General features: G+C 60.2%; 42 protein-coding genes and 1 tRNA gene (1 of these 43 only partly in view). 17 read left to right on the top strand and 26 right to left on the bottom strand.

Annotated features, from left to right (window positions below; all coding sequences use genetic code 11):
• Positions 1-90: 90 nt before the first annotated feature.
• The 7 genes from xsc to RBB49_RS03810 form a co-directional block, all read right to left on the bottom strand.
• Positions 91-1,869, bottom strand: a complete 1,779-nt coding sequence (gene xsc, locus RBB49_RS03840; RefSeq protein WP_306141334.1) for a sulfoacetaldehyde acetyltransferase — start codon at positions 1,867-1,869, stop codon at positions 91-93.
• A gap of 270 nt (positions 1,870-2,139) precedes the next feature.
• Positions 2,140-4,581: an FAD-dependent oxidoreductase gene (locus tag RBB49_RS03835; RefSeq protein WP_306141333.1), complete on the bottom strand. Its 2,442-nt coding sequence runs from the start codon at positions 4,579-4,581 to the stop codon at positions 2,140-2,142.
• 40 nt (positions 4,582-4,621) lie between these two features.
• Positions 4,622-6,172: a trimethylamine methyltransferase family protein gene (locus RBB49_RS03830; protein WP_306141332.1), complete on the bottom strand. Its 1,551-nt coding sequence runs from the start codon at positions 6,170-6,172 to the stop codon at positions 4,622-4,624.
• A gap of 54 nt (positions 6,173-6,226) precedes the next feature.
• The gene (locus RBB49_RS03825) at positions 6,227-8,668 is read right to left on the bottom strand and encodes an FAD-dependent oxidoreductase (RefSeq protein WP_306141331.1); all 2,442 of its coding nucleotides are present in this window, start codon (positions 8,666-8,668) and stop codon (positions 6,227-6,229) included.
• A gap of 24 nt (positions 8,669-8,692) precedes the next feature.
• Complete coding sequence (locus tag RBB49_RS03820) at positions 8,693-9,247, bottom strand: helix-turn-helix domain-containing protein (protein ID WP_306141330.1); 555 nt, start codon at positions 9,245-9,247, stop codon at positions 8,693-8,695.
• Positions 9,248-9,391: 144 nt separating this feature from the next.
• Positions 9,392-10,861 (bottom strand): PLP-dependent aminotransferase family protein, encoded by a 1,470-nt coding sequence (locus tag RBB49_RS03815; RefSeq protein ID WP_306141329.1) that lies wholly within the window; start codon positions 10,859-10,861, stop codon positions 9,392-9,394.
• Between the two features lie 648 nt (positions 10,862-11,509).
• Positions 11,510-12,889: an aspartate aminotransferase family protein gene (locus RBB49_RS03810; protein WP_306141328.1), complete on the bottom strand. Its 1,380-nt coding sequence runs from the start codon at positions 12,887-12,889 to the stop codon at positions 11,510-11,512.
• A 319-nt stretch (positions 12,890-13,208) separates the two neighbouring features.
• Here RBB49_RS03810 and RBB49_RS03805 point away from each other — a divergent pair, with 319 nt between their 5' ends.
• The 4 genes from RBB49_RS03805 to RBB49_RS03790 all read left to right on the top strand — a co-directional run bounded on the left by RBB49_RS03805 (position 13,209) and on the right by RBB49_RS03790 (position 17,022).
• Complete coding sequence (locus RBB49_RS03805) at positions 13,209-14,210, top strand: ABC transporter substrate-binding protein (protein WP_306141327.1); 1,002 nt, start codon at positions 13,209-13,211, stop codon at positions 14,208-14,210.
• A gap of 82 nt (positions 14,211-14,292) precedes the next feature.
• Entirely contained in the window at positions 14,293-15,099 is an 807-nt protein-coding gene (locus tag RBB49_RS03800; protein ID WP_306141326.1) for a taurine ABC transporter ATP-binding protein, read from the top strand.
• Complete coding sequence (locus tag RBB49_RS03795; RefSeq protein WP_306141325.1) at positions 15,096-16,358, top strand: ABC transporter permease subunit; 1,263 nt, start codon at positions 15,096-15,098, stop codon at positions 16,356-16,358. The genes RBB49_RS03800 and RBB49_RS03795 overlap by 4 nt, the downstream gene beginning before the upstream one ends.
• 409 nt (positions 16,359-16,767) lie before the next feature.
• Positions 16,768-17,022, top strand: coding sequence for a hypothetical protein (locus RBB49_RS03790; RefSeq protein WP_306141324.1), 255 nt, complete (start codon positions 16,768-16,770; stop codon positions 17,020-17,022).
• Positions 17,023-17,140: 118 nt separating this feature from the next.
• Here RBB49_RS03790 and RBB49_RS03785 read toward each other — a convergent pair whose 3' ends face one another.
• From RBB49_RS03785 to RBB49_RS03770, 4 genes are all read right to left on the bottom strand, one after another.
• Entirely contained in the window at positions 17,141-17,833 is a 693-nt protein-coding gene (locus tag RBB49_RS03785; protein ID WP_306141323.1) for a glycosyltransferase, read from the bottom strand.
• A gap of 216 nt (positions 17,834-18,049) precedes the next feature.
• Positions 18,050-18,973, bottom strand: a complete 924-nt coding sequence (locus RBB49_RS03780) for a methyltransferase domain-containing protein (RefSeq protein WP_306141322.1) — start codon at positions 18,971-18,973, stop codon at positions 18,050-18,052.
• Between the two features lie 135 nt (positions 18,974-19,108).
• On the bottom strand, positions 19,109-19,807 hold the full coding sequence (locus RBB49_RS03775; RefSeq protein ID WP_306141321.1) for a hypothetical protein: 699 nt from the start codon (positions 19,805-19,807) through the stop codon (positions 19,109-19,111).
• Positions 19,808-20,130: 323 nt separating this feature from the next.
• A tRNA-Ser gene (locus RBB49_RS03770) sits at positions 20,131-20,220 on the bottom strand.
• 322 nt (positions 20,221-20,542) lie between these two features.
• Here RBB49_RS03770 and RBB49_RS03765 point away from each other — a divergent pair.
• From RBB49_RS03765 to RBB49_RS03740, 6 genes are all read left to right on the top strand, one after another.
• Positions 20,543-20,869, top strand: coding sequence for a hypothetical protein (locus RBB49_RS03765; RefSeq protein WP_306141320.1), 327 nt, complete (start codon positions 20,543-20,545; stop codon positions 20,867-20,869).
• A 137-nt stretch (positions 20,870-21,006) separates the two neighbouring features.
• On the top strand, positions 21,007-21,672 hold the full coding sequence (gene msrA, locus RBB49_RS03760) for a peptide-methionine (S)-S-oxide reductase MsrA (protein ID WP_306141319.1): 666 nt from the start codon (positions 21,007-21,009) through the stop codon (positions 21,670-21,672).
• A 227-nt stretch (positions 21,673-21,899) separates the two neighbouring features.
• Positions 21,900-22,223, top strand: a complete 324-nt coding sequence (locus RBB49_RS03755; RefSeq protein WP_306141318.1) for a hypothetical protein — start codon at positions 21,900-21,902, stop codon at positions 22,221-22,223.
• Positions 22,220-23,710 (top strand): methyl-accepting chemotaxis protein, encoded by a 1,491-nt coding sequence (locus RBB49_RS03750; protein WP_306141317.1) that lies wholly within the window; start codon positions 22,220-22,222, stop codon positions 23,708-23,710. Before RBB49_RS03755 ends, RBB49_RS03750 begins: the two co-directional genes overlap by 4 nt.
• Before the next feature lie 152 nt (positions 23,711-23,862).
• Complete coding sequence (gene pabB / locus RBB49_RS03745) at positions 23,863-25,758, top strand: aminodeoxychorismate synthase component I (RefSeq protein WP_306141316.1); 1,896 nt, start codon at positions 23,863-23,865, stop codon at positions 25,756-25,758.
• Positions 25,759-25,835: 77 nt separating this feature from the next.
• A complete protein-coding gene (locus tag RBB49_RS03740) occupies positions 25,836-26,510 on the top strand; it encodes a DUF2161 domain-containing phosphodiesterase (RefSeq protein ID WP_306141315.1) in 675 nt (224 codons plus the stop codon).
• A 28-nt stretch (positions 26,511-26,538) separates the two neighbouring features.
• Here RBB49_RS03740 and RBB49_RS03735 read toward each other — a convergent pair whose 3' ends face one another.
• Positions 26,539-26,904 (bottom strand): VOC family protein, encoded by a 366-nt coding sequence (locus RBB49_RS03735; protein ID WP_306141314.1) that lies wholly within the window; start codon positions 26,902-26,904, stop codon positions 26,539-26,541.
• A gap of 329 nt (positions 26,905-27,233) precedes the next feature.
• Here RBB49_RS03735 and RBB49_RS03730 point away from each other — a divergent pair, with 329 nt between their 5' ends.
• On the top strand, positions 27,234-27,893 hold the full coding sequence (locus RBB49_RS03730; protein WP_306141313.1) for a VPLPA-CTERM sorting domain-containing protein: 660 nt from the start codon (positions 27,234-27,236) through the stop codon (positions 27,891-27,893).
• Between the two features lie 113 nt (positions 27,894-28,006).
• Here RBB49_RS03730 and RBB49_RS03725 read toward each other — a convergent pair whose 3' ends face one another.
• Positions 28,007-28,318 (bottom strand): Rap1a/Tai family immunity protein, encoded by a 312-nt coding sequence (locus tag RBB49_RS03725; protein WP_306141312.1) that lies wholly within the window; start codon positions 28,316-28,318, stop codon positions 28,007-28,009.
• A gap of 114 nt (positions 28,319-28,432) precedes the next feature.
• Positions 28,433-29,077: a nucleotidyltransferase family protein gene (locus tag RBB49_RS03720; RefSeq protein WP_306141311.1), complete on the bottom strand. Its 645-nt coding sequence runs from the start codon at positions 29,075-29,077 to the stop codon at positions 28,433-28,435.
• Positions 29,078-29,259: 182 nt separating this feature from the next.
• Between RBB49_RS03720 and RBB49_RS03715 the strand changes: the two genes are divergently transcribed.
• The gene (locus tag RBB49_RS03715) at positions 29,260-29,604 is read left to right on the top strand and encodes a hypothetical protein (protein WP_306141310.1); all 345 of its coding nucleotides are present in this window, start codon (positions 29,260-29,262) and stop codon (positions 29,602-29,604) included.
• 123 nt (positions 29,605-29,727) lie between these two features.
• Positions 29,728-30,048, top strand: coding sequence for a hypothetical protein (locus tag RBB49_RS03710; RefSeq protein ID WP_306141309.1), 321 nt, complete (start codon positions 29,728-29,730; stop codon positions 30,046-30,048).
• A 93-nt stretch (positions 30,049-30,141) separates the two neighbouring features.
• On the opposite strand, the gene pheT is transcribed toward RBB49_RS03710, so the two are convergent.
• The 4 genes from pheT to RBB49_RS03690 all read right to left on the bottom strand — a co-directional run bounded on the left by pheT (position 30,142) and on the right by RBB49_RS03690 (position 36,349).
• Entirely contained in the window at positions 30,142-32,559 is a 2,418-nt protein-coding gene (gene pheT, locus RBB49_RS03705; protein ID WP_306141308.1) for a phenylalanine--tRNA ligase subunit beta, read from the bottom strand.
• Positions 32,560-32,621: 62 nt separating this feature from the next.
• On the bottom strand, positions 32,622-33,275 hold the full coding sequence (locus RBB49_RS03700; RefSeq protein WP_306141307.1) for a phenylalanyl-tRNA synthetase subunit alpha: 654 nt from the start codon (positions 33,273-33,275) through the stop codon (positions 32,622-32,624).
• Positions 33,276-33,300: 25 nt separating this feature from the next.
• Entirely contained in the window at positions 33,301-34,383 is a 1,083-nt protein-coding gene (gene pheS / locus RBB49_RS03695; RefSeq protein WP_306141306.1) for a phenylalanine--tRNA ligase subunit alpha, read from the bottom strand.
• 1,048 nt (positions 34,384-35,431) lie between these two features.
• Complete coding sequence (locus tag RBB49_RS03690) at positions 35,432-36,349, bottom strand: LysR substrate-binding domain-containing protein (protein WP_306141305.1); 918 nt, start codon at positions 36,347-36,349, stop codon at positions 35,432-35,434.
• Positions 36,350-36,486: 137 nt separating this feature from the next.
• On the opposite strand from RBB49_RS03690, the gene RBB49_RS03685 reads away from it, so the two are divergent.
• The 3 genes from RBB49_RS03685 to RBB49_RS03675 all read left to right on the top strand — a co-directional run bounded on the left by RBB49_RS03685 (position 36,487) and on the right by RBB49_RS03675 (position 37,778).
• Complete coding sequence (locus RBB49_RS03685) at positions 36,487-36,624, top strand: hypothetical protein (RefSeq protein WP_306141304.1); 138 nt, start codon at positions 36,487-36,489, stop codon at positions 36,622-36,624.
• Positions 36,625-36,819: 195 nt separating this feature from the next.
• Positions 36,820-37,182: a MerR family transcriptional regulator gene (locus RBB49_RS03680; RefSeq protein ID WP_306141303.1), complete on the top strand. Its 363-nt coding sequence runs from the start codon at positions 36,820-36,822 to the stop codon at positions 37,180-37,182.
• Positions 37,179-37,778, top strand: a complete 600-nt coding sequence (locus RBB49_RS03675) for a short chain dehydrogenase (protein ID WP_306141302.1) — start codon at positions 37,179-37,181, stop codon at positions 37,776-37,778. The genes RBB49_RS03680 and RBB49_RS03675 overlap by 4 nt, the downstream gene beginning before the upstream one ends.
• 274 nt (positions 37,779-38,052) lie before the next feature.
• Here the strand turns inward: RBB49_RS03675 and lepA are convergent, their stop codons facing one another.
• From lepA to RBB49_RS03660, 3 genes are all read right to left on the bottom strand, one after another.
• A complete protein-coding gene (gene lepA / locus RBB49_RS03670; RefSeq protein ID WP_306141301.1) occupies positions 38,053-39,858 on the bottom strand; it encodes a translation elongation factor 4 in 1,806 nt (601 codons plus the stop codon).
• Between the two features lie 192 nt (positions 39,859-40,050).
• Positions 40,051-41,028, bottom strand: coding sequence for a penicillin-insensitive murein endopeptidase (gene mepA / locus RBB49_RS03665; protein WP_306141363.1), 978 nt, complete (start codon positions 41,026-41,028; stop codon positions 40,051-40,053).
• Positions 41,029-41,201: 173 nt separating this feature from the next.
• Complete coding sequence (locus tag RBB49_RS03660; protein ID WP_306141300.1) at positions 41,202-42,287, bottom strand: patatin-like phospholipase family protein; 1,086 nt, start codon at positions 42,285-42,287, stop codon at positions 41,202-41,204.
• 300 nt (positions 42,288-42,587) lie between these two features.
• On the opposite strand from RBB49_RS03660, the gene RBB49_RS03655 reads away from it, so the two are divergent.
• Positions 42,588-43,637 (top strand): M42 family metallopeptidase, encoded by a 1,050-nt coding sequence (locus tag RBB49_RS03655; RefSeq protein ID WP_306141299.1) that lies wholly within the window; start codon positions 42,588-42,590, stop codon positions 43,635-43,637.
• Between the two features lie 69 nt (positions 43,638-43,706).
• On the opposite strand, the gene RBB49_RS03650 is transcribed toward RBB49_RS03655, so the two are convergent.
• The 5 genes from RBB49_RS03650 to RBB49_RS03630 all read right to left on the bottom strand — a co-directional run.
• Positions 43,707-44,018 (bottom strand): NIPSNAP family protein, encoded by a 312-nt coding sequence (locus RBB49_RS03650; protein ID WP_306141298.1) that lies wholly within the window; start codon positions 44,016-44,018, stop codon positions 43,707-43,709.
• A 452-nt stretch (positions 44,019-44,470) separates the two neighbouring features.
• Positions 44,471-45,085, bottom strand: a complete 615-nt coding sequence (locus RBB49_RS03645; RefSeq protein ID WP_306141297.1) for a hypothetical protein — start codon at positions 45,083-45,085, stop codon at positions 44,471-44,473.
• Positions 45,086-45,195: 110 nt separating this feature from the next.
• Positions 45,196-45,864 (bottom strand): alpha/beta hydrolase, encoded by a 669-nt coding sequence (locus RBB49_RS03640; RefSeq protein WP_306141296.1) that lies wholly within the window; start codon positions 45,862-45,864, stop codon positions 45,196-45,198.
• Between the two features lie 10 nt (positions 45,865-45,874).
• Positions 45,875-47,134: a TCR/Tet family MFS transporter gene (locus RBB49_RS03635; RefSeq protein ID WP_306141295.1), complete on the bottom strand. Its 1,260-nt coding sequence runs from the start codon at positions 47,132-47,134 to the stop codon at positions 45,875-45,877.
• Between the two features lie 114 nt (positions 47,135-47,248).
• Positions 47,249-47,757 carry the 3' end of a tetratricopeptide repeat protein gene (locus RBB49_RS03630; protein WP_306141294.1) on the bottom strand. Its footprint extends 799 nt past the window's final position, so 509 of the gene's 1,308 nt are visible here — the last part of the coding sequence; its start codon lies beyond the right edge, outside the window — the gene reads right to left on this strand; the stop codon is at positions 47,249-47,251.

The raw sequence follows: 47,757 nt of genomic DNA, 5'->3' as shown, positions 1-47,757 counted from the left end.
TGGATCAGGCGGCGGCACCGGTTCAATTGATTTGCCGATGGTCTTGCTGAGCGGTTTTCCCCTCAAGCCAGATGCAAATCGGGACGGTGCTTAAACGCCCGTCTGAGGACGCATGTCCGACGCGGAGATCCCGGCAACGGCAACAGGCTTTTTCATCGCATCGCGACGGAAAGGATCACCGAGTTCCTGGTTGATCAGAACCTCGACCAGGGTCGTCTTGCCGTTTTTCATCTGGTCGTCGATGGCCTTGTCGAGCATCTGTGTCAGCTCATCCATGGTCCGGGCCTGAACGCCCTGGAGACCACATGCCTTCGCGATTTCGGCGTAGCTCACGTCCTCGTCGAGTTCCGTGCCGACAAAGTTGTCGTCGTACCAGAGGGTCGAATTGCGTTTTTCAGCGCCCCACTGGTAGTTACGGAACACCACCATGGTGATCGGTGGCCATTCCTTGCGCCCGATTGCCGTCAGTTCCGTGACTGCGATCCCGAACGCTCCGTCGCCCGCAAATCCGACGACAGGCGTGTCGGGGCATCCGATCTTGGCGCCGACGATCGCCGGCAGACCGTAGCCGCAGGGACCGAACAGACCCGGCGCCAGGTACTTGCGGCCTGTCTCGAAGCTGGGATAGGCGTTGCCGATGGCGCAGTTGTTGCCAATGTCGGAGCTGATGATGGCTTCTTTCGGAAGGGCAGCCTGGATGGCGCGCCATGCTTTGCGCGGGCTCAGCCAGTCCGGTTTGGCGGCACGCGCGCGCTCGTTCCAGTTGGTGCCCGGATCGTCATCTTCGTGATCCATGGAGGAAAGCTGCTGTGCCCAGCGGGATTTCGTCTGCGCGATCGTGTGAACACGGTCCTCGCGGCCGCTGTTGCCGGCACTTGGCGACAGCCTTTCAAGCAGCGTTTCCGCTACTTTCTTGGCATCTCCAACCACACCGACGGAGACAGGTTTGGTCAGTCCGATCCGGTCGGGATTGATATCGACCTGGATGATCTTGGCATCCTTCGGCCAGTAGTCGATGCCGTAGCCCGGAAGGGTGGAGAACGGATTGAGCCGTGTGCCGAGTGCCAGAACGACGTCCGCCTTGGAAATCAGTTCCATGCCGGCCTTCGAGCCGTTGTATCCGAGCGGGCCGGCGAACAGGCGGTGCGACCCCGGGAACGCATCATTGTGCTGGTAGCCGCAGCACACCGGCGCATCCAGCCGCTCGGCAAGATCCATGGACGCCTCGATGGCACCGCCGATCACGACGCCGGCACCGTTGAGGATCACCGGGAACTTGGCGCTGCTCAGAAGGTCCGCGGCTTCCTGGATCGCGCTTTCGCCGCCGGACGGGCGCTCGAACTCAACGATCGCGGGCAGGTTGATGTCGATGACCTGGGTCCAGAAATCGCGCGGCATGTTGATCTGCGCCGGCGCGCTGGCGCGCTTGGCTTGCAGGATTACCCGGTTCAGCACTTCGGCGACACGGGTCGGATCGCGCACTTCTTCCTGGTAGGCGACCATGTCCTTGAACAGGGCCATCTGCTCGACTTCCTGGAAACCGCCTTGCCCAAGCGTCTTGTTGGCGGCCTGCGGCGTCACCAGTAGGAGCGGCGTGTGGTTCCAGTAGGCGGTCTTGACGGCGGTGACGAAGTTGGTGATCCCGGGTCCGTTCTGGGCGATCATCATGCTGACCTTGCCGGTGGAACGGGTGTAGCCGTCGGCCATCATGCCGCCGGAACCCTCGTGGGCACAGTCCCAGAATTTGATGCCGGCATCCGGGAACAGGTCGGAGATCGGCATGAATGCGGAGCCGATAATGCCAAACGCGTGCTCAATTCCGTGCGCCTGAAGCACTTTGACGAATGCTTCTTCAGTCGTCATTTTCATGTCGAATACTCCCGTGAATTCAAGAAAAACCTGTCTCGCAGATACTGCGTTGAGACGCGATTTAACTCGACTTGTTACTGCTCACTTAGGGCCAGTTTGTGAGACACAATAAGACCAGATTGCGCCAAAGCCTCTCCCGCGCAATGCGGTTTTATTGATAACGGATTTAAAAAATTGAGACAATAGGTCTCAAAAAATTAAATTTTGCTCGATCTTTTCTTTTTTCCGGGACCAAGAAGTCAGGCAAAAAGAAGCGCTTGACCGTTGCAGCTAGACCTTGACCCGCTCCGATTTGGGGTCGTAGAGCGGTTTGAGCGACGCCTCTGCCTTCACGCGGGTTCCGGCAACCTCGATCTCGTAAGCGGAACTGAGCAACTGCTCGGCGGTTTCGCCGGGGCAGGGCACGTAGCCCAGACCCACTGCGCCCCCCAGCGTGTGACCGTAGTTACCGCTGCTCAGAAAGCCGACGACGTCGCCATTCCTGAGGATCGGCTCGGCGTGATAGAGAAGCGGTTCCGGCTCCGTCAGGCGGAACTGGACGAGCCGCTTGTCGAGCCCGGCCTCGCGCTTGCGCAGAACGGCGTCGCGGCCGATGAAATCCGGCTTGTCCCGCTTGACCGCAAAACCGAGCCCCGCCTCCAGGACATGATCCTCGCAGGTGATGTCGTGACCGAAATGCCGGAACCCTTTTTCGATCCGGCATGAATCCATCATGTGCATGCCGCACAGTTTTGCATCGAGATCCTGCCCCGCTTCATGCAGGACCTCGAAAACGTGGCCTGCCATGTCGGACGAGATGTAGAGTTCCCAGCCGAGTTCACCGACATAGGTAACCCGGTGGACGCGGGCGAGGCCCAGGCCGATTTCAATCTCCTGTGCCGTGCCGAACGGATTTGTCGCGTTGCTGAAATCATTGGGCGAGACCCGTTGCAGCAGCGCCCTGGAGTTCGGCCCCATGACCGCCAGCACGGCTTCTCCGGCGGTGACGTCGGTGATAACGACCCTGCGCTCGCCGGCATGACGCCGGAGCCAGGTCTCATCCGCCAGTCGGGTCGCCGCGGGCGTCACCATCAGATAGGCCGTCTCCGAAAGGCGCGTAATGGTCACGTCGGCTTCGATACCGCCGCGATCGTTGAGCAATTGCGTGTAGACGATCTTGCCGACCGGAACGGAATAGTCGCCGCCGCCGACATGGTTCAGGAAGGCTTCGGCATCCGGACCCTCGATCCGGATCTTGCCGAAGGAGGACATGTCGTAGATACCGACATTCTCGCGGACCGCCCTGTGTTCGCGTGCCGCGTTTTCAAACCAGTTCTGACGCTTCCAGCTGTACTGGTACTCCCGTTCCTGGCCTTCATCGGCAAACCAGTTGGCGCGTTCCCAACCGGCAAGCTCGCCGAAAACCGCCCCGTTTGCCTTCAGGTGTTCGTGGAACGGCGTCCTGCGCACGCCCCTTGCCGTCGCCTTCTGGCGGTAGGGGAAGTGGTCGGCGTAGAGAAGACCGAGCGTTTCCTTCGACCGCTCGAACAGGTAGTGCCGGTTGCCCTGGAACGGCTGCATCCGCGAAATGTCGACGTCGCCCAGGTCAAACGGTTTTTCGCCCGTGTCCATCCATTCGGCGAGCGCCATACCGGCCCCGCCGGCGGACTGAATTCCGATGGAGTTGAACCCGGCGGCGACCCAGAAATTGTCGAGTTCGGGTGCAAGACCGAGATGGTAGGCATCGTCCGGTGTGAAACTTTCCGGACCGTTGAAGAACGTGTGGATCCCGGTTTCGGCCAGAAGCGGCAGCCGGTTCACGGCAGCTTCGAGGATTGGTTCGAAGTGATCGAAATCCTCCGGCAGCTGATCGAACTCGAAGTCGTCCGGAATGCCCTTCATGCCCCAGGGCTTGGCATTGGGCTCAAAGGCTCCAAGCAGGATCTTGCCTGCGTCTTCCTTGTAGTAGGCGCACTCGTCGGGGACCCGCAGCACGGGCAACTGGGTCAGACCGGGCACGTTCTCGGTGACGATGTAGAAGTGTTCGCATGCATGCAGCGGCACATTGACCCCGGCCATGCGGCCGAGTTCATGGCCCCACATGCCGGCACAGTTGACCACATGATCGCATTCGATCGTGCCGGTGCCGTCGGCGGTCTGCCACTCCACGCCGGTGACCCGCTTTCCGGATTTCACCAGCCCGGTCACCTTCACCCGCTCCATGACCTTGGCGCCGCCCATGCGCGCGCCCTTTGCGAGCGCGAGCGCTATGTTGGCGGGATCGCCCTGACCATCCAGCGGCAGGTAGACCCCGGCCACGACATCCTCGGTGTTGAGATGCTCGTAGCGCGATTTGACTTCGTCCGGCGAGATTTCCTCGACCTTGACACCGAATGCGCGTGCCATCGAGGCCTGGCGGAAGATCTCCTCCTTGCGCTCCTCCGTCAGGGCCACCGTGATCGACCCGCACCGCCGGAACCCGGTGGCAACCTCTGTCTCCGCCTCCAGACTGCCGTAAAGCTCCTGGCTGTACTTGGCCAGGCGCGTCATGTTCTCCGTCGCCCGCAGCTGTGCGATCAGCCCTGCGGCATGCCAGGTCGTCCCGGATGTCAGCTGCTTCCGCTCCAGCAGGACGACATCGGTCCAGCCTTTCTTGGTCAGGTGATAGGCGACGGAACATCCGACCACGCCTCCACCGATAACAACGACGCGGGCTTTTGATGGAGGTGTCACTTTTTACTCTTTCCGTTTGATTACGCGTAAATGTCGGGTTTCAGGGTCTGACGAGTTCGGACAGCGGTTGTGCGGCATGCAGGGCTGCGTCGGTGGCGTCATCGAATGTGTGCCCATCCGCCGACAGGATCTGGTGTATTTTCTCCTGGGCACTGTCGAGCAGCATCGGCCTGCCGCGCTCTTCCCATTCTTTCGGACTCGTACGGTCGGCAAGGTCGGGATAGATGTATTCGCTCTGCATCAGCTGCAGCGTCTGATCGTGACCGAGGTAGTGGCCGGGGCCGTCGAGGACGACGGACCGGATGACGTCGATGTCGACGAACTCGTCCTTGACCTCGATCCCGCGCACGCAGCGCAGCACCTGGCCGAGCATGTCATTGCCGAGCACCAGCGATTCCTTGCAGAAGCCCAGCAGGGAGGCGTGCATGCCGACGGCCTCGTAGACCATGTTGAGGCCGGACAGCCCCGCCATCACGTTGCTGATGCCCTGTTCCCATCCGGCCTGCATGTCGGGAAGCTTGCTGTCGGCGATGCCCGCGGCAGCACCGCCCGGAAGACCGTAGAAGTGATGCATCTGCGCGCAGGCGGAACTGAGCAAGGCCTGTTCACCGCTGCCGCCGGACATGGCCCCGGTGCGCAGGTCGCTGACGAAAGGCCATGTCCCGAACATCGCCGTGTGGCCTGGCTTGATCGCGTTGACATAGACCACCCCGGCAAGGCATTCGGCGACCGCCTGAACCACCGCTGTCGCAATCGGCGCGGGCGCGGTTGCCCCGGCCTGACCGGCGGACAGAAGCAGGACAGGCATGCCGGCGTGAATGCAGGCTTCCATCACTTCGCAGCTCTCTTCCGCGAAGGTGAGCGGCGGGACCACGAAGCAGTTGCTGTTGGAAACGAAGGGACGTTCGCGCCAGGCGTCTTCCCCTCCGGCCATCAGGTGCAGAAGCTCCATTGCCGGGGCTACATTGGCGGCTTCCGTGAAGGAAGTGCCGATATGCTTCGTTGTCCCGGCGCAGGCGGCATAGACCGTGTTCACATCAAGATCGCGCGGCGACTCGAATTCACGGCAGACAACGGGGCGCTGGAAAAAGTGAACGTTGTCCAGCTGCTGCACCAGGCGCGCAATGTCGTACATGTCCTGGACGTTCGGGTTGCGGTAGTCCCCCGTTTTGGGGTCCACGATATGCACCGCGGCGCCGGCCGTCCCGAAATGCACGTTCTTGCCCGACAGGTGCAGATCGAATTTCGGATCCCGCGCCTTCAGGGTGATATCGCGCGCGGCCTTGGCCAGCATGTCCTCGACCAGTGCGCGCGGAAAGCGGATGCGTCCGTCTTCACCCTCGATCGCCCCGGCACCCGTCAGGATGGCTCTTCCCGATGGAGGCGCGGACGCGAAGCCGATGACTTCAAGCGCCTGAAGGGCAGCTTCATGAATGCGCTGGACATCCGTGTCCTTCAGCACCTGGTAGAACCCGCCGGGCATGCCCGGCCTGACCGGCCGGACTGCCTCGTCCAGCGGCCTTGAACGGGCCGCTGTGCGGGCCGAACGGCCCCCGGCGCGACGGCGTTGTTTCACTTCAGCTCCGCTCATGCAATCTCCTCCCAAATCATGCCGGCAGGTTTCGCTTGGTTTTCACCGTTTTCGTCAGGCTCGAAGCCGCTCGTTTTCAGGGTCCCACAGCGGCTGATCCGCCTGCACGACTGCCTTGTGCTTCTGGCCGTAGACTTCAAGTTCGAGCTCGGTGCCGGGCGCGTCCAGTCCCGCCCGGACCACGCCGAGCGCAATGCAGGCGTTGACCCGGTAGCCCCAGTCGCAGGATGTCACTTCCCCGACGATTTCACCGTCCTTCAGCAAGCTGGACATATACGGCGCATCATGGTCGCCCGCGTCCACGACAAGGGTAACGAAGCCCTTGGAAGACCCTTGTTGCTTCTCGATCATGAGCGGCTGCTTGCCTGGAAAATCCTGCGGCTTGTCGAGTTTGACAAAACGCCCAAGCCCGCTCTCGAACATGGAATAGTCGGTTGAAAGATCACCTTTCCAGGTCCGGTAACCCTTCTCGATCCGCAGTGCGTTGAGCGCAAACATGCCGAACGGTTTCGCGCCGGCTTCCAGGATCGCGTCATAGATGGCGGGCATGTCTTCCATGGCCGCATGAACTTCCCAGCCGAGTTCGCCGGTGAAGGACACGCGCACCAGCATGGCGGGCTTGCCCGCAACGGTCGTCTGTTGATGGGTCAGCCAGCCGAGCGACAGATCCGCGTCCGTCAGGCCCTGGAACAGCTCGCGGGATTTCGGTCCGGCCACGATCAGGGTCGTCATCTCGGTCGTACGGTCCGTGAGTGTCAGCCCCTCGGGCATGTCCGATTTCAGAAGATCGCGATCATGCCATTGTGCGACGGCCGCCGTGATCAGGGTGAAGTCGTCTTCGCCGTGCCGGATCAGCGACATTTCGGTGAGCACGCGCCCGCGATGATCGGGGAAGTAGCCGAGGTTCATGCGGCCAGCCTTGGGCAGTCCGCCGGCAATCTTTCCGCGCAGCCACTCGGCTGCACCTTCACCGGTCAGGCTGAAGCGGGAGAAGCCGCACAGGTCGAGCACGCCGACGCCATCGCGAACGGCTTCGCACTCTTCCTTGACGCGCGGCTGCCACGGGCCGGACCGCGACCAGGTCTGTGTTGCCGCTTCGGACGTGTCGTCACCGTCCTTGGCGAACCAGTTGGCGCGCTCCCAGCCGTTGAACGCCCCCATCTGTCCGCCCAGCTCGACAATTTTCGCATGGTTGGGAGACAGTTTGCGGTCGCGGCCGGCAGGCCAGCTGTGATGCGGGAAGTGCATTGCATATTCGTGGCCGTAGACTTCCATGGCCTTGTCGATGCAGTACTGCTTGTCCGTGTAGTCGGTGTAGCGGCGCGGGTCGACAGCCCACATGTCCCATTCGGTGCATCCGTGCATGATCCATTCGGCCGCGACCTTGCCTGCGCCGCCGCCCTGGGCGATGCCGAAGGTGAAGGTGTGCGCCTCGAAGGCATTGGGGACACCCGGCATCGGGCCGATCATGGGAAGGCCGTCCGGCGCATAGGGAATGGGGCCGTTGATGTTGCGGCTGACACCTTGCGTTCCGAGCAGCGGCACGCGCGCCATGGCATCCTCGATGTACCATTCCAGCCGGTCCAGATCGTCGGGATAGAGCTGGAAGCTGAAGTCGTCGGGCATCGGGTCGTCGGCCCGCGTCCAGGCGGACTGGCAGTTGCGCTCATAGGGACCGAGGTTGAAGCCGGTCGTTTCCTGGCGGAGATAGTAAGAGGTGTCCACGTCCCTGAGCAGGGGCAGCTTGCGTCCGTGCTTTTCGCTCCACGCGGCAATCTCGGGCACCGGTTCGGTCAGGAAATACTGGTGGCTCATGACGGCAAGCGGCACTGGCCGGCCGCCAAAGGGCAGGAACCATTCGCCGACGCGTTCCGCATAATAGCCAGCGGCGTTGACAACGTATTCGCAGCGGATGTCGCCCTTTTCCGTGTGCACGATCCATTCGCCGTTTTCGCGGCTGACGCCGGTTGCCGGGGTGAAACGCAGGATCTTGGCGCCGTGCGACCGGGCGCCCTTGGCAAGCGCCTGGGTGACCTGCGCCGGATCGATGTCCCCGTCGAGCGGGTCCCACAGGCCGCCTTCAAGATCATGGATCTCCATGAACGGATAACGCTCCTGCATCTGCTCCGGCGTACACATTTCCATGTCCACGCCCATGTGGCGGCCCATGCCTGCCACATATTCGAATTCCCTCATCCGCTCTTGCGTGTGCGCGAGGCGGAGCGATCCGCTGACATGATAATTGAGCGGATAGTCGACCTCTTCCGCCAGACCCCGGTAAAGCTCCAGCGAATAACGCTGGATGTTCATGATGCCGAAACTGGCGGAGAAGGTCGGGCAGTTGCCTGCCGCGTGCCAGGTGGACCCGGCGGTGAGCTCGTTTTTTTCCAGAAGCACGCAGTCGGACCAGCCAGCCTTTGCCAGGTGATAAAGGGTGGACACTCCGACGACGCCGCCACCGATGATGACAACACGGGCTGTAGTGGGAACTGACATTCTTCAGCTTTCCTCTTGAAAGGTTCAGTAGACCGGCGGGGAAATCACCCAGACGGCGACTGCGGGTTCCGAGTAGGGGTTGGCCCAACGATAGGAGGCATTGCGGATGCGGAAACTGTCTCCGGTGGTCACGGTGAAGGCATCGTCATCCAGCCAGATGTCCAGCTTGCCCGAGATCATGTAGGCAAGCTCCTGCGTGGGGCGTGAAATGGGGCTCTTCCGGCTCGAGCCGGGTTGAAACGTGGAGTGGATCATTTCGAAATCGTCGGTGAGATCCGGCGACACCAGCGCCTCGACAAGTCCGGCGTCGCGTTCACCGATGATGCGCCGGGCGGATGACCGCACGATCCGTCCCTTTTCGGCATCGGGTGCGTCGGCGCTGCCGAAAAAGATGGAGAGCGGCACGTCGAAAATATCGGCAATCTGACGGAGGTCGGACAGGCGCGGCGTCGAGATGTCCCGTTCGATCTGGGACAGCCAGCCGACGGACCGGCCGAGCCTCTGGGCAAGGTCCTCAAGTGTCATTTTCCGAGTTGTGCGAAGGGCTCTGAGATCTTCGCCCAGGCTGCTCATTTCCATTCCGGCGATCCGTCCGTGAAAATTTCACGGATAATTTCATTCCGGATTATGAAAAAATCAACAAAATTTTCACGCGCTCACGAACTTTTTCATACGCGGCTTTCCAGGAGCGCGGTTACAGGCAGCTTTTGGGCGGAAATTGCCTCACGCGGCGGCTTCGTTCATGCGCTTGGCAATGTGCGAAATGCCGTCGGGAATCCGTGCCGAAGCGATCGAGGAATAGGCAAGGCGATAGTGCCCGGGCTGTTCTTCACCCTGAGCGAAAAAGGCGCGCCCGGCCTCGATCAGAACGCCGTCTTCGCGCAACTGCATCGCCAGCCTGGAACTATCGACACCTTCTCCGGCTTTCATCCAGAAGGACGACCCTCCGAATGTGCCCTGACCGATCTGGGCCAGGCCGTTTTCCATCATGCTCTGCTCCATGATCGATCTGCGTTTCCGGTAGATGCGCCCCATGCGGGCGATCTGGGCATCATAGTGGCCGAGCGACAGGAAATAGGCGGCGGTGCGCTGAATGAGCCCGGGCGGATGCCGCAGCACCAGCGAGCGCAGGGCCCGCGCCTCGCGGATGAAAGGCTCGGACGCGACCAGATAGCCGAGCCTCAGCCCGGGGAACAGGGACTTGGAAAACGAGCCGACATAGATGACCGATCCGGTCGGATCGAGGGATTTCAGTGCGGGCGAGGGCGACTTCAGGAAGGAGATCTCGAATTCGTAGTCATCCTCCACGATGATGAAACCCCGGCGCGCGGCAAGATCAAGCAACCGTTCGCGCCGCGACACGGGCATTGTCGCATTGGTCGGACAGTGGTGGCTGGGCGTCGTGAAGACGACGTCGGCGTCCTCGGGCAAATCCTCCGGTGGCATGCCGGCCGCATCGACATCGACCGCAACCGTGTTGCAACGGGTCTGGCTCAGGATCTGGCGGAGCCCGGGATAGCAGGGGTTCTCGATGGCGGCGGTGCGTCTTTGGGTCAGAAGGATCTGGGCCGTGATCCAGAGCGCATGCTGCGCGCCCATCGTGATCAGGATTTCCTCCGGCCGCGCCGTGATCGCGCGCCTCGGCAGGATCTGGCGCAGAATGAACTCGACCAGCATGGGATCGTCACGCTCGTAATAGTCGGTTGCCAGCGTGTCGAAGTCCTTGCGCCCGACGGCCTTGAGCGCGCAGTTTCGCCAGTTGTGATGGTCGAACAGCCTTGAATCCGACTGGCCATAGATGAACGGATACTTGTAATCGCGCCAGTTGTCGGGCCGCACGAGCGGCACATGTTCGGAAAAGCGCTGCCCGATGGTCTTCGACCAGTCCACCTGCGCCTTGTCGGATTGATTGGGAAGCGAGAATTTCGGCCGGCTCGGGGCTGTCTGCGCAACGAAATAGCCCGACCGTCCCCTGGAAACGAGATACTCGTTCGAAACCAGTTCGGTATAGGCGATCGTGACCGTGATCCTGGCAACGCCGAGATGCTCGGCAAGCTTGCGCGAAGACGGCATTTTCTCCCCCGGCAGGCAGCGCCCCGACAGGATCGCTTCCACGACCAGTCGCTGGATCTGCTGTTGGAGGGACGTTTCATTGTCTGGCCGGAGAAAGAATGTCTCTGCCGGAATCGCCATATCTGGCCCTAATTTTTGTTGTTTGTGGACCTATAGCATAGCCATCCGGAAATATTTGGCAATTCCCGTTGAGACCGTCAAAGTTGCAAGCCAAGGCATCCCGGCTGTCACCCCGGGCGATGGCAAAGAGGAGGCCTGCGGCCTGCAAGCAAAAAAACCGCGCCGTCCCGGACTTGATCCGGGACCTGCTCAGCGTTTGGCAGGCGGCTCCGGCTCAGGGCCGGGGCGGCGGCGAACAAGGGGCAGTGACGCTCTGTTCAACTCTGTGCTTTCACCAACGCGTTCAGGCGCCAATGGTCCGTTCGTCCTGGAAAACCTAAATGACCCGTCATTGCCGAACTTGATCCGGCAATCCAGGCCGTTCCGGCGCCCCAAACTCATATCCCCGATCCGGGAAAGGTCACGGCATGGGTCCCATGGTCGAGCCATGGGACGACCGGTGAAATGGGAGGGCAACAAGGTGCGGGGGTAAGGGGGCGTGCTTGTCGCGTGCGTTCAACAAACACCCAGCGCCGTCCCGGACCCGATCCGGAACCCGAGCAGCGCCACGCAAAAGGCCCCGGCTCAAGGCCGGGGCCGCGCGGGCAAGCAACAAAGGCTGAAGTCCGGCTCTTGCAGCCTGAGGGCAAGAGCCGGGAGGAGACGCCGTCAGCCGAAGACGCGTGTCAGCGCACCGTCGATCGCGTCGCTGATGTGATCGATGTCGCTTTCGCCGGCAATCAGCGCCGGAGACAGGCAGATGACGTTGTTGAGACCGGGAACGGCGCGGTTGCTGACACCGATGATGACGCCTTGTGCCATGCAGTCCGCAGCGACCGCCTGCATCTGCTTTTCAGCAACCGGTTCTTTCGTGGCACGGTCCGCGACCAGTTCTGCGCCGCAGAAGAGGCCTTTGCCGCGCACATCGCCGACAACCTTGTGCTTTTCCATCAGGCCGTTGAGGTTCGACATCAGCCGATCGCCCATTCGGGTCGTGTTGTCCAGGAGGCCTTCATCTTCGATGATGCGCATGTTCTCGAGCGCGGCGGCCGGGCCGGCCGTACATCCGCCAAAGGTTGAAATATCGCGGAAGAAGCTCATCGGGTCGGACGCATCATCCTTGAACATGTCAAAGACCTCTTCCGTCGTGACCATGCAGGCAATTGCCGCGTAGCCTGAAGCGACGCCCTTGGCCATTGTCACGAAATCCGGCTTGATTCCGTAGTGCTGGTAGCCGAACCAGGTGCCCGTGCGCCCGACGCCGCAGACCACCTCGTCGATATGAAGCAGGATGTCGTATTTCTTGCAGATTTCCTGAACCCGGTCCCAGTAACCCTGGGGCGGTGTAATCACGCCGCCGCCAGCGGTGACCGGCTCCAGGCAGAGCGCCCCCACCGTGTCCGGGCCTTCGCGCAGGATGACCTCCTCGATGGCGTCTGCGGCGCGTTCGCCGTAGTTCTCGACATCCCACTGCGCGCGGTATTCGCAGCAATGCGGGACCTCGACGAAACCAGGCGTATAGGGGCCGTACTGCGCATTCCGCTCCTGCTGCCCGCCGGCAGAGATCGCCGTGATCGACGACCCGTGATAGTCGCGCTCGCGATAGAGGATCTTGTGTTTCTTGCCGCCGAAGCGCTTGTGCGCGATCTGGCGAACCATCTTGAAGGCCTTTTCGTTGGCCTCGGTGCCCGAATTGGTGAAATAGACCCGGCTCATGCCCGGCATCTTGGAAATCAGCCGTTCGGAAAACAGCGCGCCGGGGATGGACCCGGCGGAGTTCGCAAAATAGTTCAGCTTCACGAGCTGGTCGCGAATGGCATCCGCGATGGACTCGCGCCCATAGCCGACATTGACGGTCCACACACCACCGGAGACCGCATCGAGATGTTCCTTGCCGGTCGCATCCCAGAGCTTCATGCCCTTGCCTTCAACCATGATTTTGGGGTCGATCGTCTCCAGCGCCTTGTGCTGAAGCAGATGATGCCAGACGTGGTTGCGGTCGGCTTCAATGATTTCGCTCAGATCATTCGGTGAAGCAGCGACGTTCATGGCGATGTCCTTTCAAAGCTGCGGGTTATGGACGCGAAAAGGGTGAATTCGTTTCGGACTGCGCAAGCGATTTTTTGTGCGCCTGCTCACAATTCAAGCAGTCCGTTGCACCAATTGTTTTCAGTCAACACGGCCCGGCGGGGACATATAGGGCCAGATAAAGATATACAATAGATCCAGATCAGTGTTTCTATTGTAACCGCGCCGTTCTGTCGTAACCATTTTCGCCATGCAGGCAAGCCGATATTCGAGGAGAGCGGCACGAGACAGGAAAATCTGCGCGTCTGTAATGTACCGAGGGAACAGTGAGAAAAAATCAATGACCTACAGATCAAAACTTTTAGGCACATTCGCAGCTCTGGCATTCATGAGCGGATTGCCGGCAAATTCATACGCCGAGGACCTGACCGTGGCCTACTTCCTGGAGTGGCCGATGCCGTTCCAGTACGCCAAGGAAAAAGGCCTTTATGAAAAAGAGCTCGGCGTCAACATCAACTGGGTGTCGTTTGACACCGGCACGGCAATGTCTGCTGCGATGGCGTCCGGCGACGTTCAGATCGCCGTCAGCCAGGGCGTACCGCCCTTCGTGGTTGCAGCGTCCGCCGGTCAGGACATCATCCTGACGGACATCGCGGTGAGCTACTCCGAAAACGACAACTGCGTCGTGGCCGAAGCTCTCGAGATCGACAAGAACAATGCCAAGGAACTGGAAGGCAAGCAGGTCGGTGTTCCGATCGGAACCGCGGCCCACTATGGCTTCCTGTCCCAGATGAAGCATTTCGGTGTCGACATCACGACGATGGAAATCGTCGATATGGCACCTGCCGACGGGGCCGCCGCCTTCGCACAGGGCAGCCTGGACATGGTCTGTGGCTGGGGTGGCGCGCTGCGCCGGATGGTCGAACACGGCAACGTGCTTCTGACCGGTGCCGAAAAGGAAGAACTCGGCATTCTTGTATTTGACGGCATCAGTGTCCCGTCCGATTTCGCCGCAGAGGAAAGCGAAATGCTGACCAAGTTCCTCAAGGTGACCGCCGAGGCGAACGCCATGTGGAACAAGGGTGACAACAAGGACGAGATGATCGCGGTCATCGCCAAGGATGCGGGCATGGACGTGGACGCAACTGCTTCTACGCTTGCAACCTTCACGTTCCCGAATGTTGAAGAGAAGCTGAGCGACAAGTGGATGGGCGGCAACGTCCAGACCTTCATGCTCGGTGTGGCGGATGTCTTCCAGGAAGCCGGTTCGATCCCGCAGGCGCTCGACAGCTATGTCGACACCGTGGATTCCAGCTATCTGGCAGCCACCAACACAGAGTAAGATAACATCCCTGCAACACGCGGGGCGGCCGGGTCCGGCCCCCCCGCACTCCCTCCTTTCAAGCTGCAGGAGATGACAGGCAATGGACGGCCTCCATATCGAAAATCTCTCCATGCGTTTCGATCTTCCCAACGGAACACATGTACAAGCGCTCAAGGACGTGTCCATTGAGCTGAAGACCGGTGAAATCATGTCGGTCCTGGGGCCGTCGGGTTGCGGCAAGACCACACTCTTGAACATCGTTGCGGGCTTTCTGGCACCCACCGGCGGACAGGTGCGCATGAACGGCCACGTTGTCACCGGGCCGAATGCCGAACGGGGCATGGTGTTCCAGAAGGGCGCTCTGTTCGAGTGGATGAACGTGCGCAAGAATGTCGAATTCGGACCGCGCATGAAATCGACCCCCAAGCGCGAACGTGACCAGATCGTGGATCATCTGCTCGAAACGGTCGGCTTGCAGGACTTCAAGGAAAAGGCGGTTTACGAGCTGTCCGGCGGCATGCAGCAGCGTGTCGCCCTCGCGCGCTGTCTCGCCAACGACCCGGATGTCATCCTGATGGACGAACCGCTCGGTGCCCTTGACGCGCTGACGCGCGAGAAAATGCAGGGCCTCGTTCTGAAGCTCTGGAAGGAAACCGGCAAGACCGTCATTCTGATCACGCACTCCGTGGAAGAGGCGCTGCTTCTTGGCGAGCGTCTGCTCGTCATGGCGCCTCGGCCCGGACGCATTCACAAGGAATATCGTCTGCCATTTGCCGATCGCGGTGTTGAGGCGGACCTTCGCGAAGTCAAGAAAAGCGATGGTTTCGGGGAAACGCGTGAGGAGATCCTCTCGATGATCTGGGAAATGGAAGAGGAAATCATGGGCCGATCGGAGACAGCAGCATGACCGGATCAGTTGTCTTCCTCGTATATGCCGGCCTGTTCCTCGCCAGCTATTTCCTGGTGAGCTATCTCAGCAGCATCATGCAGCGCGGGCAGGATTTCACCAGCCTGAAAACCGTGACCTTCGGCGATGAAAGTGCCATCCGACCGAATCGCGCTGCCTCTGTCATCTCGGTCATCGTGATCTTTTTCATCTGGGGTGCGTTCACCGGGTCGAAACTTGTGCCGTTTCATGTCCCCGGTCCGTTCACCGGGGAAACCAGCTTCACCTATTCCGTGGTCAACGATGCCGGTGAGACCGGCGAAGCCACGGTGGACGTCATCGTCCACGAACCGGGTGCAAAGATTGACGACCCGGAAATCGCCACAACTGAGGGTCTCGCCCAGAACGATTCCGGCACCGTCGGTGCCTGGCGGTCGGTTCTGTTGCGCGTCACGCGCAACGACGGAGATGGGGCCCGTGTCACGGCGGTGGACGGTCAGGCGATCGAGCCCGGTCAGACGGTTCCCGTGGCGAACGGAACTGTCAGCATGACCCCGAAAGGCTCGCTGAACTTCGAGCCTGACAAGGGCCTGCAGATGGAGCCCATCTGGATGCCGTCTCCCGAAGCCGTGGTCAGCCGCTTTGGCGAAATCGCCTCCGAGGGCTACCAGAACTTCACACTCTGGGAGCATCTCGGCTGGTCGCTATTGCGTGTTGTCGGGGGCTTCGTTGCCGGTGCCATCGTAGGTATTCCGCTCGGATATGCCATGGGGCTTTCCAGCTGGGTGCGCGGCTGGTTCGACCCCATCGTCGAATTCATGCGGCCGGTTCCGCCCCTGGCGCTGATCCCGCTGGTCATCATCTGGTTCGGCATCTGGGAAACCGGCAAGATCGTGCTTCTGTTCCTTGCCGCGCTCTGGATCATGACCATTGCCGCGCGCGCCGGTGTTTCCGGCGTGAACATCAGCAAGGTCCATGCCGCTTTCTCGCTGGGTGCCAACAAGCGTCAGATCCTGCGCTACGTGATCGTCCCCAACTCGCTTCCGGAGATTTTCACCGGCGCGCGGGTCGCCATGGGCGTCTGCTGGGGAACGGTTGTTGCGGCGGAACTCGTCGCGGCGCAGAAGGGCGCCGGCATGATGATTATCGCGGCGTCGAAGTTCCAGCTGACCGACATCGTCATCATGGGGATCATCCTGATCGGCATTGTCGGATACAGCATCGACATCCTGATGCGTATGGCCGAGCGGGTGCTCGTGCCCTGGAAAGGCCGGGCCTGACTGAAATTATTTGCGCGGTTTGGAGGCGCGGCTCTGGCCGCGCCTTTTTTGCTTTTTTTGCCGTCCTCGCGGTTGCAAGGCAGATCAGGCTTGAGCCGGATTACATGTCAGTTTTGCCGTTGTCAAAAAGACGGTTTGAAGTCTGGCAAAGTTCATCTGATTGAAATTTTGAGTTTATTTAAGTATATTGAAAAAGTGGATGCTGGAAAATTTGGGTGTCTACTTGAAATTTCGTCCCGTTTTGATCGGGGTGCACAAGAATTACGCAGTGCTTAGTATTTTTTGGTGAGCGAGAACCTGTTCAGATGCCTGATCCGGTACGCGCCTTCATTTGATTGCAACATTGGGTTTGCCGATCTGGCCAGGCGCCTCGAAAGTCGGCCGTTTTATTTGTTCTGGAGACAAGATCGTGAAACATGCTGCTCCGAAAGATAAACATTTCCTGCTGCGCCGGGAACTGGTGAGCGTCTTGTGCAGGCATCAGGAGAGCTTCTGTGCCGCCGAACTTCTGGCAGTCTCAAGTCAGCTCGTGGGCAACCTGATCGCCCTTCAGGATGAAACGCGTATGTCGCCCGAAATTGCGATGGAAATCGTTCTGCAGAACATCGAAGAAGGCAACCGCACGGCCATCGCCGGTCTGGAAACGGAGACCACCGCGGCCTGAACGCGCAATGATGCCCTCCGGTATCCCTGTTGCGAGAAACCCTTCCCGGAAGAGTACCGGACGCTGATTGTCTGCCACCGAACCACAGACGGGCAATGCGAGAAACCGCCAGCGACCGTCAGTCGAACGGACCGTCGATGACCTGCTGCGAAGAGTAGTTTGCGAGAAGTTTTTCCCGGTGCCATTCCGCTGCCATCGGCGAATTCGCATATTCATGGAAACAGGGCGTGCCCAGGGTGAAATGCAGCAGCTTTGCGTCCGGGTTCGGACCGAATTCATCCGGCAGCCAGTTCCATTCGATCGGCAATTCTCCGATCAGGTCGTCGGAAAGCCAGGTGAAGCGGTGCAATTGAGCGCCCGTTGCTTCCATGACAAAATCCGGTGTGACCGTCCGGTTGGCCGGGTGCCCGCAGTTCCAAAGCACCACGCTGGACCAGTTCTTCCGAGGGTAGTCCTCGTTCTTGGATCCGAGATACTTGGTGTGCTGCCGTGTCTTGTAGTCGTGATGCACACACATCACGGCCTTGCTTTCATCGCGCATGGCAAAAAGCTTGGCAATGTCGTCCCGCACGATCATGTCGCCATCCAGAAACAGCGCCCAGCCGTTGTAGTTCATGAGGTGCGGAATGAGGAAGCGTGTATAGATGAAATGGTTCGAGCCGTCGGTATGGGTTTCCTGGTAGGTTTTCAGATTGTTCAGGGAGATCGGTGAAATCGCCAGCATATCGCTGGAGAGCCGGGTCAGACTGTTCGCGCAGACGTGAAATGCAACGGCTTCCCTAGTGTCAAAACCAACAAAAATATTAAGCATCTTGCGCAACCCTCGAATCTGAATTTCGACGCAAACTATTTCCAATAACTTGAATAATCAATGCCACATTTGCCGCATTGGATTGTTCCATCGTTGCTCTCGGCACAAAGTGAAAGGAGGCGGAGAATTCAGCTGATTTTTAGCCTTGCCTTTGTGTAGGCAAGACGTCTGTCACAACCATTCCGGCCTGTTTCCGGATGGCGATATGATGGCCGTTCATTTGCCCTTCAGGCTATGAGGCTCCGGACGCCAACCGGTGAATAACCGCAAGAGACGTTTCAGCGACGGTTTAGAGTCCGCCTCGACAAGCGACCTGGTCTTGCGTGCGCCGCTGGCATAGCACCTGGCGACAAAATCCTGATCCGGCTCGCCGCCGACGCGGAACAGGAAACCGTCGGCATTGTTATGCGCCACCAGCGTGCAGCCGAGACCCGCCATCAGGCCGATAAGCGAATCGTGGGTGAAGTAGTATTTGTGGGCAATGTGAAAGTGTTGCAGCCACTGTCTGGCGCGTTGCCGGTCGATGATCGGTGTTGCAACATAGAGCAATCCGTTCTGCGTACAGCAGTTCCGAATGAGATCTGCCATTTGAGCGCCCGGATCGATCATGTGCTCGATCACATGCGACACCACGACGAGGTCGTATGTTTGCGATTTGTCGTAAGGCCGGATGCCCTGGGTGAATGCAAACTGGCTGTACTCGTCTTCCACTTCGTGAAGTGAAACGGTTTTCCCGTGTGCGATGAGATCGAAGGTCTTGCCGCCGGCGCCGCCGCCGAAATCGAGCACCGTATCGAAGTCTTCGCCGAGTCCGGCAAGAAACGGAGCAAGCGACTTTGCTTTTTGGTTGGCAAAAAGCGTCTCCGGCGTCCGGGCCTTGCGTTTTACCTTGCCGTAGACGGTGCTGTAGTAATGCGCGGCCGTCGCATCCGTGAAATAGGGATTGGCCCGCAGGGTGCCGCAATCCGAGCATGCGACGATCGGCAGGAAGTTCCTGTGCCGCGAGACCGTGGAGACGACATACGATCTGGTGCTTCCGCAGGTGCACTTCGTGAACCGGAAATCGTGGTTTTCAATTTCCGGGAATTCATCGAACAGTTCTCTGTATTTGTGATGACTGTCATTGAAGTCGAAGAGCACGCAAGCAACCCGGATTTGAACAAGACCTTAATGTCGCTTGTGGCTTAAAGTCGGCGGGAAAGTCTGTCAAGAGAACCGGGACAATGTTCGCGGACGCGCCTTGCGGACCGGTAGACGCCGGTGCGCGCCGGAAACTCAAGCGCTGGCGTCGACGCCGAAAATCCTGCGCTTGGTTGCTTCGCCAGAATGCAGCACCCTGTTGAAGACGTAGTGCTTCGTCCGCTTTTCCAGGAAGCGTGCGCAATAGGTTGCGTGTCCTGCCAGATTGCGGCGCGCCAGCGGACCGGATGACGAATGGGAGACAAGGGCGCCTGCCGTGATCAGATCGGCAAACCATCTCTTTTCCGCGTCCCAGTCATGCGTGTGCTGCCGCCCCTGATGCGTGAAGCCGAACAGATGGAATTCCGTATCGGTCAGACTGTCCAGGAATTCCGCGACGATCGCGGCTCCTGTTGTCGGATTGCTCTTCAGGAACGGATCGTATTTCTGAAGCCGCTTGCGGGCCTTCTCGGTCGCCTCCAGGCCGAGATAGCAGGCCTTGCATTCGCGGTCGAAAAGCCAGTCCACCTGCCCGTTCTTTTCCGTATCGTTCACCCAGACCTCTTCGGCCCGGTGCAAGGCGACCGGATTGATGCGCTTGCTCATGTAGACGCGGGCGCGATTGAGCAGCAGGATGTCGACCCTTTGCCCCGCGGCGCCGCAGGCGCGTGCACCGTTGAATCTCAGGACAAGGTCTGCTTCGTCGATCTTCGGTGCGTCCAGGGCCGTCACAGGCCCGTTGCCGACGATCGCGATTGTTTTTGGTTGTCTTGCCAGAAGGCTGCTGCTGATCATTGTTGTCCCGGCCGGCTGCGGTGCATTCCAAGTTCACATCGGATGAGCGAGCCTTATCGGGCAGAATGTCAGAGAGCACAAGTTCTGTTGCAGGGCCGTGCGCCCGGGGACGGCCCGCGGCGATGCCGGGCCAATGCCGGGCCAATGCCGGGACTGGGTCTTCCGCGTCCCCCGTCGAATTGTGCCGCAAAAGTACCTCGCTGCACCGCAACGCTTCCAAAGCCGGCAAGTCCACTTTTCTTGCAGGAAAAAGACAGCCGGCACCGGCAGCCAAGATAGGCACTCGCCACTTCCAGCGGCAAAATCTGTGTAAGTCGAAAATATGGCGGACAGAGAGGGATTCGAACCCTCGATACGGTTGCCCGTATACACGCGTTCCAGGCGTGCGCCTTCAGCCACTCGGCCACCTGTCCGTTCCAGGCTGAACCCGCCTGAGTGCCGCGCAATATACTCAGCCTGATCCCAAGTGCAAGCGCTCAAACGGGTTTTTTTTGAAGGCGTGAGAGGCTGTGGAACACGTGCCGCATTTCGTGCCGCGAGGTATACCGGAAGCGATATTTCAGCGCGGCTTTTTCCGGCGAAACTCACAAGAATGTGTTGCATATCAATTATTGAACAAGAAATATCAGCTATTACTCTAAGGGCGTTGCGGCGCACTTTGTTTTTGAAGTGGCCGACGTATTTGAAATGAAACGGATTTTAACGAAGGACACCTTGAAAAAGGCCGGTACCGACATGATCAGTATTGTTAAATTTGTTTTTCGCCTGATGGGTCTCGCATTTCTTGCCATCGCCATAATTGCCGCCATCTCCGATGCCAGCACCTCCATTGCCCAGTCTCAGCTGCAGCTTCAGCCGCTGGGTCAGCTGTTGTTCGGTCTGTTTCCGGACACGTTTCCGATCCTCCAGCCTGCCATCGAGCGTCATGTTCATCCGGCGCTGTGGGATCCCGTCCTGCTGACGCTGATGACCTGGCCGGTCTGGGCCGTTGCCGCACCGCTCGGCCTCGCCTTTCTCTGGATGGGCGCACGCCGCGGGCGCATTCAGCCGCAATTCGCCTGAGGACTTGCAAGACACGCATTCGTGAACTGACTTGGAAACGGCGCGCAACTACGCCACATTACGGGCAATGCTTGTGACGCCGTTCCGGGTCTGTCTTCATGTGACGGACTAGGACCGGCACTTTCAGGAGTTTGCCTATGTCCTTCATGACCATGCTCACAAAGAAATTCTCGTTACCGGGCAAGGATGAAGCGCTGCCCGGCCGTGACGCGGCCATCGTGCCCGAAGAGCCGCATTTCGTGAACGGCAAGTCCATGACCGGTCCCTATCCCGATGGTATGAAAACCGTGCTTGTCGGCATGGGCTGTTTCTGGGGTGCGGAGCGGCTGTTCTGGCAACTGCCGGGCGTTCATGTCACCGCTGTCGGCTATGCCGGCGGTTACACGGCGAACCCGACCTATCACGAGACCTGCTCCGGGCGGACCGGTCACACGGAAGCGGTTCTTGTCGTTTACGACCCGGCCGTGATCGGACTGGAAGACCTGTTGAAAGTGTTCTGGGAAAACCACGATCCGACGCAGGGGATGCGCCAGGGCAATGACACCGGCACCCAGTACAGGTCTGCGGTCTATGTGAATTCGGCGGACGATCTGGAGCTTGCGCTCAAGACCAGGGATGCCTATCAGGCGGCCCTCTCCAATGGCGGCGTATCCGCATCGATCACGACCGAAATCCGCGAGCTGGACACGTTCTACTTTGCCGAGGACTATCATCAGCAGTATCTGGCGAAGAACCCGGCCGGCTATTGCGGCATCGGCGGCACCGGCGTTTCCTGCCCGACCGGGATCGGTCAGCCGGCCTGACCCTGACGGGCACCCGGACATCCTGCGGCGGTCTCTCCGCCGCAGGCAGACGTTTGCGGCAAGGCATCCGGAAAATTGACAGGGAGGCCCGCCGGCTGCGTCAGTCTGTCTGAGGCAATTCCACGAAAAAGCCGGATATCTCTTTCGTTTCCCTGCGATAATTCAGTTTTTATTAAAATTACAGCGAGATCCTCAACACCGGATAAGGTGTACAGGGGAGTCTCATGATGAGCCGCTTCGCAAAGGGTTTTGCGGCCGTCTATTTTCTGATCTGCAGCGCTGTTGTTCTGTTTGCATCGCTGGTGCCGAATGGCACCGGTCCCGTTGCCGTTTTTGCGAAACCGTGGGGCAAATCCGCGATCGAAATCGTTGCTGCCGCGGAGGCACCGGTGATTTTCGTTCGCAGCGGCTCCTGGATCGCGCTGACGGAGTCCACCGACACCGAATTGGTAAGCCGGCTTTACGAAGCGGGAGCCGGATTTGTTGCCTCAAGCGCGGTTGCCATGGCCTGCGCGCGCTTGTCGGGCCTTTCACTGGAGAAGAATACATGAGCGAAATGGCGGTGGGGGTCTCGGGCCTGGATTGCTTTCGGGAGCGGTTCTCGAAAATAGTGATCTATTTCACCTGGTTCAATGTCGGCCTTGTCGCTGTCACGGCGTGGCTGGTCGGCAATGTTTCGTTCGGCCTTGTTGCCGGCGGAGCCTTTCTGCTTGGAGCGGCCGCGACGGCCTGCTGGCTGAAATTTGGCGCAGGCGTCGAAACGCGCCTTGCAACGGCCATGTCGCTGGCGGCCCTGGTCGCGCTCTTCGTTGCCTCGCTGTCGACACCGGACGGGCAGAACTCGTTTCAGCTTGATGGCCACATGTATTTCTTCGCGGTTCTCGCGATCCTGGCAAGCTGGGTCGACTGGCGCGCGTTGGTTGCTTACGCCGCGGTCGTTGCTGTGCATCACCTTGCATTGAACTTTCTCATGCCCTGGGCCGTGTTCCCGAATGGCGCGGACTTCGCGCGGGTCGTGTTTCATGCGCTCATCGTTGTGGCCGAAGTTGGCGCCCTGTGGTGGATGACCAACTCTCTTGCAACTGCGTTCACGGCGTCCGATGAGGCGCGCGAGGAGGCGGAGAAGGCCCAGGCGGAAGCGCTCGAGCTGCAGGAGGAAAACTCCCGCCACACGGACGCGGAGCTTGAAAAGCAGCACACGGTCAGCGAGCGGATTGCCGTCTTCCAGCAGGAGATCGCCTCCAAGCTTGACGGCGTCGGGCTCAAGGTCGCCGAGATGCGCGGCTCCGCCGAAGAACTCGGCGCGGTTGCGCAGGACACGACCGGCCGCGCGACCTCGGTTTCCGATGCCTCCGAAACAGCGTCGTCCAATGTGCAGATGGTTGCATCGGCTGCCGAGGAACTGTCCTCGTCGATTGCCGAAATTTCGCGTCAGGTCGAGCAGACCACCGAGATCGTGATGAAGGCGACGGAAAACGCCCAGACCAGCAATCGCAAGGTCGCCGGACTGTCGGAGGCTGCCAACCGCATTGGCGAAGTCGTGACGCTGATCCAGGCGATCGCCGAACAGACCAACCTGCTTGCCCTGAACGCGACGATCGAGGCGGCGCGGGCAGGGGAGGCCGGCAAGGGCTTCGCCGTTGTTGCCGCGGAAGTGAAGGAACTTGCGACGCAGACCTCCAAGGCGACCGAGGAAATCGGGGCCCAGATCTCGGCGATCCAGGCGGAGACCAAGGGCGCGGTCGAATCGATCGGTGTGATCGCGGAAACCATGGACGAGGTCAACAGCTACACAGCCGCCATTGCGGCAGCCGTTGATGAACAGGGCGCGGCGACCCAGGAGATTTCGCGCAACGTTGCCGAGGCCGCCGATGGCACCGGCCGCGTGGCGGAAAATATCGGCGGCGTTCGTGAATCGGTGGAACGCACCAGCCGCTCAGCGTCCTCCATGGCGGATGCGACGGAGGTACTGGACGCGGAAACATCAGAGATGCGCCATGCCATCGATGCGTTCCTGCAGGATGTCGCTGCCGCTTAATCAACCAAAAATGACGTCATGAATAAAATTGGCCGGCTACACTTCAGCCGGCCATTTTTTTATCCTGCGCACAGAATGTTTGACTTGATGCCGCTCGGATGTCATGAGCCGCACTTCGAAAGACTACTGAGCGGTCTGGCACAGGGCAAAAAATGGTCGATACGTCTGCCTGCATCGGAAACCGGCATGTTGCAGCCGAAGCCAGGCTGACGCCCGGATCGGTTCTGTTGCTCGACCTCTTGAAACAGCGCTCCGCAAGGCTTTTTGTCGATCCTGCCGAAATCGTGACGTGCACGGCGCTCGAAGACGTTCCGGCCTGTCTGGCAAGGCTTGAAACCGCGCAGGATGAAGGCCGGTTCGCAGCCGGTTTTCTCGCCTATGAACTGGGCTATGCATTCGAGGACAAGCTCAAGTGCCGCTTCGAGCCGTCGGGCGAACCGCTTCTGTGGTTCGGCATTTACGACAGCGTGCTTGAAATTCCGATTGATGCGGCCAGAAAGCTGTTGTCCCGATCCGCCGCAAGGGAAGATGCCGCGATCGGTGTACCGGCCTTTGACATGGACCGGGACGCTTACTCAAAGGCGTTTGAGCGTGTACGCAATCATCTGGCAAAGGGTGATATCTATCAGGTCAATCTGACCATGCGGGCGCAGATGTCGCATGCGGGCGCTCCCGAAGCGCTCTTTCTGGATCTGATGCAGCGCCAGCCTGTCGAGTTTGCCGCGTTTGTCAAGATGACCGACAGGTCGGTCCTGTCGCTTTCGCCGGAACTGTTCCTGGAGCGGCAGGGAAAGACGCTTTGGACGCGGCCCATGAAAGGCACTGCGCCCAGAGGACGGTTTGCCTCGGAGGATGCAAGGATTGCCAGGGATCTCGCCGGCGATCCCAAGCAGCGGTCCGAGAATACGATGATCGTCGACCTGATGCGCAACGACCTGTCACGCATCGCGGAAACCGGTTCGGTGAGGGTAACGAAACTCTGCGAGGTGGAGCGCTACAAGAGCCTTCACCAGATGACGTCGACCATCGAAGCAACGCTTCGCGAAGAAGTCGGCTTTGCCGGCATTATCCGGAACCTGTTTCCGTGCGGGTCCATCACCGGTGCACCGAAGCTCAGCGCAATGCAGATCGCCCATGACCTGGAGAGCGGTCCGCGCGGTGTTTATACCGGATCCATCGGTTACCTCGCGCCTGGCGGCGATTTTCGCCTGAATGTCGCGATCCGCACGCTTGTCCTTCGCGGGGACGGCACGGGGCAGGCCGGGACCGGGTCCGGGGTGGTCTTCGATTCCGGCGCTGCGCCTGAATATGACGAATGCGTCCTCAAGCTCAAATTCATGACCGAGGACATTCCGGATTTCGATCTGATCGAGACCATGGCCTACGATCCGTCCGAAGGGTTTCTGCTCTTCGAACGCCATTTGCAGCGGCTGCAGAAATCGGCGGACTATCTCGGCTTCCGCTTCGACCCGGATGCCGTGCGCTCCGAATTGCTCCAAACGGCTGCCGGCTTCACGGGACCGAGGCGCGTGCGCCTGCTCATGAACGCGGATGGCGAGGCCTCGATCACCTCCACCGACCTCACGCCCGTCGATGAAAACACGGTTTTCAATCTCGTTGTGGCAACGGAAAGAACCCGGGCAACGGACCGGTTCCTCTATCACAAGACGACGAACCGGGCCTTTTACGATGAAACGCGTGCGCGGTATCAGGCAAGCACCGGCTGTCAGGAAGTGCTGTTCCTGAACGAGGACGGCTTTCTGACGGAAGGAAGCTACATGACGCTGTTCCTGAAGAAGAACGGCGTGCTGCTGACGCCGGCCCTGCGTCACGGTCTGCTGCCGGGTACATTCCGCGCCGGTCTTCTGGAGCGCGGGCTTGCGCGGGAAGCCGATCTGACGGAAGAGGACCTGGCAACCGCAGATAAGGTCTTTGTCGGCAATTCGGTTCGCGGTCTTGTGCGCGGGCGTCTGCTGGCTGTCGCGCAGGCAGCGGGCGAAGACGATATGGACGCCGGTGAACTCATCGTTGCGCGCCAGGCCGTTTGAGGCCGGCAGCAAAACCTGCTTTGGATGAAGCCTGTCCCCATATTGTTCACACAGGTGCGTGCGCTTAGGATCGCCCGATGGGCCGCATTCTGGAAACCGAACTCTATCAGCCTGTCAAAACGTTCCTCACCGGGCAGGGCTATGAGGTCAAGGCCGAAGTCGGGGCGGCGGATATCGTTGCCTGCCGGGGCGATGAAGACCCTGTGATCGTCGAGCTGAAAACCGGTTTTACCCTTGGCCTGTTCCACCAGGCGATCGCACGTCAGGCGGTGACCGACGCGGTTTACGTTGCCGTTGCGCGCGGACCCGGACGACGCTTCCAATCCGCCCTGAAGAACAATCTAAAGCTCGCACGGAGGCTTGGTCTTGGTCTGATCACGGTCCGGCTCGCCGACGGACTGGTAGAGGTCCATACAGATCCGGCGCCTTATGTGCCGCGCAAGTCAAAGCAGCGCAAGGTCCGGCTGCTCAAGGAATTTGCCAAACGGGTCGGCGATCCCAACACCGGCGGGTCGACACGTGTCACGCTGGTGACGGCCTACCGTCAGGATGCCATGCGCTGCGCGGATCATCTGAACGCCAACGGCCCGAGCCGTGGCGCAGAGGTTGCCAAAGCGACCGGCGTCGCCCGGGCAACGCGAATGATGGCCGACGATCATTATGGCTGGTTCGAGCGCGTCGAGCGTGGGATCTATGGATTGACCCCCAAGGGCGAGGCATCGGTCGCTGAGCGGGAAAAGGACACAGGATAGGGGGCCAACGCCAGATGGCGAAAAGGCTTCAACCCGGCTGGAACAGCTCCACGACGTTTCCCGACGGGTCCTCGCACAGGATCTGCCGGCCGCCCGGACCTTCCACGATATCGTTTTTGAAGCGCACGCCCGCTTGACGAAGATCCTCCACCGTTCCGGCAATATCCGTGACAACCACCACGATCCTGCTCCAGCCACCCGGCGCGGGTTTTGAGCCATCCGGCATCGGCCTCGACGCCGACGCGAGCGGACCGGCGACCCAGAGCTGCAAGTCGTCCTTGTTCAGGATCGCCATGGCGGGCCCATACTGCTGATCCAGCACGAAACCCAGCTGATCCCGATAGAACGACACCGCTTGATCGACGTCGTCGACGATGTAGCGAAAGGTTGCCATATCAATCCCCTGCTGCTCGGTCTTTTCAGACGGTCACGGGATCGATGCTAACACACGCGCTGAACGGTGTGCGAGCGCAGTGCACGCATTGATAATCAAAAAAGGGCGGGGCCATGGTACAGCGCCGGACATTTGCGCCTGAAACTCACAGCGTGTTGATCGTCGAGGTGTTAAGAAAGCGTTAAAAAAATTCCCTCTCGGCGCGATCCATGCTACAACCGATGGGCAAGTATCAGGTTGTATTCTGATGTTTTTAAAGCAAACCCCGACCAAGAAAACGAAACCGGGTTTGCTCGATAAGTTTGTTTTTTACGTTTTGGGAGGCGTGAATGAAACTTAAGGCGATTATTGCAGCGACAGCGATGATATGCACTCCGCTGACTGCGGCGCAGGCCTTGACCTGGCAGCTCCTTGATCACGGATATGGCGCGCTCGGAGCATATTACGGCTTGCGGCTCGACAGTCTGTTCGGCACCACAAATCCGGACGAGGTTTTCAGCGCCAGTTCCGCTGGAGCGTCCGTTTACTTGACCTGGGACGGATCGACCGGTGTCGGTGCAACGGCCACCATAAGCGGCCACCTGGCTTTCAATGCTGACGCGACCACGCCGGCGGGTACGTCGGTGAACCCTGACGACGGCAAGCTGTCCAAGGTCTCCTATGTCCTGAGCAACCTGGTTTCTGCCGGTAACGGATTTCGGGCCATGGCCGGCACCGGATCGGTGTGCGGCGGAGTGTTGGGCGCCGTGACGGATTGCTACAATCTGGAAGGCAAGTCGGACGGCACGAGCGTGCTCAATTTCATCGATAACGGCCACCGGATTCCTGGCGACAACAGCACATTCGTTGCGGAAGGCTGGATCGACTACAGCGGAACCAATGACTGGCTTGTCAAGGCAACCGTTGTTCCGCTTCCCGCGGGCATTTTGCTTCTGCTGACGGGTCTCGGCGGTCTTGCGGCGCTGGGCAGAATGCGGAAAACGGCCTGACCGGGTTCAAAATGAAAACAGCTTACGGCGGCGTCGAGCCGCCGTTTTCGTTTGTGGCTATGCCCTTGAATGCACGATCCTTTCTGTAACGTCTTCGCAGCGCCGGAGAAGCGCTAACTGCATGGAACGGCCTCCGCCATCGCGCTCAGGAAAAGCCAGGACCCATCAATATGCCTTTGTGCCTTGTTGGCGCGAAGATACTCCATGAAAATATCTACATACTGCTTGTACGAGTATTCATTGCTTATGCAGATGTCCCACGGGTAGTCGGTACCGTCCCGTTTCGCCTTCTGGATGCCCGCCGAGATCTGCGCGAGCGCGCCGACGACATAGCCGTAGCACACATCCTTGCTGACCGGCCGGCCGTACTGGCATGCCGAAAACAGATCATTGCCCGACAGGGCCTGGGCCGGCTTCGTATCCATGAGTGAGACCAGGGCTAGGACTGCCACCGCCAATCCGAACATCCGCATTTGATCCATTCCCTTCATAGCGTTTGTCACACCTCTCTACAGACTTTTGCTGTTGTCAATGCGCGATCACACGGCAGGTTGCCACGGAACGACCTCGAGCTCCGGCCAGAGGACTTTCATCCGTTCCGCCTTCTCGACATAGGTCTCTTCGTTCTGCTGCGTGAAGTTCGGCACGAGCCGCATCGCAAAAAGATTTGCCAGGCCGAACGGAGCGTGAATGTCGAGCGTACCGTCCGCCTTGAGACGTGCAGCAACCGCATGCGTGCGGGCCGCATAGGTCGTCAGCGCATCCATGGAACAGTCGAGCGGCCGGTAAGGACGGCCAAAGCGCTGCTCGTACCACAGGTGCACACGGGCCTGGTTCCGCACTTCAAGCAGGTCGGCGAATTCCGGCAAGGCATCGTTGACGCGCCTGATAACCGCGTCTTCCGCCTCGTAGGAAAGGTCCTGCCCGTCAAAATAGATGACATCGAAATCCTTGATGCCGTGAAGGAGGGCCCGCCCGGTCAAAACGTTCCAGACCGTCTGATAGAGCCCCCCTGAAACCAGCCAGGCATCGGGCAGATCGAGATCACGGATCGTCGCAAGTATCTCCATGATGTGCGGTACGGATGCGATCACGTCTTTCAGATGGGCGATGCGGTCCTCTTCGCGGGCCTGATACGGATCGCCGAGCAGGTCCGTCTTGCTGGTGCCAGAACGTTGCGTCATGGGGTGGTCCTCTTTCCGGGCCGCCGACGCTACCCGATTCTGACGATCGAAGCATACGTAGCTTTGACGAGGCCGTCGGGCACAGTTGAAAATGAGTGATCAGATGTACATCCGGGTCTTGCTTGACACACCCGTTTCCGGTGCCATGTTTGAAACGGGGCAGCCAGATTTGGATGGTTCGAATGAAGATGTTTTCTGAAGACTTCTCAAAATCCCTGCGTAAATGCATGGTGTTGGCGATCGGGGCCACCGCACTCACAACAGTTTCGGTTCAGGTGTCACAGGCGCAGTCCGGCAGGCCTGACACGCGCTCTCTCTCTTGTGGACAGGTCCAATCGCTGATCAAGCAGAATGGAGCCGCCGTCCTGCGAACTGGTCAGTATACCTTCGACCGGTATGTCTACACACGGAACTTCTGCCAGCACGGAGAGGTCACGAACAAGCAGTGGGTGCCCACCAAGGATGTCCGGCAGTGCCTGGTGCGGGTCTGTATTGATCCGAATATCCTGAGGTTCAACGACTTCTAAAATGAAAAGCATCTCGTGCCGCCCGGGTTTGTCCGGAAAGCGGCGCGGGGGCCACGCGTTCAATCGAGACAGACGTCGTCGGAAAGCAAATTCCGGCAGCCAGCCAAGTGGGGAGTGTGCTTGATGACCTTCGCCAGACCGTTATGCACCGGAGTGGGTGCCGTTGGCCTTGCCGCCGTGACCCTGATGGCATCCGTCTCGGTGACACATGCGCAGGCGCGCCCAGACACGCGTCAGCTCACCTGCGCCCAGGCGCAGGCACTCGTCAAGCAACGAGGCAGTGTCGTCATGACCACAGGTCCGACGACCTTCGACAAGTTCGTCGCGACGTCAAACTACTGCTCGCCCGACGCAAAGATGCTGCGCCCGAAATTCGCGCCGACAAAGGACAACAAGAAGTGCGCGGTCGGCAACCAGTGCTTCCGGAGCCGGAACTTCCGCTGAGCCATTCTGTTCGGTAGATGGAACGCTTGCCGGGGAGCGCGCAGCGGTTCTGAAAAAGCCGCTGCGCATCCACGTTGCCTGTCGGCGGGCCGGTCAGCCCCGGAGCGTGCCGCCGGTCGCCTTCTCGACATTGGCGATGATCTTCTTCGCCACCGTGTCGATTTCCTCGTCCGTCAGCGTCTTCTGGCGCGGCTGCAGCAGCACATCGATCGCGACCGACTTCTGGCCCTCCGGCACGCCCTGTCCTTCATAGATGTCGAACAGGGTCACGTCGGCGATCAGGTTCTTTTCGGCGCCTCTTGCCGCTTTCAGCACGGTCTCTGCGACAACATCCTGGCCGACCAGGAATGCGAAATCGCGCCGGACCGGCATGAGATGGCTGGCGTTGAGCGCGCCCTTGGAGCCGCCGCCTTTTTTCTTCGGCTGCGGCAGGGCGTCGAGGTCGATCTCGAAAGCCACCAGGGGGCCTTCGATATCAAGCTCGGCCAGGGTCCGCGGATGAACCTCTCCAAAGACGGCAAGCGTGTTTTTGGGCCCGAGTTTCAGGCAGCCGGAACGTCCGGGATGAAAGGTAGACGGCGCATCGGCGTAGACCTGCAAGCGGTCGACCGGAGCCCCGATCGCGGCAAGCGCGGCTTCCGCGTCGGCCTTCGCGTCATAGACATCCACTTCGCCGGAATTTCCGGACCAGTGCCGGCCCGGACCCTGCAGTTTCGCCGTGCCCCGGCGCACGCCGGCGGCAACCATCTTCTGGCCCTCGGGTGTGTCACCGTGAAAAACCTGGCCGATTTCGAACAGCGCCACATCGCCGAAACCGCGGTCGGCATTGCGCTGGGCCGCGGTCAACAGGCCCGGCAGCAGGCTCGGGCGCATGTCCGACATTTCGTGCGAGATCGGATTGGCAAGCGCAAGAGCGGCGTTGCCGCCACCGAAAAGCTCTGCCTGGGGTCTGGAAATGAACGACCAGGTCACGGCCTCGTTGAAACCGCGCGCGGCCAGTGCGCGCCTTGCCCGGTTGCGCCGGATCTGTCCCGTGGTCAGGACTTTCTGTCCGACGGTGCCGGTGCGTGGCAGGGGCGTCAGCGGCACCCGGTCAAGCCCGATGATGCGGACGATTTCCTCGACTAGATCTGCCTTGCCCTCGATGTCCGGACGCCAGCTCGGTGCCGCGACCTTGACGGTATCGCCGCCGCCGGAAATCCAGAACCCGAGCGACTTCAGCGTCAGGTTCGCCTCGGCGAGCGACACCTCGACACCGGACAGTCGGCGGATCTCCGAATAGGGGAACTCGATGATGTTGCTGCTGTCCGGAACGCGGCCTGCCTGGGTGGTTTCCGACGGTTCGCCGCCGCACAGGTCGAGTACCATGCGGGTGGCGTATTCCAGGCCAGGCATCATGTAGTCGGGATCGACCCCGCGCTCGAACCGGTAACGCGCGTCCGTGTTGACGCCGAGCTTGCGGCCGGTCGCCGCGATGTCGTCCTCGTCCCAAAGCGCGGATTCGATCAGGACATTGACCGTGTCTTCGGTGCAGCCGGACGGCTCGCCGCCGAGGATGCCGCCAAGGCTTTCCACGGCGTTGTCGTCGGCAATGACGCACACGGTGTCGTCGACCTCGTAGGACTTGCCGTTGAGGCCGTCGAGGGTCTCGCCCTCCTTGCCGCGCCGGACCACGAGGTTTCCGTGCACCTTGTCGGCGTCGAACACGTGCAGCGGACGACCCTGGTCAAAGGTGATGTAGTTGGTGATGTCGACAAGGATGTTGATCGGACGCAGGCCGATGGCCGTGAGGCGGTCCTGCAGCCACTGCGGCGACGGGCCGTTCTTGAGGCCCTTGACCATGCGCAGTCCGAACGCCTTGCACATCGGTTTCGTGTCGCCGAAGTCCAAAGTGACGCTGACAGGGCAGGGGTAGCTGCCGCGGATCTGCTCGTGCGAGCGTTCCTTAAGCTTGCCGAGCCCGGCTGCGGCGAGATCGCGCGCGATCCCGTAGACGCCGGTGCAGTCCGGGCGGTTCGGCGTCAGCCCGATTTCGATGACCGGCTCGTCCAGACCCGCCCATTCGGCGTAGTTGACGCCAACCGGTGCATCCGAAGGCAGGTCGATGATACCGTCATGTTCGTCCGACAGTTCAAGCTCGCGCTCCGAACACATCATGCCGAAGCTTTCCACATCGCGGATCTTGCCGACGGACAAGGTGGTGTCGAGACCGGGAATATAGTCGCCCGGCTTGCCGAGCACGCCGACAAGACCGGCACGCGCATTGGGCGCCCCGCAGACGATCTGCACCGGGTCGCCGTCGCCGGTATCAACCTTGAGCACGCGCAGCCTGTCGGCGTTCGGGTGCTGTTCGGCTTCCAGGACCTTCGCGATCCGGAACGGCTTCAGCCTGTCGGCACGGTTGGTGACCTCTTCGACCTCCAGCCCGATCATCGTCAGACGTTCGACGATCTCTTCCAGGCTGGCATCGGTTTCCAGGTGCTCCTTGAGCCAGGAAAGGGTGAACTTCATTTTTGGTACTCTTTTGTCTCTTGCGCGGCATCACGGGCCGCAAATCCGCTCAATTCGTAGGATCAGTTGCCGAACCGTCCGACCTCGGGCAGGACGGTCGCATCGCCATAGCTCTCGGCAAACCGGCGGCCGATCTCACCGAATTCGCCTGTCCAGCGGCGCACCATGTCCGGCGTGATCTGCTGGTTGGTGGCAATCGCCTGTGCAGCTTCCGCCTCGATGCGGTCGCGCAGGATGCCGAGTTCGACCTGGGCCGCGTATTCCGCCCGGTATTTGCCAAGCCAGCCCATTGCAACGATCACGACCATGACCAGCAGCGCTGCCGTGCTGGTCAGGCCCGCCCATTTGGCCGTTCCGCCGATGCGCCGGTCGCTGGCGATCAGGACGATCGAGGCGATTGTCAGAAAGGCCACGATGTAGATCGCCTGAAGAAAGCTCTGGTATTTTTCGGCCGAGCTTGCTTCGTGATTGGCGCGCAAGGTGGTGATCCGGTCCCTCAGGTAAAGCAGGGCATCGGCTTCCGTTCCGAGCTTGTCGCGGAAATAGGTGTCGCAAAACCGCAGGCGGCCGCGGGACTCGATCTTTTCGGCGCACGCTTCCATGAACGACGTTGGTGTCGGCACGCGCTCGTCTATGTCTGCCGTCTGGGCGGTTGCCGGGAGGACAGCGCCGAGCAGCAGCATCAAGACGAGGGATAAGCGGGTGATCAATGACATAGAGTTTGCCCCAGGATCCGGGTGATTAGGTGGACAGGCCGCCGAACAGCGTCGGCAGATCCAGCGGACGGAAGCCGTAATGCTGGATCCAGCGGACGTCCGCATCGAAGAACGCTCTCAGGTCCGGCATGCCGTATTTCAGCATGGCGATGCGGTCGATCCCCATGCCCCAGGCGAAGCCCTGGTAGACATCCGGATCAAGACCGCAATTGCGGATGACGTTCGGATGCACCATGCCGCAGCCGAGAATCTCCAGCCAGTCTTCGCCCTGGCCGATCTTGACCTCGCCACCGGAACGGTCGCACTGGATGTCGACTTCCATCGACGGCTCCGTGAACGGGAAGAAGCTCGGACGGAAACGCATCTTGATGTCGTCAACCTCGAAGAAGGCCTTGCAGAACTCCAGCAGGACCCATTTCAGGTGCCCGAAATGGCTTTCCTTGTCGATCACCAGGCCTTCCACCTGGTGGAACATCGGCGTGTGGGTCTGGTCGCTGTCGCAGCGATAGGTTCGCCCTGGAATGATCACGCGGATGGGCGGCTCCTGGGAGCGCATGGTGCGGATCTGGACGGGCGAGGTATGCGTGCGCAGCAGCAGGCGCTCGCCGTCTTCCTTTTCATTGAAGAAGAACGTGTCATGCATCTCGCGCGCGGGGTGGCCCTCGGGAAAGTTGAGCGCGGTGAAGTTCAGTTCATCGGTTTCGACGTCCGGACCTTCGGCAATCGAGAACCCCATATCCGCGAAGATGGCGGTGAGTTCGTCGATCACCTGGCTGACCGGATGGATACGGCCTGCTTCGGCCGGTGAGGAGCGAAGCGGCAGGGTCACGTCAACGGTTTCGCTGGCAAGGCGTGCCTCGAGCGCCGCTTCCGCGAGAATGTCCTTGCGTGCACTGATCGCGTCGGTGATCCGTGCTTTCAACCCGTTGAGGGCGGGTCCCATCACCTGGCGCTCCTCCGGCGTCATCTTTCCGAGCGTTTTCATCTGCTCGGAGATCTTGCCCTTCTTGCCGAGGGTGGTGACCCGGATGTCCTCAAGGGCGGTTTCGGTCTCCGCGCCGTCAATGGCTGCAAGGAGATCGGTTTCTAAAACGTCGAGATTTGACATGCGTGCTCGGTTGTCGGTGCGCGCGTCGCGCGCGGAAATGAAAGTCGGGGTCTTTTAGCGAATAATGACGCTGAATGCCACGGCCTCGACCGCATTATTGCGTGAGCCCCAGGTGAATGGAAAAACGCCGCTTTTCAGGGATGAAAGACAAGGCGCCTCAGCGCATAAATCGTCCGCAGGCCGGGCCCTGAAGCTCGGGTACGCGCACCGCAAAGGCCCGCAGTCGCAGTGAAACTGCGGCGTGGCCATAAGAACAGTGATGGGTCGTGCGCTCGGTCATGCGCGCAATGTACCTGAACACAAGGCGAAGGCAAGAGGCAATGGCAGGCTTGCTTGACAGGTCTTGGCTGACGGGGAGCGGGTGAGAGGATAAACCACGGTGAGACATGCAAACGTCTGATCCCTCACCTGACCCTCTCCCGGCGGGAAAGAGGACGTTCGCCTCGGACCGTGCGCAACGGCTCTCCATCGTCATCCGGATTCCGCTCCACAGCATCGGGTTGATGAAAGCTGAATTGGGTGGTTGCCGTTTCACACCCTCATCCTGAGGAGGACCGTCAGGTCCGTCTCGAAGGATGGGCCACATGGGTCTGAACCAGCTGCGGATCCTTCGAGACGGCGCTCCCGCGCTTCCTCAGGATGAGGCCTTTGCGTTTGGCCCTGCTCCGTCAAATGCCAAGCCGGGAGGCAACTCATCTCCAGATTTGTCGTCCCGGTTTGACGCGTAAGCGGCAAGACCGGGATCCAGTACGCCGTGTCGCTGGAGGTTAGATGCAGATGGAGAAACAAGAGGGTACTGGTTCCCTGCCTTCCGCTCCGCTTCAGCAGGGATGACAAGTTCATCGACCAGGGATCGCCGCAATAGATCATTGCCGGGTTAAACCGAACAGCATTGGACTTGATCGGGGATCCACTTGATCAAGGTGACATGGAGGCCTTAGAGGAAGTTCGAACCTCAATGACGACACCTACACTTCGCCCGTTCAAGTGACGATCTGGATTGGATCCCCGATCAAGTCGGGGATGACGAAGCACCAAGTGAAGATGTCTAAACCACCACTTCGTCGGCACCTTTCGGCCGCCCGATGGACGCCTGAAGTTCGTCAGGCAGCCAGGTCTCGAATGCGCTTTTTGCTTTCGTTCGCGGGGCCGTCTTGCCGCTGATCAGCCAGTAGCCGAGCCCCGTCGCCGGGCGCTGCGGGAAAGGCGCGATCACCTGTCCGGATTTGACGGCATAAACCGCAAGCGTTTCCCAGGCGAGGAAAACGCCCTGGCCGGCGATGGCGGCGTCGAGGCATAGCGAGCCGTCCGAGAAGCTCGGGCCGTCCTTGAGGATGCTCTCGTCGAGGCTAAAAAGGTCGAGCCAGGTCTTCCAGCTGAACATCTGGCCCGGATCGCGGATGACCGGCAGCTTGCCGATGTCCGCCGGCTCTCGAATTTCCTCAGCCAGGGCCGGGCTGCACACCGGAAAGACACGCTGATTGAGGAGCTTTTGCGCGTTCAGCCCCGGATAGGGGCCATGTCCGACGCGAATACACAGATCGACATCGCTGGTATCCGGGTCGATGAGATCGACCGTTGCCTCCACGCGTACGCGAATGCCGGGATGCGCCCTGTTGAAGCTTTTCAGGTGCCAGACGAGCCATTTGCCTGCAAAGACCGGCGCGACCGAGATGGTCAGCGCGTCGTCCCGGCCCCGTTCCGTTGTTGCGATCGCAGTGGACAGCGAGGTCATGGCGGTGGTGAGATGCGGCTGCATCGCAAGCATGTGCGCCGTTGGCAGCAGCAGCCGGTTCCGGCGCTCGAACAATTGCACACCCAACTGGGCTTCGGATTTCTGTACCTGCTGGCTGACCGCTCCAACCGTGACACCGAGTTCTTCGGCAGCGCGTTTGATCGACCCAAGCCGGGCAACGGCTTCGACGGCACGCAATCCGGACAGATGGACTCGGTTGAGGTTCTTCATTTTAGAAAAACTAAATCGAATATCAGAAGAAGTCGATTTTTTTCTGCGATGATAGAGCTTAAATGTCCAGCATAGCTAAATTCAATAAAAGGAATTTGGCCATGACCAAAAGAACAATAAAAAGGAGACTGAAACTCATGATGAAACTGTTTATGCGCCGCCAGACGAAAGCGACATCGCCGTCCTGGTACGATCGGACCGATCCCCTGTCCCATCCGGCCATCCAACGCATGAGCCCGCGGGAACTCGCGGATCTGCCGCTGAACCGGCGCTGACCCCGGACCGGCTGAAACGCCGGTTTCGACAAAAGCCAGACATGTCCGGCCAGCCGGGCAGTCATTTGCAACCAGAACAGAAAACGGCGCCAGGACCTCGTCCGGCGCCGTTTCTGTTTTGCCCTCAAGATGATTTACGCTTGACCTGGAGTCGCTCCAGACGGGTAAGGTCGCCTCAACTCCATGAGGCAGCACATGCGGATTTCAGAAGCGTCAGCCATGTCCGGTCTGAGCGTCGACACGATCAGATATTATGAAAAATCCGGTCTTGTTCCGGCCATCGAGCGCGGGTCGGACGGGTTGCGGCGGTTTTCACCGGAAAACATCGAATGGCTCGTCCTGCTCTACTGGCTGCGCAAGACCGGCATGCCGATGAAGGAAATGCGGCGCTTCGCAGCGCTTTACCGGGAGGGCGAGGATAGCATTGCGGAGCGCAAGGCGGTGCTGCTCAAACATGAGGAACGGCTTCGCCGGCGCCGTGCCGATCTGGACCGCTGTTCGGAAGTCCTTGCCTACAAGATCGCGACCTACAGGAAAATTGAAGGAGAGCCGTCATGAAGATCATAGTTGTCGGGGCATCGGGCGATGTCGGCAAGGCAGCCTGCGATGAACTCTCCGCCAGGCACGAGATCATTACGGCGGGTCGCACCTCCGGCGACGTCCGGGTGGATCTGGCATCGCCGGAGAGTGTCGAGGCGATGTACCGGGCGACCGGTCCCGTCGACGCGGTCGTCTCGGCCGCCGGCGAGGTCGAATTCGCGCGCCTGAAAGACATGAGCGTTGAAAAGTACCGCTTCGGTCTCGAAAACAAGGCGCTCACGCAGGTGGGCCTCGTTCTGGCTGGTTTGGCAACGGTCAAGGAAGGCGGTTCGTTCACGCTGACCAGCGGCATTCTGGACCGCGATCCGGTTCTGATGGGAACCGGGGCTGCGATCGCAAACGGGGCGCTGGCCGGATTTGTCAAATCCGCCGCGATCGACATGCCGGGAAGCCGCAGGATCAACGTGGTCAGCCCGGGTCTGCTCGAGGTTTCGGCAGATCAGTACGGCGCCATGTTTCCGGGCCACGAACTGGTCTCGTCCAGACGTGTCGGGCTGGCCTATGCAAAGTGTGTCGAAGGTGCGATCACGGGCCAGGTGGTTACCGTGGACTGAGCCCGGCAAGCTCCCGGCCCGCCGCAATTGCGCTAGGCAATGTGGACTGGATCCCGGATCAAGTCCGGGTTGACGATCGGGGCACTGGCAAGCCTCTCCCTTCCGTCATGCCATGGCTTGACCATGGCATCCATGCCGATCCGGTTCCATCCGGCACGGATCATGTGTTCGCAGGCGTCACGGCATGGATTGCCAGATCAGGTCTGGCAATGACGGGGGGAGGAGAGGTTCGGAGCACACGGCCGGACCATGTCTCCGGCGCATGCGCCGCATCTCACTCGTCCATCTTGAGGGCCTGGATGAAGGCTTCCTGGGGGATTTCGACCTTGCCGAACTGGCGCATCTTCTTCTTGCCCGCCTTCTGCTTTTCCAGAAGCTTGCGCTTGCGGGTGGCGTCGCCGCCGTAGCATTTTGCGGTCACGTCCTTGCGCAGCGCGGCAATCGTTTCCCGGGCGATCACGCGTCCGCCGAGCGCAGCCTGGATCGGGATCTTGAACATGTGCCGCGGGATCAGGTCTTTCAGCTTTTCGCACATGGCGCGGCCGCGCCGTTCTGCCTGGCTGCGGTGCACGAGCACGGACAGCGCATCGACCGGTTCCTCGTTGACCAGGATCGACATCTTGACGAGATCGCCCGCCCGGTAGTCGGAAATCTGGTAGTCGAACGAGGCATAGCCCTTGGAGACCGATTTCAGCCGGTCGTAAAAGTCGAAGACGACTTCGTTGAGCGGCAGGTCGTAGGAAACCATGGCACGGGAGCCGACATAGGACAGATCCACCTGGATGCCGCGCCGTTCCTGGCACAGTTTCAGGATGGCGCCCAGATAGTCGTCCGGTGTCATGATGGTCGCCCGGATCCACGGTTCGCGGATTTCGGTGATCTTGACGATATCCGGCATATCGGCCGGGTTGTGAAGCTCGACATCGGACCCGTCGGTCAGCGTCATCTGGTAGACAACTGACGGCGCGGTCGCGATCAGGTCCAGGTTGAATTCGCGCGACAGGCGCTCCTGGATGATCTCCAGATGCAAAAGACCCAGGAAGCCGCAGCGGAAGCCAAAGCCAAGCGCAGCCGACGTTTCCATCTCGAAGGAAAAGCTCGCATCGTTGAGGCGAAGCTTGCCCATCGCCGCACGCAGGTCTTCAAAGTCGTTCGCATCGACCGGGAAGAGACCGCAAAAGACAACGGGCTGGGCGGGTTTGAAGCCCGGCAGCGGCTCTGTGCAGGGTTTCTTGTCCAGCGTGATGGTATCGCCGACCCGTGTGTCGGCCACTTCCTTGATCGAACCGGTGATGACACCGATTTCGCCGGAACGCAGCTCGTCCACCTGGATGAACTTCGGCGTCATGACGCCGACCCGGTCGACATCGTAGGACGCGCCGGTTCCCATCATCTTGATCTTCTGGCCCTTCTTGAGCGTGCCGTTGATGACGCGCACCAGAACCATCACGCCGAGATAGGTGTCGTACCAGCTGTCAACCAGCATTGCCTTCAGCGTGTCATCCGGGTCGCCTTCCGGGGCGGGCAGTTTCTGGACGATCGCTTCGAGCACGTCCTCAACACCGAGGCCGGTCTTGGCGGAGATCATGCAGGCGTCCGAGGCGTCGATGCCGATGACGTCCTCGATCTGCTCCTTGATCCGATCCGGCTCGGCGGCAGGCAGGTCGATCTTGTTCAGGACGGTGACGATCTCGTGGTCGTTGTCGATCGCCTGGTAGACATTGGCAAGCGTCTGCGCTTCCACGCCCTGGGATGCATCTACGACAAGCAGCGAGCCTTCGCAGGCGGCGAGCGAGCGCGACACTTCGTAGGCAAAATCCACGTGGCCCGGCGTATCGATCAGGTTCAGCGTGTATTGCTGGCCATCCTTGGCATTGTAGATGAGCCGGACGGTCTGGGCCTTGATCGTGATGCCGCGCTCGCGCTCGATATCCATGGAATCGAGCACCTGGTCGGTCATTTCGCGATCTGTCATCGTTCCGGTCATCTGGATCAGGCGGTCGGCGAGGGTCGATTTGCCGTGATCGATGTGGGCTACGATGGAAAAATTTCGGATATTGGAAAGCGTCTTCGTCGTCATGGCCGCCCGTTTACCACCGCAATTTGCTTTCGACCAGAAAAATGCGAGCGAACGGCGCGGAAATCCGTTGCTTTTTTTCAACTTTTCGGAACGAGCCGCATGCAACAAACGTGACACGGGCGATGATGCCGGAACGCGCACCGATTATTGCGGCTGGCAAAGCGAGGAGGCACTGGTGCTGCTGTGCTCTTCTCAGTTTGCCGTCAGCACCGCCCGGCAATCGTTCGGCAGGGCGGCAAGCGCCATTGGCCGTTTCTTGACAACCTTCGGTTTTTCGCCTGCCTTGGGCGGGTTCTTGGGAACCCACGGTTCATCTGACAGCCAGTAGGTCAGATGCGACCCGCACCCGTCTCCGGGAGGCGGCGGGTCCTGGTTCTTGCAGCCAGTGCTTCCTGCCGGACAGGAGAGCCGGACATGAAAATGGTAATGATGCCCCCACCACGGCCGGACCTTCCGGAGCCAGGCGCGGTCCTCGCCTTTTTCGAAGTCGCACAGGGCCTTCTTGATCGTCGGATTGACGAAGATGCGGGCAACGCGCTTGTCCGAGGCAGCCCGGCGGATCAGGCGCGCATGCGTGTCCGTCCACTTCGCCGGGTCGACGCTGCGGTCGGCACCCTTGACGTCGAGCGGCCCCTTGAGCATCGAGATGAAGGGAATTTCCTCACGCTCTTCCGCCGTGAGGCGCCGGTTCGGCATTTCCCTGAGCCAGATGTCGGCATCCAGGCCGATCTGGTGACTGGAGTGGCCGAACAGCATCGGGCCACCGCGCGGCTGCGCCAGATCGCCGACCAGCAGGCCGTTCCAGCCGACCTTGGGCGCATCGGCGGCAAGATCCTTGAGATAGTCGATCAGCTCGGGATGACCCCAGTTGCGGTTTCTGGAAAGGCGCATTGCCTGCCAGGTCGGTCCGTCCGGTGGCAGGGAAGCACCGCCTGCCAGGCAGCCCTTGGCGTAAGATCCGATCGCGCGTGCCTTCAGCGGTGCCGGTCCGTCCGCAGCACCGAAATAGTCCTTCGCCGGCAATTGCGACCGCAGCACGAGTTCAGGTTTCTCGGCGACATAGCCTTCCGGGATGTCCCGTTTTCTTACCGGCACCGGTACAACGGCAACGGCCGTAGCGCTCGGCTGGGTGGTACCGGACGCATTGCCGCCCGGCTTGTCCGCCGGAATGGGCACCGGATTTGCTGACGCCGATCCGGCAGTACTCACGGCCAACAGCAGTCCGAAACCGGCCAGTACCGGCCGGAAGGATATCCGTTTCGCTCGTTCAGGCTTGTTCACGTCGGTGCCTCGCGCGTCCCGGCGAGCCACCTTTCAGGAAAGCGTCCGGACGGCACACCAGCCTAGGCAGCATGCACCAGATCGGACCCTTGCGCATCTGATTCCGCAGCATCCACCTGCGCTTTCAACAGATCGGCGAGCTCATCCAGAAGCACGGTGTTGTCGCGAATGATCCGGTCGGCCGCACCATTCAGCAGGATAATGTTACCGGGGCGGGCATTGTCCATGTCTTCGGCTTCCGGCTCCAGCGCGGTATCCAGGCGATGATAGCTGACGTTGTCCATCAGGCCGAACAGGTGTTCCGCCTGATACTCGGCCGTTTGGGTCTGCCCGTCTGAGAAGATGGACAGGATCGGAACACCCTTCGACGGCTGCATCCAGCCGAGTGAACCCCAGCCAATGGCGTCCTGATAGGCGAACGGGCGCGCCGAGGCCCGACCGGTGCCAAGGGAAAGGATGACGATCTCGTCGTCCTCCCAGCCGAGCTTGCGCGTTTCGAGATAGGCCGCGATCGCCGGGTCCTTCATGAACACGCCGCCGTCGACGAGAGCCTCTTCGCGCTTGCGGCTCAGGTTTTCCACGCGCGCCGGTTCGAAATAGGACGGTGCTGCCGTCGTTGCACGCACGGCCTGCCAGAAGTAATAGTCGTCCGGCCGGCCGCCGTTTTCTTCCAGCCCGTTGGTCATGAAGACGGCCTTGCGCTGTTCAATGTCGTAGGCTGTCAGGACAAGCCTGGTCAGGGCGCTTGCCATCGAGGTCCAGCCAAAGCGTTCCTTGAGCAGTTTTTCCAGCGGACGTGCGTCATAGGTTTCGTCGAACAGTCCAAGCGGATTTGTCACGGCACGGGCGAAGCGTGCGGTAATGGAGTTGGTGAAGATGTCTCTGGCCTGGCGCTCGTAAAAGTCGCGCAGCTCTGCGATCGTGGCCGCTGCTTCGCCGGCACTTCCGCCCGGCCGCGGAGCGCTCAGCCCGGCTGCGATCAGACCGCCTGTCGAGGTGCCGGCCATGAGATCGAACACCTGGTGAAAGGGTTTGGTCACTCCGCGCTGGCTCAATCGGGCTTCAAGGGATTCAAGAACACGCAGGGGAATAAGGCCGCGGACACCGCCGCCGTCAATTGAAAGAATGAAACGCTTTTTCTGGGTCATGGTCAGTCCCGGGGTGGTCTAATCTGTAGGGGCAGCGCCTGTTCGCAAACCGGCATCATACGCTTATGTGATCGTCGATTAAATGTTTGCGACCAATTGCGACACTGCAATGGCAATTTTTTAAAGATAGGCCTTAAATGGCAAAATTGGAGAGTAACAGGTTAAGCCAATAGATGGAATTCTGCCGAATTTCCCGATTTGCCACAGATACAACCAACAATACACACTGGCGGCTCTTTATCCGGAGGTTGATTTCGGACTAGGATCGCCGCGATTGCCAATACCCTGACAGGACGCCTCATGAATATCGAACTACTGCGCCGACTATGCGAAACACCGGGTGTGCCGGGTCACGAGCACCGCGTGCGCGAGCTTATCCAGGACGAGATCAAGGGGCTGTTCGACGAGGTCACGGTCGACCCGATGGGATCGCTGTTGTGCCGGCGCGACAGCCGCAAGGCGCCCAGGAAAGGCGCGCCGAAAAAGGTCATGCTGCTGTGCCACATGGACGAGATCGGTTTTCTGGTCTCGCATGTCACGGACAAGGGATTCCTGCATGTCCAGCCGGTCGGCGGCTTTGATGCGCGCAACCTGTTTTCCCGCCGCGTTCTTGTCTCCACCGATGACGGAGACTTCAAGGGCGTCATGAACCCGGGCGGCAAGCCGATCCACATCTCGTCTCCGGAAGAACGCAAGAAGGTCCCAGAGCCCAAGGATTTCGTTGTCGATCTGGGGCTCGGAGAAAAGGCCAAGGACGTTATCAAGGTCGGCGACATGGTGACGATGGACGAGCCGCTGATCGAAATCGGTGAGAAAGTCGTTTCCAAGGCGCTCGACAATCGCATTGCCTGCTGGCTCGGGATCGAGGCCCTAAAGGGCCTCGGCAAGGCCAAACATGAGTGCGAAATCCATGTCGCGTTCACCTGTCAGGAGGAAGTCGGATTGCGCGGAGCGCGAACCTCGTCCTTTGCCATCAAACCGGATATCGGCCTGGGGGTCGACACGACCCTTGCCTGTGATACGCCGGGCGTGCCCGAGCAGGACCGCACCACGGTGCAGGGCAACGGCTTCGGCCTGCATGTCAAGGACAGCAGCTTCATCGCCGACCGGGACCTTGTGAAGGAGTTCGAAGCGCTGGCAGAGAAGGAAAAGATCCCGTTCCAGCGCACCATGCTTGCCGCAGGCGGCCAGGACGGGGCAGCTGCTCAGCAGGCTGCCGCAGGCGCAAAGGCTGTCGGCATCGTGGTCGGCACGCGCTACATCCACACCGTCACCGAAATGATCCACAAGTCGGACCTTCAGGCGGCGCTGGATGTGCTCGTTGCCTACCTGAAGAAGGCCAGGAGCTAGACGCTGCTGCGGGGCTGTTGCCCCATGGCGGCTCCGTTCACGGCGCTGCGACTTTGGCGCCGGGGCGGGTCAGGTTTCAGACGTCACGGGTCTCAGAAAGTGCCGGTCGTAGCGTCGGATGCAGTCGGTTTCCTCCGCAAACGCGATCGCCTTGCGACATGCTTCATCTTCCATGCTTCTTGCGCGATAGGTTTCGTAGTCGGCAAGCGAGGGAAAGGAAAACAGGCAGACGGCAAGGTCGTTCGGGCTTTCGTGCGGCAGGTAGTAGCCGTGATGCGTGCCCCCGAATTTTTCCACGAGCGGGATCCACATTCGGGCATATTCCTCGAATTCTGACGTTTTTGCCGGATTGATCTCGTATTTGATGTAGCAGGTAATCATGCGCGCTGGTCTCCCGTGTCCGCACCCTGCTTCATCGGGTGCAAAGAGACGTGTCGATAGCAGATTCTCGGAGCGAGGCGCGCATCAAAAAAGTCACAGAGGCATTGCTGCCCGGATTGGAGGATGGGATCGATTGTAATCGGTCAACAGGGGTTTGTTTCCGCTCGGGACCAGGTGGGAATGCCGAACGCGTCATGGATTTGTCTTCCCGGTTTGCCGCGTGGGTGGCAAGACCGGGACCAAGTACGCGTGGCGCTGGAGATTTGATGAAGACGGTGACACAAGTGTTTTTCTGGTTTCCGGCCTTCCGCTGCGCTTCAGCCGGAATGACAAGTCTGTTGGCGAAGATCGCCTAACCAGGTTCATCGCGCATCAAAAACAAACCCCGCCTTTGAGGGCGGGGTAGATGAACGTTGTGTGGCCGTGTAGGCCGGTGTCAATGATCGGTCCGTTCAGGCGATCCGGTTGGCGAGGTTCGAAACCTGTTCGCCAGTTCCGGCATAAAGTTCGCTGACCGATGCGCTCAGATAGCTGAACGAGCTGTCGCCGAAGTCACCCTCGATCGTGGCCGCGCTTGCGGAGCGCACCGAGAGCCCCGTTTCGCTGTCGAAGGACACCCGTTCATAGGAGACGAACTGCGCCGAGATCGTCTCACCGCCAATTTCAGCTTCGATCGTTGTCGTTGAGATGGATGCGCTTTCGTAGGCGACGGATGCCGACACTCCGCTTTCTTCTTCGCCAAGCGCTGCCTGCAGCTTTCCGGCCGTCTTCTGATAATCCTCGACCGTTGCGAGAGCGCGGTCGCGGCTTTCTTCCTCGTCTTCACCCTTGCCTTTTTCAACGGCCTGCTGAAGCGCCGCGATTACAACCGCATCTTCTTCGGCTTTCTTGCTGGCCGCCTCGAGAACGGAGATTGGGGCTGGCTTGCTCTGGCCGTTGCGCTGGCCGATTTCATGCCCGTACGCGTTGCCTTTCGGGCCGGGTCTGGATCCTTCCTGACCGTTGCTCGAATAGGACGCCGAAAACAGGCTTGCACTTTGTGTCGTGGTTTCGACTGAGATTTGCATGTGCGTGGTCCCGGGTTCACCGGCCCCTTCTGGACCGGCGCAGTTCCCTTAATATTCACTTAATCAAGTAAACAGGCCGTTAACCCTGGGGCACGCCGATTGCGGGTTGCTCAGGGCTGGCCGGAAAGGGCCTTTTGGAGAAACCGCCCGCCCAGCGTCACGCCCCTGTCGTCGATGGAATGGGCAAGTCCGGGCAGTTCGTGCAAGTCCGCGTCAATGCCGGTTTCCGACAACGCGCGATGAGCCGCGGCGGCGTGATAGCTCGGGACGACATCGTCATCCTCGCCGTGAACGATGAGCACCGGGGTCTGCTTCTGAACGCCATCCAGCCGGTCCGCGCCCGGCAGCAGACCGGAATAGGCAAGTATCGCGGCGGGAGGCACCTTGCGCCTGAGGCTGCATTGCAACGCCATCATGGCACCCTGGCTGAAACCGAACAGCGCAAGGGCGCTGTCGTCCAGCGCAAATTCCGCCAGCGCTTCGTCCAGGTACCGGTCGAGAACCGGTTGCGCGGCCTCTGCACCGATCCGGTATTCGGCCGGTGTGCGTTCATCGAGCGCAAACCACTGGCGTCCGCCGAAACCTTGGAAAGGAAGTGGCTCCGGCGCGTTTGGTGCAAGAAAAGCTGCATCCGGAAGCAGGACCTGCCAGAAGCGGGCAAGATCGATCAGATCGGTTCCATCCGCGCCGTAACCGTGCAGCAACACGACAAGCCGGCGCACCGGCGTGCCAGCAGCCGGGTGAAGCTCTGGACCGTTCAGAACACGCTCGGTGGTCATGCCATACTCCTCAGTTGGGCGAGCTGTTGCCGGTTTCGCTACCGTCACCCGGTGTCTGACCGGTTTTCAGGAACGGCAGCACGATCAGCATGGACGCCAGAATGAGCAGCCACGCGAGGGCAAAGGGAGCACCCGGAAAGTAGAACGGGGCACCGGGACCGGAAAAATAGGCAAAGGTCTGTGTCATGGCAAACGGGCTGATCACCATGGAAAGACCTGCCGCCGCCGAGATCAGGCCCTGCAGTTCACCTTGTGCATTGTCCGGGATGCGAACTGACATAAGGCCGGAAAAAGCCGGTGTTGCGAGTGCCCCAAGGGCAGCGAAAACGGTCATTGCGTAGGCCATCCAGCCGCTCTCGGCGATCGCAAGGCCGGCAAGCGCCACGAGATTGGCACTCAATCCGACCACCAGCGTGCGGCCGGGTCCGAGCTTGGGTTCCAGGATGCGGATCAGATAGCCCTGAACGACGGCAAATCCGATGCCGACAAAGGCGAGCGACAGGCCGATATCGGCCGGTGACCACGCAAATCTTTCCTGCGTGTAGAAACTCCAGATGGCGGGATAAACATAGTGACCGATGTCAAACAGGAACAGCGCCAGCAGAAGCGTGCGCACGGCCGGGTATTTCGCGATCTGTTTCAGCGCTCCGAGCGGGTTCGCGCGTTTCCAGTCGAATACCCGCTTGTTCTCCGGTTTCAGGGTCTCGGGCAGCATGAAATAGCCGAACAGGAAATTGACAAACGAGAGCGCCGCGGCGGCATAGAATGGCGCTCGGGGACCGAATTCTCCGAGAAAGCCGCCGATCATCGGACCGAGCACGAAGCCGACGCCAAAACCCGCACCGACCAGACCGAAATTCTTGGCTCTGTCCTCTTTGGAAGACACATCGGCAATATAGGCCGAGGCGGCAGAAAACGTGGCTCCGGCGATGCCCGACACGGTTCTGCCGATGAACAGCACGGCAAGGTGCCACGACAGCGCCATGATGAGATAGTCGACCGCCATGGTGAACATGGAAACCAGCAGGACGGGGCGGCGCCCGAACCGGTCGGAAAGATTGCCGAGCGACGGTCCGAACACGAACTGCATGAGTGCATAGATGACGCTCAGGGCTCCGCCCCAGCGGGCCGCCTCACTGACGGGCAGTTCTGTCAGTTCGGTCAACAGCGCCGGCATGACCGGCATCATCAGTCCGATGCCCATGGAGTTGATAATCAGCGTGACAAGGATGAACCCGAGTGCACCGCGATTTGGCGAACTGGATGGCAAGGCGCTTTCCTGGCAGGTCGCAAGAATTATGGCTGAAACTGAGCCGGATTTGAGAGTTGAAACACGAAGCGTCGCCGCTGGCGAGTCCCGTTACGGATTTTGCATCGGTTGCAGTCAGGCCGCTTCCGGTGCCATGACCTGGAAGATCAGGCCGTGGACGTCCTGGCCAAGCTCACGGCGCAGGACTTCCTTCCGGTCCTGCGCATAGATGAGCGATGCCTCTTCGGCGCATTTTCGAATATAGTCCGGCGTGTGCGCATAACGCCCCGAACTGTCGACACGAAAGCCCTGGGCAGTGCTGCCTTCCAGGTGTTCGACACTCGCAACCAGCCGGCCGCCGGGTTTGAGGGCCTTGGCCAACGCCTCCATGAAGGGCTTGAGGTTGCCGATGTAGCAGAGCGTGTCAACGCACACGGCCAGGTCGAACCGGGTCGGAAGGTCATAGCTCAGAAATGCGACAAGCTCCCCTTCGACCAGAAAATCATAAGTCTCCAGCTCTGCCGCCTTTTCCATCATGCCCTTCGACAGGTCCACGCCGGTCAGCTTGACACAGTGGTCCCGGATAAGCGGACCGCAAAGGCCCGTCCCGCACCCCAGGTCGACAACGTTCTCAAACTTGCCCG

It is taken from the genome of Roseibium sp. MMSF_3412 (assembly GCF_030733265.1).
GTDB lineage: Bacteria > Pseudomonadota > Alphaproteobacteria > Rhizobiales > Stappiaceae > Roseibium.
This window is presented reverse-complemented; position numbering and strand designations above follow the sequence as displayed.

What these genes read in the sequence shown, in the direction of transcription:
- RBB49_RS03805 (WP_306141327.1), top strand. Translation starts at nt 13,209, where the DNA reads ATGACCTACAGATCAAAACTTTTAGGCACATTCGCAGCTCTGGCATTC.
- RBB49_RS03815 (WP_306141329.1), bottom strand. Translation starts at nt 10,861, where the DNA reads ATGGCGATTCCGGCAGAGACATTCTTTCTCCGGCCAGACAATGAAACG.
- pabB (WP_306141316.1), top strand. Translation starts at nt 23,863, where the DNA reads ATGGTCGATACGTCTGCCTGCATCGGAAACCGGCATGTTGCAGCCGAA.
- RBB49_RS03735 (WP_306141314.1), bottom strand. Translation starts at nt 26,904, where the DNA reads ATGGCAACCTTTCGCTACATCGTCGACGACGTCGATCAAGCGGTGTCG.
- RBB49_RS03680 (WP_306141303.1), top strand. Translation starts at nt 36,820, where the DNA reads ATGCGGATTTCAGAAGCGTCAGCCATGTCCGGTCTGAGCGTCGACACG.
- RBB49_RS03725 (WP_306141312.1), bottom strand. Translation starts at nt 28,318, where the DNA reads ATGGATACGAAGCCGGCCCAGGCCCTGTCGGGCAATGATCTGTTTTCG.
- RBB49_RS03820 (WP_306141330.1), bottom strand. Translation starts at nt 9,247, where the DNA reads ATGGAAATGAGCAGCCTGGGCGAAGATCTCAGAGCCCTTCGCACAACT.
- RBB49_RS03730 (WP_306141313.1), top strand. Translation starts at nt 27,234, where the DNA reads ATGAAACTTAAGGCGATTATTGCAGCGACAGCGATGATATGCACTCCG.
- RBB49_RS03800 (WP_306141326.1), top strand. Translation starts at nt 14,293, where the DNA reads ATGGACGGCCTCCATATCGAAAATCTCTCCATGCGTTTCGATCTTCCC.
- RBB49_RS03830 (WP_306141332.1), bottom strand. Translation starts at nt 6,172, where the DNA reads ATGAGCGGAGCTGAAGTGAAACAACGCCGTCGCGCCGGGGGCCGTTCG.
- RBB49_RS03645 (WP_306141297.1), bottom strand. Translation starts at nt 45,085, where the DNA reads ATGCAAATCTCAGTCGAAACCACGACACAAAGTGCAAGCCTGTTTTCG.
- RBB49_RS03795 (WP_306141325.1), top strand. Translation starts at nt 15,096, where the DNA reads ATGACCGGATCAGTTGTCTTCCTCGTATATGCCGGCCTGTTCCTCGCC.
- RBB49_RS03765 (WP_306141320.1), top strand. Translation starts at nt 20,543, where the DNA reads ATGATCAGTATTGTTAAATTTGTTTTTCGCCTGATGGGTCTCGCATTT.
- RBB49_RS03660 (WP_306141300.1), bottom strand. Translation starts at nt 42,287, where the DNA reads ATGACCCAGAAAAAGCGTTTCATTCTTTCAATTGACGGCGGCGGTGTC.
- RBB49_RS03655 (WP_306141299.1), top strand. Translation starts at nt 42,588, where the DNA reads ATGAATATCGAACTACTGCGCCGACTATGCGAAACACCGGGTGTGCCG.
- RBB49_RS03640 (WP_306141296.1), bottom strand. Translation starts at nt 45,864, where the DNA reads ATGACCACCGAGCGTGTTCTGAACGGTCCAGAGCTTCACCCGGCTGCT.
- pheS (WP_306141306.1), bottom strand. Translation starts at nt 34,383, where the DNA reads ATGTCAAATCTCGACGTTTTAGAAACCGATCTCCTTGCAGCCATTGAC.
- lepA (WP_306141301.1), bottom strand. Translation starts at nt 39,858, where the DNA reads ATGACGACGAAGACGCTTTCCAATATCCGAAATTTTTCCATCGTAGCC.
- RBB49_RS03740 (WP_306141315.1), top strand. Translation starts at nt 25,836, where the DNA reads ATGGGCCGCATTCTGGAAACCGAACTCTATCAGCCTGTCAAAACGTTC.
- RBB49_RS03690 (WP_306141305.1), bottom strand. Translation starts at nt 36,349, where the DNA reads ATGAAGAACCTCAACCGAGTCCATCTGTCCGGATTGCGTGCCGTCGAA.
- RBB49_RS03715 (WP_306141310.1), top strand. Translation starts at nt 29,260, where the DNA reads ATGAAGATGTTTTCTGAAGACTTCTCAAAATCCCTGCGTAAATGCATG.
- RBB49_RS03710 (WP_306141309.1), top strand. Translation starts at nt 29,728, where the DNA reads ATGACCTTCGCCAGACCGTTATGCACCGGAGTGGGTGCCGTTGGCCTT.
- RBB49_RS03775 (WP_306141321.1), bottom strand. Translation starts at nt 19,807, where the DNA reads ATGATCAGCAGCAGCCTTCTGGCAAGACAACCAAAAACAATCGCGATC.
- RBB49_RS03650 (WP_306141298.1), bottom strand. Translation starts at nt 44,018, where the DNA reads ATGATTACCTGCTACATCAAATACGAGATCAATCCGGCAAAAACGTCA.
- RBB49_RS03675 (WP_306141302.1), top strand. Translation starts at nt 37,179, where the DNA reads ATGAAGATCATAGTTGTCGGGGCATCGGGCGATGTCGGCAAGGCAGCC.
- RBB49_RS03755 (WP_306141318.1), top strand. Translation starts at nt 21,900, where the DNA reads ATGAGCCGCTTCGCAAAGGGTTTTGCGGCCGTCTATTTTCTGATCTGC.
- RBB49_RS03750 (WP_306141317.1), top strand. Translation starts at nt 22,220, where the DNA reads ATGAGCGAAATGGCGGTGGGGGTCTCGGGCCTGGATTGCTTTCGGGAG.
- xsc (WP_306141334.1), bottom strand. Translation starts at nt 1,869, where the DNA reads ATGAAAATGACGACTGAAGAAGCATTCGTCAAAGTGCTTCAGGCGCAC.
- pheT (WP_306141308.1), bottom strand. Translation starts at nt 32,559, where the DNA reads ATGAAGTTCACCCTTTCCTGGCTCAAGGAGCACCTGGAAACCGATGCC.
- RBB49_RS03785 (WP_306141323.1), bottom strand. Translation starts at nt 17,833, where the DNA reads ATGCTTAATATTTTTGTTGGTTTTGACACTAGGGAAGCCGTTGCATTT.
- RBB49_RS03810 (WP_306141328.1), bottom strand. Translation starts at nt 12,889, where the DNA reads ATGAACGTCGCTGCTTCACCGAATGATCTGAGCGAAATCATTGAAGCC.
- msrA (WP_306141319.1), top strand. Translation starts at nt 21,007, where the DNA reads ATGTCCTTCATGACCATGCTCACAAAGAAATTCTCGTTACCGGGCAAG.
- RBB49_RS03825 (WP_306141331.1), bottom strand. Translation starts at nt 8,668, where the DNA reads ATGTCAGTTCCCACTACAGCCCGTGTTGTCATCATCGGTGGCGGCGTC.
- RBB49_RS03720 (WP_306141311.1), bottom strand. Translation starts at nt 29,077, where the DNA reads ATGACGCAACGTTCTGGCACCAGCAAGACGGACCTGCTCGGCGATCCG.
- RBB49_RS03700 (WP_306141307.1), bottom strand. Translation starts at nt 33,275, where the DNA reads ATGTCATTGATCACCCGCTTATCCCTCGTCTTGATGCTGCTGCTCGGC.
- RBB49_RS03685 (WP_306141304.1), top strand. Translation starts at nt 36,487, where the DNA reads ATGATGAAACTGTTTATGCGCCGCCAGACGAAAGCGACATCGCCGTCC.